Consider the following 57,671-nt stretch of genomic DNA (forward strand, 5'->3'; position numbering starts at 1 on the left):
GGCTTTGTTTTTAAAATGAGATTAACTACCACGATAAGTCGAATATCCATATTGGCTTAGTAATAATGGAATATGGTAGTGCTGCTCAGGATCGCTAATATTAAATTCAACTGGAATTTCTGGGAAAAAGCTACTTTGATTATTGTCAGCAAAATATTTTCCTGTTTTGAACGTGACTCTATAATCGCCGATTTCAGTTTTTGTATTATCAGGCCATAATTTTTTTACTCGGCCATCTTGATCTGTTTTTTCAGAATTTAGAATTTTCCAATTATTAGCTTGTTTCTGTTCTAACGTAACTTCAACACCGGGGGCTGGTTTCCCTGTTTGTTGGTTTAATATGTGAACGCTTAAGCTATCTGCTGCTAGGGCGATAGTGGGAACAGTAACGGCTGATAATATAATGGCAGAGAGTAGATGTTTTTTAAAATTCATTTTGATATGTCCTTTTATAATAACTGTTTGATAATGCATTCGATTTACATTTATTCTATAAAAGGATTTATAAAATAGCCTGACAGCTCTATTACAATTTAGTCATGTTATTTTTAAAATCTAATAAATATAAAAGTCACACCAGACTATACAAACTGTAGTGTGACTTCGTGATTACTTTAAATTAGGCCGTGGCATAATTATTTTTTATTGCCAAGTGTATTTCACACCTAACTGTCCGAGATAGAAAGTTTGACGGTTATTGCTACCAGACGTGATACCTGCATTTTTTGGATTTTCCCAGGTACTTGGCTCAACCGCAAATCCGCCCCACAGTGTGAGTTTTGGTGTTAGGTTATAGAATACTTGAGTTCCTACGCGGTAACCGTCTTTTACTTTTTGTGTTGTGCGTTGATTACTGTCGTAGTTATGCTCATTTAAGTAGTAGCGGAAATAAGGCATTACACTCCAATCTTGATTGAGGGTAATTGGAAAGTAACCACGAATTTGGTTTTGTTCCCACGTCTTATTAAAGTCTTTATCCCAAGTCCAGTCGGTATACATATATAATTTAGCTGTTGCTGAATCATTTACTTTATACACTATACCGTGCTCAGATTCCCATTCGTAGCTGTTTGCGGCATGAAAATTGTCATAATGATAGAATGCATCCCAGAAGTTAAAGGCCCATTTATCATTAAAATTATAAGTACCGCTAGGCATTAGCCAAAAGAGTGTATTTGATGGACGCGCTTGTGTTCCAGGTGCAGAGTCATTGGATTCTTTACGGTAAGTCACGTTAAGATTAAATTGCCCAAGGTCACTTGAATACATTTTGCGCGTTGCCCCAATTTGGGTACGGTTACGAATAAATGAATCTTTCGACGTTGAAAAATTATGGTTGTAGCTTCTTAATGATTCTTTATGTTCAAGGAAAAAACTCCATTTAGATTCAGGATTGGATAAAAATAGTTGTCCAATCATGGTAGTTTTATCATAAACCTTACGATCTTTAGAGTTGTGGTGGCCTTCGAATTTTTCTAATTCCATATAGACGTTAGACGAAATACGCCAGTAGTCGTTATTGACTTGGTCCGCAGCAAAAGCAGATGTCGCAAGCCCAGTAGCAGTGAGGAAAAGTAAACCATTCAGTGAAGTTTTCATAATAACCCTTTAATTTTAATTACTTATATACATTTATTTTTATGAGACACCTTTTTTAAGGATGTCAGAACCAGTCCTTTATACCGGTTGAGGTATAAAGGCTGATTAATGCTTATTTTTATGAGTACGTATTATTAATGTAGAGCGTTGAAGAATTACTGGGCGGTGTTGTATGTTTCACCGTGGCCATAAGGGAACAATATTTTGTCGCCTTTAGGGTTTTTGATGTTAACCGGAAGCAATCCTTTTGGTGGATTGAGTGGTTGTGCATTGTTATCAGCAAATAAAGTGCGTAAGCCACTGCGAATATTAGTTTCCAGTGAGTTACGGTTGTTATTCGTGACATCAAAACCTGTAATACCATAGATGGCAATATTGGCTTTTACGTCGTTCAAATAAGCAATGTCATACGGATTGCGTGATGAAATAACCACTAATGGTGTTTTACTTGCATTCGCTTCGTCAATAATGAGTTGCGCATTTGCGGGTGTATCTTTGAGGTTATAAGTCGTCAGTAGGATTAAATCTTGGTCTTTGACTAATTTTTTTACATCACTTTTAGTCAGCGTGTTTTCGTTCAGTTTTACAACGAGTTCACTACTTTGAATATTGACGTTAGTTTCGTTAGCAATATCGTTTAGATGTTTCTGAATTAATGTATTACGTGGGCTTTCATCTGAAATAACTAAAATATTATTTTGTGATTTCAATTGGTAAGGCAGTACTTTTTCATTTTTAATCAGTGTAACCGCTTGCTCCGAAACCATATTTTCGAGATCTTTATGACTTTTTGAGGCAACAACTTGTTGTGCGGTATTTAAATCAATAGGCTGAGCCGTAATTTCTTGCTGAAGTTTTTTCAATACCACTCGTTTTGCCGATTCATCAATGCGTTTTTTCAGCTCAGGATTTTTTTCAGCTTGTTCTTCTAGGTGGCGATACATGTTATCAAGGCGTGTTACCGCTGCGCTATCCCACATTTTTATTGGCATAAGGACAATATCAGAGCCAGCAAGCAAAGAGGTTTCGACAGCCCAGTTCATATCAAAATTATCGGCAATGGCACCCATATCCATGGCATCGGTAACAATCAAACCATCGTATTTGAGTTCTTCGCGTAAAATATCATGCAAAATAGGTTTTGAAAGCGTGGCGGGCGTGCCAACTTCTTTACCGGTAAGTGTTTTGATTTTATGGTTATCAAGGGCTGGAACAATAATATGCGCAGTCATGACCGCATCAGCACCATGGGCCAAAGCATATTTAAATGGTGGCAACTCGGTTGAACGCCAGGTTTTTGCATCGGAATTGACAACCGGTAAGTCAACATGTGAGTCGGAAGAGACATTTCCATGTCCTGGGAAATGTTTTAATGACGTCAATAAATTGTATTTATGAATACCTTTGATGTAATTGACTGATAGCTGTTCCACTAAAGATTTGTTATCGGAATATGAACGCACGCCAATAACAGGATTATTTTGGTTGTTATTTACATCAACAACTGGGCCGAAGTTGATATTGAAGCCTAGACTTGAAAGTTCGTATCCGTGGATCATACCGGTTAACTCTGCCAGTGCGGGGTTACGTGTTGCGCCTAGCGCCATATTACCGGGCATTTCAGTTCCAACGCGAAGGCGTGTGACATAGCCCCCTTCTTGGTCAGTACCAATGAATAACGGAAGGTTACTACGAGAAGATTGGAGCTTATTGATTAAATCGACCGTCTGTGGCGTATCAATCAGATTTTCACGAAATAGGATTACTGATCCTAAATGGTACTGATTGATAACATTAGATACTTCATCATTCATTGCTAGGAATGGTACGGGTTCACCATTCTTATCTTTATTCCAATATCTGAAATCTAACATGAATAGTTGGCCAATTTTTTCAGCCTCAGACATGTTTTTCACAATTTCTTCAGCTGATTTTTGTTTATCTTTCCATAAATCATCCAACTGTGCTTGCGTCATCGGTTCTGCTATCGACATCGCACTAAAAATACAGGCAGAAAGTAAGGCGAGTTTTTTCATTTTATTATTCCTTAGTTATTTTTCGATGGATAATAAGTAGCCGCTCTTATTTATGATGTGAGATAAATCACAGTTAAAGTTATTCTCAAATTGAGATTTATAAGAATAGAACCTAGTCTGATGAATTATGATGCCTTAATTATTTAATTGATTTATATGATAATTATATAAGTGAATAATTGATTTATATATGGAATAATTTCACTTTGGAATTATCTTGTTATGTGATCTCCGCTGAATAAATAGTTGAATAAATTATTCGTCTAATTAAAGGATTAAATTTTTGTTTTTATACTGCTGAAATAACTAAGAGTAATTTTTGTGTCATATAAAACAGATGAAAATAGTGATAAATACGAAAGTCACATTTAGTGGCCATGTGACTTGTTTTTTATCTTAAATTAAGAAAATGATAAATCATTTATTTATTGCCATTGATATTGCACACCGAGTTGGCTGAGGTAATAGGTTTGTTTATTATTATTTCCTGAGGTTATTTTATTATATTTAGCATATTGCCAATTTGTGGGTTCAATGGCAAAACCGCTCCATAGTATTAATTTAGGCGTGATGTTGTATTCGATTTTTGCACCTAATCGATAACCCTTTTTGATTTTTTGAGTGAGAACTTGCGCACTGTTATAGGCATGCTCGCTTAAGTAGTAGCGAAAATAAGGAAAAATACGCCAATTTTGATTAATGGTAATTGGAAGTTCGCCGCGAATTTGGTCTTGTGAAAAAGTATTTGTGAAACCGCTCGCCCAAACTCGGTCATGGTATAACGAGAGTATTCCTCTTATTTTAGGAGCGTATTGATAAACAATACTATATTGGGCTTCCCATTCGTGATTATTTGAACGGTGATAATTACTGTAATAATAAAAAGCAGTCCAAAAATCCAAAGACCATTTTTCATTAAACTGATAACTTGCTGCTGGCATCAACCAATATAAGCTATGAGAGGAATGAGCTAAGGTATTTGGGGCGGAATCATTAGATTCTTTTCGATAAGTGAAATTGAGACTAAGTTGTGACGTCTCATTTTGGGCTAATTGATATGTGCTACCGAATTGTGTACGGTTACGAATATAAGATCCTCGAGACATTGAAAAATTGCGGCCGTAATTTCTAAGGGACTCTCGGTGTTCAAGTGCGAATCGCCAATTAGATTCAGGATTTCTAAGGTTTAACTCACCAATCATACTGACTTTATCGAAAACTTTATTCTTAAAGGCGTCTCGTTGTCCTTGATATTCTTCAATCTCGATATAGGTATCGGTGTTTATTCGCCAAAAATCGTTATTCAATTGAGAGAGAGTGATGGGGGGAAAGAGGGTAATGATAGCTAAAATTAGACTCTTTATATATTTCATAATCATCATTGATTGTTATTAAAGGTTGTCTGTGTTGAATGTTTTCAACATCGATTTAATGCTAAGCCTTAAATGATGTCCACAATTCTTGGCTATAGGTAGAACAGGAATAATTTAGGGAATGATAGAAATTAAAAACAACTATATTGGTGAATTAAAATTAAATTTTGCTAGGAATAGAGGATAAGAATAGAGAATAATTTACATCTAATTATTTTCATTTTTGTGATAAGGATTGGTATTTTATTTATGAGTATCTTTGACTGTTTTTTATTTTAATTATTTGATTTTACTTAATATTAGATTGAAATAGATAATAATTAGGTTGGTTTTTAATGGTATTAATTAAACAATTAACCGCCATGACTGACGGCTAATTGTTGATGCGTGTTATCTAAGCAATTATTTTGCTTTTTTTGCTTCAGCGGCTGCTTTGACAATCACGGCGAAAGCATCTGCTTTCAGTGATGCGCCACCGACTAAAGCGCCATCGATATCAGGCTGGGTGAATAGCTCAGCAGCGTTGCTTGCATTAACTGAACCACCATATTGAATGATGACTTGTTCTGCAACTGCCGCATCTTTTTTCGCAATATGAGTACGAATAAATTTATGGATAGCTTGAGCTTGTGCTGGGGTCGCTGATTTACCTGTACCGATAGCCCAGATTGGTTCATAAGCGATAACTGCACCTTGGAATGCTTCAGCACCTAATAAATTTAGGACAGCATCGATTTGGCGAGAACAAACTTCTTCAGTTTTGCCTGCTTCGTTTTCAGCTTCAGTTTCACCGATACACAGCACAGGAATCAAACCTTGTTCTTTTAATACCGCGAATTTTTTAGCAACGAATTCATCGCTTTCATTATGGTAGGTACGGCGTTCGGAGTGACCAATAATGATATATTTAGCACCAATATCTTTAAGCATTTCAGCTGACGTTTCGCCAGTAAATGCGCCTGATAAGTTTACATCTACGTTTTGTGCACCTAATGCAATACGGCTACCAGCAACGGCGTGTTTTGCTTGGTTTAAGTAGATAGTTGGTGGTGCAATTGCTACATCACAACCATCAACACTGCTAAGCTCTTTACGCAGGCCTGCGATTAGATCAATGACCATTTGGGTGCTGCCGTTTAGTTTCCAGTTACCCATTACTAAAGGATGTCGCATGTTGTTTCCTCCAACCTGAGATTTAAATGATTAATCAGTAAGTTATATATTATGCAGTTGTTGTTTTTCGCATAATAAGACAAATTTTTTCACCATCACTGCATATCCTAACTTATTTAAGATATCTGATTGTTAGATAATGATAGTAATCAGATATTTCTAAGTAAGATAATTAAAGGCATTATAAAAACAATACTTAGGAATAGCTTTGCTTTTCATCATGCATGCCCTAAGCATTGTGATCATTATCAGTTTAGGGTGCTTGTTGCTCTAGCTTAATCGGTTCAACAGCAAAAGTAAGCACATTATTATCACTTTTTACTAAAATATAGCGCAAAGTGCCCAATCTGGCTTCTTCAGCTCGATTTGGGTTTTTATCGGTCATGAATTTAGTTAAGGCTGAGGTTAATTCAGGTGCTTTATCCAAAGAAGCATTAGGATCAAATTGATTAATAAAGGCAATAATATAGCGTTCCATCAGCTGCTGGCTTTTTTGGGCTTCTTTTTCGTTAGAGCTTGGGAGCAGGGTGATTTGTAGGCTCTTTATTTTTTCACTACCCCGCTCTAAAACAGCAGATGAATATATTTGTTGGTTAATACGGGATGCTGCACGAATATAGGGTGCTGAAATATCCTGACTCGCAATTACTTTATATTCATGTAGATACAAATCTGGATTATGTTGATTAAACTGAGTACGCAGCTGAGGGATTGTGAGATCAAATGAAGGCGCATCAGGTGCTAAATAAGCCACTTCAAAGTCAGTGTCCGGTAAGGTGGGAACTTTTTGGGCTAATGCCGTTTGGGACAAACTAAGTGCATAAATAGTGATGATAATTTGAATTGAACGAAATATCGGCTGCGTCATTTTTTTTCACTCATTCTTTGGATGCTCTTATTGTATCAGGATTAGGTGCAATGACATCATTATTGGTTTTTTTCATTTTAAGGTTGTACGAGTCACTGCCCATATTTTAGATAAAATATCCGCTTCCTCAGTTTGAAGTATTTAAAACAGGTAAAGAAGCGGTAAAATCATATTATTATTTTGAGTTTTAAAGTTTACCAATATTGCTCGCTAGAAATATGACCTGGTTTGCGGCGTAAATGTTTAACCATTCCATGGCTATTTTTCAGCATATCGCGCGTATCTCGTACCATTTCAGGATTACCACACAACATCACATGGCAGGTATCAGGACTTAGTGGTATACCGACAGCCTCTTCAAGCGCATGATTTTCGATTAATGCAGGCACTCGACCCTGTAATGAGCCTTCGGCATGTTCACGACTGACAACGGTGACGATTTGCAGTTTCCCTTGATATTGCTGTTCTAGCTTCTTCATCAGTGGCAAATAGCTAAGATCTCTGTGGTAGCGAACTGCATGAAGTAACACTATGTTTTTAAAACGTTCTAGTCCTTTGCCTTCTTGTAATATCGAAAGAAATGGCCCGATTGCCGTCCCTGTAGATAGCATCCAGAGGTTTTGACATTCAGGTATTTCATCTAAGACAAAAAATCCTGTTGCTTCATCGGTTATTTGTAATTCGTCACCAGGTTGTAGTTGTGCAAGTTTTGGACTCAATTTTCCATTGGGAACAATAACAAAATAGAACTCGAGTTGATTATCACTCGGTGCATTGACGTAAGAATATGCACGCTGAATACGTTCTCCATCAATTTCAAGTGCGAGCTTGGCATATTGTCCTGCAGTAAACGGTTTAATTGGTGCATTGATCACCAAACTAAATAATGATTCTGTCCAAAACTTTGCTTCTACAACATTTCCAGTAACCCAATTAGCCATAAATATGTACCTTTTGTTATTTCTATAGCGATGTGTTTATTAGGATTTAATACTAGAACAGATCATTATTTGTTCTTATCGATAATGTGGTTCAGTGATTTATTCTTAGAAATAGAGAGTTGGCAATGTCAATGTACACTTATGTTGACATAAGCGGCGAATATGGCTGCCATTCATAGATAAACTAAAATGATGTACTGGCTCGAAAAAATATTATTTTTTGTTATCTTAGTCACATTAGAACAAGGTTTATGTTTCATTGCTTTTTATGCCAACTTTGAAACAAGAATTTATTATTCAGTATTTAATTTTTAAACTCCGCCCTGTGTTATTAAATTTTAATAATGCAGAGCTTGTGTGTGCATAGAATTGACTATTTTTTTGAGAAGAAAATGAGAAAACTGGAACATTTTAATCTGTTGTTGATGCTAATTGCTTTAGCTGCTGTCGGGCAGATGACTCAAACTATTTATGTCCCTGTTATAGCTGAGATAGCAGTTTATTTTAATGAACCTTCGGGTGCTGTGCAGCAAGTTATGGCTGCGTATTTATTTTCTTATGGCTTTTCACAGCTATTATATGGGCCACTTTCAGATCAGATTGGTCGCAAACCCGTAATTTTAGCAGGATTGACCATTTTTCTGTTATCAACAGTTATCGCAGTTTTCTCACCAACACTTGAGGTGTTGACTATTGCCAGTGGTTTACAAGGGCTAGGTACGGGAGTGGCTGGCGTTATGGCAAGAACCATGCCTCGTGACCTGTATAAAGGTACTGCATTGCGTTATGCCAATAGCTTATTAAATATGGGCATACTGGTCAGTCCGTTATTAGCCCCTATGTTTGGTGGAATATTGGCGCATTTTTGGGGATGGCATGCTTGCTATATTTTCCTGTTTATCTTAGGTGCATCAGTGCTATTAAGTATGTATCACTGGTTACCAGAAACGCGCCCAGTTTCCCCTGAAAAACGTAAAATGGTCGCGTCATATGTTCAGTTGCTTTCTAATGGTCCATTTTTGTCCTATTTAGCGATGTTAATTGGTGCATTAGCCGGAATTGCAGTTTTTGAAGCCAGTAGCGGTGTTTTAATGGGCGGCGTTTTAGGGCTTAGCAGTATTACTGTGAGTATTTTATTTATTTTACCAATTCCAGCTGCCTTTTTTGGTGCTTGGTATGCAGGACGTGAAGGTAAAAGCTTTTATTCACTAATGTGGCATTCCGTTATTATTTGCTTATTAGCTGGCATATTAATGTGGATACCAAGCTGGTTCGGTGTGATGAACACTTGGACATTGCTAATACCTGCCGCCATCTTTTTCTTTGGTGCGGGTATGCTATTTCCGCTTGCGACTACTGGCGCAATGGAGCCTTTCCCTTATCTTGCTGGGGCGGCAGGTGCTTTAGTCGGTGGTTTGCAAAATGTGGGCTCAGGTATAGCAACATGGATTTCATCCCATATGCCACAAAATGGCCAATTTAGCTTAGGCTTATTAATGTTTTTGATGTCAATCATGGTGTTACTGTGTTGGTTGCCTTTGGCTCATAAAATGAACCAAACCGAAAGTACAGTTTAGTTTTTAAATACAGGCGGTATGGTTACCGCCTGATGACTTTTATACTATTAGAAGTGGAGAAGAGACCGCCGATGATGCTATTGGCATATACACTTTATTGCCCATTATAGTTTGACTATCGGTTTTATCCATTGTGCTAAATAACTCCGGCTGATTTTCAATTTTGTTGAAAACGACGGGATGGTTATAGTCTAAGAATTCCATGTTTTCACTGATTATTGACGTATAATTTTGAGAGAGTGTGATGGAGAATGGTTCAACTCTATCTTGTAAGTGTTCATCAATATAAATCTTTATTTTATTTATTTTTAGTGCAGGTGTACTGTCTATAGTACCAATAATGGATAGCTTATTGCCTTTTCGTGTGATCTGCCATTGTTCTAAAGGGTTCTGTTCTTGTTGTTTTCCTTGTTTATCTTCCACCGTAAGAGTGACCCAATAATTACAGATATTTTCAGGTAATTGTAATGCTGTGATATCAATAGTTTGATTAATGTGTACATCCGAAAGTAATGGAACATTTGATTCAGTATAGTAATCCTGAGGTACTATATTATTGTTTTCCAGTAAGTTCGTATGATTGATTGGTAAAAATATCTGCGTAGTTCGGACTTGGGTAAATTCACCTAACGGGTCGTGTAATGAAAAATATTGTTGATGTCGTTGCCCATTTTCAATCCAAGCAGCACAGATTGCACTATCTTCAGTGAGCCGGTGTAGGTTTATTTTTCCTGTTTTCAAATCAATTAAATCAGTGGCGGTAGCAGACCAAAATAACTGACTGCCACTCCAATAGTTATCGAGAACTAATTGTTCTAGAGATGAATTGCTCTTCCATTTGCTAAAGAGGCGGTTTGCTAGGGAATTTGAATTCTTATAAGTATAAATTGATTCACCAATTTGTTTATTTTTATTAATTCTGGCAATTTCGATTTTTACGAGTTCTCCTTTATCTGGAATATTTAAATTAATCGTTTCTATATATGGGATCGCTTGCAAACTTTCTGTCAGTAAACCTTGCTTTGTGGCGTATGTGACGGTCAAGGCATAGGGTGTATGGTGATGATATGGGCGGCCTTCGCCTGTTTTCAGGTTGTGATATTTAGCTGGTAGGTTGCCAATTGTGCGTAATGGTTGGATTGTGCTGTAAGGGTGAGGTTGATTATCAGGGGTTGTTATAATCAATGCTTGTATCCAATAAACAGGGACATCTCGTTGATGAGCGAGCTCATAATGCCGTGTATTAGGATAAAAGCTAGAAAAATTATCAAGAGTAAGGGTAACCCACTTTTGTTCTTTTTCTGACCAGTTTTGATAATAACCTTCTCCAGCAAAATTATTATCTTCAATATCGTGATCGATAATGTTGTTAGGCTGCCAACGTAGTTTTTTTCTTAAAAATTGTTGAATGCGCTGAGTAAAAAAATCAGAGTGTGGAGTAAAGGCATTAAAATGGTCATATCCTTGATTCTGTAAGAAAGGATATAAAGCTGGCATGACCTCCTTGCTTTCCTTGCTGTGCGGCTCAGTATATCGATAGGTAATATAGGATTGAGTTTGCTGATCATAGCCAATATTTTGGCCATTTGTTTTACCATCAAATGGATAAAAAAATTCAGTGTTATCAGTGTTATCAGTGTTAATGGTATGGTTCAAACCAAACCCGTGCCCGTACAACTCATGCCACATTACATCTGAACGAGCAATACCAGCACCTTGATTCTTCCAAGCTAGGCCTAGTAAGTTAATGGTATTTGTCGGAGTCAGTGCATAGTAATTAAAGTCACTATCAAGGCCATTGACACCGATGCTCTGATGGCTTCGGTGAAAACCCCAAGAGATCTGTTCAGTGCTATTATTATAAAATCCATTAACCCTATCATAGGCTGGCATGAACAGGGCTGAATGATGAGTGATAGCAGGGTCAAGTGGCATCGTTTGCGAAATCGTTGGGTAACTATACAGCGTGAATTTAGTTGCTGGTAATTTTGCTGCGGCTTCTATGCCCCAACTGAGTGGGGAATAAGCGTAAACACCGTGACCTTGTTGGTATAGGCTATGGTGAGTAATACGAGAAGTCATTTCATTGCTGACACTGATTTTAGGTTTAAAAAAACCATTGTTATCAGTATAAGGCATAGTTATTGGTGTATCACCAGCTATTAGTTGAATGCGAATATCGGGTTGTACCCAGTGACCTTTCAATGGTGCAGTATAACTATGTTTATGAACCTCTTTACTTTCCACTGAGGGTATATTTGGTATGGAAGGTAATTTCTGTGGCAGTTTGTCTGGACCTGTTAAGCGAATTCGGCCAAGTTCCATATCATTTTTGTCGATTACAATAGCGGTTAAATTAGGTGCGCTTGCAGCGGATTGGCTAGTAATGTCTACCTTTAATAAGGCCCATCGGTTAGCTGTTAGTATAAAATAAGGTGTATCAGGGCTTTGTAAATGAGTTTGAGCAAGTTGAATTGTTTGAATTTTCATATCATCAGGAACACTGTAATTTCGCTTTGCTGGTTCATGATAAATTGGATCTGGAATGGTGAATACTCGTTTACCGGGGTAGCTTACAATTGGCGGGCGGTCAGATTGAATGTGAATTGACATTGGCGCAGATTCTTGACCATTTTCTGTTATCGCAACAAAGTCGAATTGATCATCACCAGAAAATGACTCATCACTTTTGGGTTGATATTGCCACTCTCCTGTTCGGTTATTGAGTGTAACAATACCAAATTTCGGCGCTTCGAGTAGCCGATATTCAATAATATCCTTATGCGATGGTAACTTATCGGTGACAGCGCCTACTGTGAGCTTATTTGTCTCTGCTCCTGTATTATTTGCTATGACAAATGGCAGGGTTTGATGCTGAATGCCAAAATTAAGATCTTCGATAGTCCTATTTAGGGGATCCTTGATGTATAATTTTTGATCTTCCTCTTTCTTACCATGATGATAACTCACTACTAATGAACTACTTTGTGCATGTGACTGTAGATAATTTTGTAAGCGTTCGACAAATTGCTCAGGGAGTGTTTCACGTAGGTGAGGTGACCTCAATTCTGTTTTGATAAATTGTACTTGTTCTGTTTCTTGGCCTTTTAATACCAGTGAAAAATGAGTAATTTCATTTAAGTTTTCAGGTTTTAGATGAATAATATGTTTGGTATATCCATGTTCTTTTATTGATTTGAACTTATGTTTTTTATAATATTCTGATTTTATTTGTACATAATTTATTGCTTTATTTTTTTTGAGTTGCAGTTGAAGGATAGATAAATTATCTCCTTGAATCGTGATGTTATTATCTTTAAATTTAGCTGAAATATGCGTGTTGAATAAAGGCTCAATTTCTTGATTAACTTTATTTTCTATTTCACTGACTAATGATTGCCATGAGTTGTGAGGCGAAAGTCTAATATCATTTAATATAAATGGTTTCGAATGGCTATCTATTTGTAGAGATAATGAAAAATATTCGGCTTGAGTTACCATGTCTTCAGTTAAATGAAGAGAGCTAATTGCAGGCGAGGGTAATGAAATAACTTTCTGATAGCTAACCTCAGGAATAGAAGGTTCAGTAATAATAGGAATGCGCTCTTTTTGATACGGTACTTCTGTTAAATGGTGGTGAAGTGCTTGGCTGGATAGTTGCTCTGTATTACCGTTAATATCCCACATAAGTTGGAATTTGGGAATGTCTCCGTTATTGGTAATGATTATTTGAATAGGGTACTTTTTATTAGCCTGAAGGTTATTTAACTTGAGAGTATTTAATTGTTGGTTTTTATCAATAGATGCGTCTTGATGATTAACTTTATATGACTGTAGTAAACCGGGGCTGTATTTTTCTAATGCAAGTATTAGGAAACCATCACGTGGTGCAGTTATAGTCCCATCATAAACCCATTGAGTAGGTGTTTTACGTGGAGATAATAAAAGGTGAGCGTTATTTTGTAATGAGTTTGCAGGAATAACCGTTTTAAAAACAGGTGTTGTTGTGTTAGTCAGTGGGTTTAATTCATTAATTGTTAAGTGTAATCCATGTTTACTGTGAGCGGCAGTTGGGCTAGTGGCTTGTTCTTGCTCATATTGCGTTGGTTGAATTTCTTGGATAAGCTCCTGTATAGCTTTGCTAGATGATATATCGTCATTATGATGAATCAAAACACCTCCACCCGTGAGCGCCATATAATGACGCGCGAGCTTAACTTGTTTGTCATTTGCATTTGAAGGTAGGATGACAATTTCATAGTGTCGATACCACTGTCCGCTAGGTAGCAATGGGTCAGCCATTTGATTAGCGGCTCTAGAGTCACCTTCTAGCCAATCATGTGGTGAATTAAAGCTGTCGACAAAAAGTCCATGTTTAGATTTGAATTGAAATCCTGAAAGCTCGTCAATACTGACAGCACTGAGTAGATGAATTTTTTGGTTTCCACCGGGTATACGCTGTTTATCTGCTAACCAACTGAGTAGGTGAAAAGCGGTATTACCTGTTTCTGATCTTGTTGGGTCCTCTTTAATTAAAGCGTTGATGAGTGTGGAGTTATGACGGAGTACGGCGATACGACCCCTTCCTTTTTTGTAGTAACCAAGCTGCAAGTTATTCTGTTTCACTTCATTAGTAATGATTTCTTGTACCTTGGTATTATGTGAATGCCGAGTAGGAGGGTGAATTAAGTTCTCAGGAATATACTCATAACCATTCTCCGTATCCCAATAAAAGCGAAATTGAGGTACTGAGCCATCGGTAATTGTTGTAAATTTAATGGGATACTGTTCACCGGCATTAAGATTATTAAAATAGAGGCCATTAGTGATTTCCTCTGTGCTTAATTTTATTTTTTTATGATTGATCTCAATAGATAAATCACTGCTGTGTTTATCAATCATAAAGGAATACTTTCCATTCTTGGGAATGGTAATTATACCTTCATATACCCATTTACTTTGTGTTGTTCTTGTTTTTAATAATGCGGCATTATCGGTTAAGTCAGAAACAGCGATGACTTGTCTAATAACGGGAGTCGTTTGGTCAAGGCTTGTCATATCATAAACTTGAACCTGTAAACCAAATTTTTGTTCTTTATTCCATTGAACAGATGAGGGGAAGCTTGGGTTATCCATAACCTATTTCTCTTTGTGTTTATTAATATGAGTGACATGAGATAGAACTATATGGATATTTTAATTACTTATAATGAAACGTCTAATTTATTATTATACTAATAGCTATGATTACATTTATTAAATAATTAGTTGTCAGGTGATTTACTAGGAGAAACAATTAATCCTATCGTGAATAATAAAAGGCCATATAAATTATATGGCCTTAGAGTGATTAGCTTAAAAAATATTTAAGCGCGATCTTCCCATTCTTGCGCTCGAGCAACAGCTTTTTTCCAACCTTCATACTTGACATTGCGCTCTATAGTTTCAATGCCTGGCTTAAACTCACGCTCAATAGTTGCCTTGCTTTGCAGTTCATCCAAGCTGCTCCAAAAACCAACAGCTAAACCTGCAAGATAAGCTGCGCCTAAGGCCGTACTTTCACGGACTTCAGGACGTTCTACCGTTGTGCCTAAAATATCAGCTTGGAATTGCATTAAGAAGTTATTAGCAACTGCACCACCATCAACACGCAATGCTTTTAATCGTTCACCTGCATCTGCTTGCATAGCATCTAGCACATCGCGAGTTTGATAAGCGATAGATTCAAGGGTGGCACGAATAATATGATTGCGGTTAGCCCCACGACTTAATCCGAAAATTGCGCCACGGGCATATGGGTCCCAATAAGGTGCACCTAAACCTGTGAATGCAGGTACGACATAAACACCATTACTATCTTTTACTTTAGTTGCAAAATATTCAGAGTCGGTGGCTTCATCGATAAGTTTGAGCTCATCACGCAACCATTGAATTGATGCACCGCCCACGAATACAGCACCTTCAAGGGCATAATTTACTTCGCCTCGAGGACCGCAAGCTATTGTGGTGAGAAGGCCATGATTAGAGCGTACAGCGGTTTCTCCTGTGTTCATCAGTAAGAAACAGCCAGTACCATAGGTATTTTTAGCCATCCCTGGTTTCACACAGAGCTGACCATACAATGCGGCTTGTTGGTCACCAGCAATACCTGAAATTGGGATACGTGTGCCGCCTTTACCTCCGATATTTGTTTGTCCATAAACTTCAGATGATGGACGAACTTCTGGTAACATAGCGCGTGGAATATTCAGTGCTTTTAAGATCTTGTCATCCCATTCCAAATTGCGGATATTGAATAACATAGTACGAGATGCGTTAGTGAAATCGGTAACGTGAACACGTCCTTGCGTCATTTTCCAGACTAACCAAGTGTCAACTGTACCAAACAGTAGTTCGCCTTTCTCTGCACGCTCTCTTGCGCCTTCTACGTTGTCGAGAATCCACTTAATTTTGGTGCCAGAGAAATAAGGGTCAACAACCAATCCTGTATTTTGGCGAATATACTCTTCTAAATCTTTATCATTTTGTTTTAAATGAGTACAAAAATCAGCGGTACGACGGCATTGCCATACAATAGCATTATAAACAGGTTTACCTGTTTCTTTTTCCCATACGATGGTGGTTTCACGTTGGTTGGTGATCCCGATACCTGCGACTTCATCAGTACGAATATCTGCTTTAGCAAGCACTTCAACGAGTGTTGAGCTTTGTGATGCCCAAATTTCCATTGGGTCATGTTCGACCCAGCCTGGCTTAGGATAAATTTGAGTAAACTCACGTTGAGAGATACTAATAATATTGGCTTCGTGATCAAGTACGACAGCTCGTGAACTGGTTGTTCCTTGATCAAGAGCGACAATATATTTTTTAACGATATTAGTTTCTGTTGTCATAATTTAAACCTGTTCCCGTAATAATTATACGTTTTTAGTTAATGGTTTTTTTTCTTCAATCTCTGATTCACAAACCATGCAAGGTAAGTGACGGCCAATTAATTTGCGGTATCCAAATGCGCCTAACAGTCCACCAACAATTGGAGCGGTCAGCGGTATCAGGAAGTAAGGAATTTCTCGTCCACCAGTTAGTGCAATATCACCCCATCCTGCAAGGTAAGCGACAACTTTAGGGCCAAAGTCACGAGCAGGGTTAAGTGCGAATCCGGTTAGTGGGCCAAATGAACCGCCAATAACAGCGATTAAAATACCAATTAATAAAGGTGCTAATGGGCCACGAGGAACACCATTACCATCATCGGTCAGACCTAAAATCAGACAAACTAAAATAGCAGCAATGACAACCTCAATGAAGAATGCGTGGAGCTCACTAATTTGTGCTGCTGGATAGGTTGAGAATACCCCTGCTGTAAACAAGCTTTCTTGTGTACCACGAATAATATGGTGTACCTGATCATAATCAAAGAACACAGGTGAGTACATCGCATAAACCAGTGCTGCGGCGCAGAAACCACCTAGCATTTGTGCAATAATGTAAGGAATAACCTTGCGTTTATCAAAGCAGGCAAATAGCCATAAAGCAAGGGTGACAGCCGGGTTTAAGTGAGCACCGGAAGTCGCGGCGGTAAGGTAAACGGCTAGGGCAACTCCAAAGCCCCAAATAACACTAATTTCCCAGAGGCCGAGCTGCGCCCCTGCAATTCTAACTGCGGCAACGCAGCCTAATCCGAAAAATACTAGCAGTGCAGTACCTAAGAATTCCGAAATGCACTGACCTGTGAGGGTAGTCGTGGTCATTTGGCTCATATGTTCTATCCTACGAAAATTGAAAATGAAATTAAAATTATTGTAATGTTTTTCTGAGTTAAGATTTTCTAATTGAAAACCCATACTGTAAATTTATCGTTAATGAACATAAACGAGAAATATCGAAATTGAAAAATGTGTGTTACATCACTAAAGCGAAAGAAAACAACCATAAATAGTGATGTAATCGACCTTTACAATGTGATCCGACCAGTGTTTTTAAATCACTAATCTATAGAATCAGACGTAAGGAACTGGACACAGGGGATCATGCTACTTACAATCTGTTAAAAGCTTATATGGGAGATTAAAAACATGTCATTTGAAGTATTTGAAAAACTAGAGTCAAAAGTTCAACAAGCGATCGACACCATCACACTATTGCAGATGGAAATCGATGAATTGAAAAGTAAAAATGGTTCATTGAACCAAGAATTAGAGAATGCAAAATCAGGTACTGAGTTACTGGTGCGTGAAAATGAGCAATACAAACAAGAACAACAAGTGTGGCAAGAACGCCTGCGCACTTTGTTAGGTAAGATGGAAGAAGTTTAATTTACTCGTCATACTTTGATTTACAGGAGTGTTGGTTGCGTTCAGCAACCTGAGTTACAGACTTTTGTCTGTTCCGCCCGCTATCTTTGTTTACCGGCTGCTTGTATTTTGAATTGTAAAAATAAGGGCAGATAGTGAATTCTATCTGCCCTTATTTATTGAATTTATTGAGGGGACTATGCGTATTATGCGTTGATAGGATCTTCGAATTCGTCAATTTCACTGTTGGGAGCAGTAAGTGGCTCTTCGGATAAAATCATACCGGTGTTATCTGCGTACAGATAATCGCCAGAGAAGAAAGTCACACTACCAAAATTGACTCGAATATCACTTTCGCCGACGCCTTCGTCAGGGCAGCCAGCAGGGACAGCAGCAACAGCTTGGATACCAAGGTCTAGTTCCATCAATGCATCGACTTGACGCACTGCACCGTAGACGACAATACCTTCCCAGTTATTATTAAACGCTAGTTCTGCAAGTTCAGCATCAATCAGTGCCTTACGGACTGATCCGCCACCATCAACCAGTAATATGCGACCATTACCGTCTTCTTCCAGCAAATCATACAGAATGCCATTATCTTCAAAGCATTTAACTGTAATAATTTGACCGCCAAATGAAGTACGTCCACCAAAGTTGGAAAAAAGAGGTTCTACCACGTTAACGCTTTCTTGGTAGATGTCGCAGAGTTCGGAAGTATCATATTTCATAGGATTCAGATCTTTTTTTGCTGCAAGAGAAATTAAGTATATCCCTTTTTAATAGTGATTGGCAAAGTTCCCCACCCTAAACAGGTGGGAAAGTCAAAAAAACAGCAAATAATTGTACAACTTGCTCATCGCTATCTGTGAATCACTATTTACTCATTACAACGCCAATAGAAAAAAGCACATTGGTCAATAATGCCGCTTTGACCATATTGACTAACATTGGACGCATACCTTCAGGCGTTGGGTCCATCAGGACTCGGCGTATATGATTCATCAGCATTGGAACGGCAAGTAAAAACAGCCAGCCACTCCAACCTTGCAAATATAATAAATTGAAGAAGGCTAAGCACAGAATGGCCGCAAGGATGATGATGGTATGATAAATTCTTGCACCTTGAGGGCCCAAGCGAACCGCTAATGTGTTCTTTCCTGCTTTGATATCATTTTCGATATCGCGCATATTATTAATATTCAAAACAGCGACAGAAAGTAGTCCACAAGCAGTTGCGGGTAAAATAGTAATCACATTGAAGCTATTTGCTTGCAGATAAAAAGTGCCGATAACACTCAGCCAGCCAAAGAAAACCAAGACTGAGATGTCTCCAAGACCTAGATAACCATAAGGTTTTTTACCTACGGTATAGGTAATTGCTGCCAGGATAGCGATGAGACCGAGCGTTAAAAAGCCAATAGCATCTTCAGGTTTTTCACAAGCGACAAAAATCAATAATAAGCCAGAGATACAAGCGGCAATAATATTAATTTTTAGCGCTTTTTTCATATCTGCTTGGGTAATTACCCCTTTTTGCATACCCCGTAAAGGGCCTATGCGTTCGGCCGTATCGGAACCTTTAATGGCATCCCCATAATCGTTTGCAAGGTTAGATAAAATTTGAAGCAAACCAGCAGTAATAATCGATAGAAGGGCGACTGGCCATTTGAAATTACCAGTTAAATAGGTTAGTGCAGAGCCAGTAATGATAGCAATAACCCCGAGAGGAAGGGTCTTGGGACGCAAGCTTTCTAGCCAGGCCTGTTTACGGCTAATAGGAATTGGTGATGAGCTCATTTAATCATTTCACAGGTTTATGCCCTTTATCGTTCAAGTTACAGCTTTGTTGGCTGCGTTAATTTGCAGTCTAGCGATAACTTAAATTATTCAGGGTAATGTTCTTAATAATTTTAATAACCCATCATCTGAGAAATACATCGGTGTTTTTCGTGTGATGGATTGAATATAGAGTGTCAAAAGTGCAGCAATTATTGCTGCACTTTATATGACGTCTATTAAGGATACATGAAAACCGGATAATTAATAAGATTATAAAATAAATCTACTCAGATCTTCGTCTGCAACTAATTCGTCTAAGTGTTGTTTCACATAGTTAGCGTCAATTTGAATTGACTGGCCACTACTTTCACTTGCATCGAAAGAGATATCTTCCATTAAACGTTCTAACACAGTGTGAAGACGGCGAGCACCAATGTTTTCAGTGGATTCATTTACTTGCCATGCAGATTCTGCAATTTTACGAATTCCATCTTCAGTGAACTCAATATTCACACCTTCAGTAGCCATCAGCGCTTTATATTGCTCAGTCAAAGAAGCGCTCGGCTCAGTTAGAATGCGAACAAAGTCTTCCGTCGTGAGTGCTTGTAGCTCAACACGAATCGGTAAACGACCTTGTAATTCAGGGATCAAATCTGATGGGCTAGAAACTTGGAAAGCGCCAGACGCAATAAACAGGATATGGTCAGTTTTTACCATGCCATGTTTCGTTGAAACTGTGCAGCCTTCAATTAATGGTAGTAAGTCACGTTGTACGCCTTCACGAGACACATCAGGTCCTGAGCTTTGACCACCACGTTTACAGATTTTATCGAACTCATCGATAAACACGATACCATTTTGCTCAACCGCTTCGATGGCTTGCTCTTTTAGCTCTTCTGGATTGACTAATTTTGCTGCTTCTTCTTCAATCAGTAATTTGAAGGCTTCTTTGATTTTCATCTTGCGTGGTTTTTGTTTTTGCCCTGCAAGATTTTGGAACATTGATTGAAGTTGGTTGGTCATCTCTTCCATGCCTGGAGGCGCCATGATTTCAACACCCATTGGGCTTGCTGAAACTTCGATTTCAATTTCTTTGTCGTCTAACTGACCTTCACGTAATTTTTTACGGAAAGTTTGGCGAGTTGGTGATTGCTCATCAACAGACTCAGATTGTCCCCAGTTATTTTTTGCAGGCGGGATCAGTACATCAAGAATGCGCTCTTCTGCCATTTCTTCAGCACGGTAGCGATTTTTTTCGATAGATTGATGACGCACCATTTTTATCGCGGAATCGGTCAAATCACGAATGATAGAGTCAACTTCTTTACCGACATAGCCTACTTCAGTAAATTTAGTGGCTTCAACTTTGATGAACGGTGCATTGGCAAGTTTTGCAAGGCGACGTGCAATTTCTGTTTTACCTACACCAGTAGGACCAATCATCAAAATATTTTTTGGTGTCACTTCATGGCGTAATGCTTCATTCAACTGCATACGGCGCCAGCGGTTACGTAGCGCGATAGCAACAGAACGTTTGGCCTTGTTTTGACCAATAATATAATTGTCGAGTTCGCTGACAATTTCGCGTGGAGTCATTTCGGACATGCTAGCAATCCTTATGATTTTGAAGTGATTTCTTCAAAGTTGACATTATGGTTGGTGTAAATACAGATATCACCCGCAATGGCGAGTGCTTTTTCAGCGATTTCTTTGGCACTTAAATCTGTATTTTCTAATAGTGCACGAGCTGCGGATTGTGCATATGGACCACCCGAGCCTATGGCAATTAAGTCATTCTCTGGCTGAACGACATCCCCATTACCTGTGATGATGAGCGATGTATGTTCATCAGCAACAGCGAGTAGCGCTTCAAGTTTGCGTAACATACGGTCTGTACGCCAATCTTTGGCTAATTCAACGGCTGCTTTTGTTAAATGCCCTTGATGCAATTCGAGTTTACGTTCGAATAGCTCAAAAAGCGTAAATGCGTCTGCGGTGCCGCCAGCAAATCCTGCAATAACTTTATCATTATACAAACGACGGACTTTGCGGACATTGCCTTTCATGACGGTATTACCCATCGTCGCCTGTCCATCACCACCAATAACGACCTGGCCATTACGGCGAACACTTACGATTGTTGTCATGAGTTAGCCCCTGATTTTATGACAAAAGAGTACGGTTGGTTTTGATTTTCAAGAGAGAGATTTCAAGTGATAGTTGTTGATTAACTATCACTTGAAATTTATTGAGAACAAAAACACCCACACATGAGTACGTTAGATCATTAGATGGGGTGGGGGAGGAAGTTTTTCAACCCCCTGACGCGCGAAGAATACAACCAGAAACACCGACACCGGCTGCACGGTCACGCATTTTTTCTGCGGTTGACTTAGAATACGGGCCCAGTACGATACGATGCCAACCGCCACCAGCGGCTACACGGCTTTCAATACCTGCAAAAGCGAGTGTCGCCCGAACAGACTCAGCCTGATCAGCGGTGCGGAATGAACCACATTGCACCATCATATTTTGCATATTATTAATTGGTTTTGGTTCTGATTTTTTTTCAGGTTCAGCTTGCGAAATAGGGGCAACGGGTCGTGTTTCTGGTTTTGGTTCACTCGGAATCAGGGGTTTTCTTTGAACGGGTGGTTCAATAGGCTTAGTCGGCTCATTGATAATGACCTGAGAACGCGGTACAGGCTTGCCATTAAATGGAACCTCTTGCAGATTAGTGACCGGCTGACGTCTATCTGAATCTATCTGCTCAAGCAATTGGCGCTGTTCTGGTGTTAAATCAGATTGGCGAATGATATTGCCCGCACCAGTTGTATTAGGCTGTTCTATATTAGGTGAATCAACGCCACGACGCTCTAATTCTTTAATATAGCGCCAGCGTTCTTCTGGTTTTGGTGGTAGCGTGCTACCTGCTGGTGGCGGAGTCACAGCACTGTTAGTTTGTGGCGCGTCTTTTTTATTGTGGGTGATATAAAATAAACCGCCGACAAATAGCCCGACAATAGCAACAGCAACAACCAACGTGGTGATTGGTAGTCCTTGTGCTTTTTTCGATTTACCTTTGCTTTTTTTGCGGGCAGATGTTCGGCCTCGCGCTACATAATCTTTTTGTGCCACGCTATTAATTCGCTAGTTTATCAATCGTTAGTCGTCATTTAGATTCACATGTTACTTAACCTGAACGATTTTGCCTAGCTTTTAGGCGCTTTTGTACTCTCTCTGATGATTAAATCAGAATCTAGGAGGCGTGAACCTGCGATTACAGCGTTTCCTTTTATCTGTTCAAGCAGTAATTGCATTGCTTGAAGACCAATTTCAGTACGTGGCTGATTGATGGTTGTGAGTGCAGGCAATGTATATTTAGCTTGATCTAAATTATCGAAACCTACAAAGGAGAGGTCATCTGGCAAGGTTAAACCCATTTTTTTTGCTTGCCACATTGCCCCTATCGCCATGATATCACTATGACAAAAAATAGCCGTTGGTGGTTGAGGAAGTGAGAGTAACGTCTTCACTGCTTCAGCGCCACCTTCGTGGGTGAAATCAGCTCTGAGAATATAATTCTCTCTCAGTCTTTCACCTGTCCGTAGCATGGCTTTTTTATAACCTTCTAGACGATATTGACTCAGCGGCATATTTTCCGGCCCAGCAATACAGGCAATGAGTTTATGACCTTGTTTTTGAAGGTAATGAGTGGCATTAAATGCCGCTGTTAAATTATCAATATGTACGGTTGGAAGTTTTAGCTCAGGCGCAAACTCATTGGCCATAATGATAGGGGGTAGATTTTTTTGTTCTTCAGTTGATACATCAAATGGCAAATTAGAGCCTAACAATATCATGCCATCGATTTGCTTAGTGATAATCAAGTTGATGAAAGCATTTTCTTGTTTTTGTTGATGTTTGCAATCACCAATTAAGACAAAGTAACCTTCTTGTGCCGCAAGCTCTTCAATCCCACAGATCACATCGCTAAAGAAAGGATCGCGAATATTGGGGACGATCACGAGAATTGTTTTGGATTCATTGCGTTTGAAGCTTCGGGTCAGATTATGTGGATAATAACCAACATCAATAACAGCTTGCTCAACTTTTTGACGCGTTTGCAGAGAAACTTTTTCAGGGTTCATTAATGTTCTGGATACTGTTGCTGTTGATACACCCGCTGCACTTGCAACATCTTTCATCGTTGCTGTGTTATTGTGTGTTTGATTTTCCACAACGCCTTCCTTAGGGTTATTTAATCGATTGCTTTTATGAATGGCGCGAACACGTCATTATTTCTGATTAGAGGTCATTCTAATCGGTTTCACAACAATATCTGTTACCTAGTTTACATAAATTTTGTGACTTACGTCATTTTTTAGAGCTGCTTCGCAAATTTTGAAAATAATTGACGCGAAAAAACTTAAGGTAAATTTATGTGGGGTGAAATTTAACCAATTTAGCAAATTTAAAAAATAACTAAATACGTTAATTTATCAATAATACCCGCTCAATGTGTCGATACCACTTAAGTACTTTATACATTACTGATATTAAATACATTATGATTAACCATCAGTTGGGTCTACATCAATATTCCATTTTACTTTACGACTTTCAGGCTGTTTGAGTAATTCAGGTAAAAGCTGAGCCATAAATTGTTGAAGGTATCCGCGTGATGGGTGCTGTAATAATAGCTGCCAACGAAAACGTCCCCCTCGTTTGGCTTGAATCGAAGGTGTAGGACCTAAAATCCATAGTCGCGAGTCACTTTGTGGATGCTGAGAAATATATTGCCTAACATTTTGTAAAAAGTTACGTGAATCCTGATTATTATGATCTTCTGAACGGATTAATATATGACTGGTATAAGGTGGCAACATCGCAATGCGGCGCTCTTCCATGGCTTCATGCGTAAACGCGTTATAGCCATTTTCAAGTAAAGTCAGCAATAATGGGTGCTCAGGGTGATGAGTTTGTAGAAAAACTTCACCTTGCTTGCCTGCTCGTCCAGCACGACCTGAAACTTGCACATATAATTGAGCAAACCGTTCCGCAGCTCTGAAGTCACTGGAAAAGAGTGCACCATCAACATCTAATAATGCAACTAATGTCACATCGGGAAAGTGGTGGCCTTTAGCAAGCATCTGGGTGCCAATTAAAATTCGAGCGCCACCTGCATGGACTTCATTTAAATGCTGCTCGAGCTCACCTTTACGGCTGGTGGTGTCACGGTCGATACGGGTTACTGGCGTATCAGGGAACAGCTCTGAAATACCCTCTTCAAGTTGCTCTGTTCCCATACCCACAGGCACAAGGTGCGTGGAACCGCACTCTGGACATTGTCGAGGAACAGGTCGTTGGCTATCGCAATGGTGGCAACGCAACTGATGAAAGTTTTGATGGAGCGTATAATAGTGATCGCAACGCTGACATTCGGCTATCCATCCACATTCGTGACAAATCAAGGCGGGAGAATAACCTCGTCGATTTAAAAATAAAATAACTTGGTTATTATTCGCTAAATGCGCTTTGATGTGCTGAATTAGCAGATGTGATAGACCGTGTTTAAGGGGTTGTCCTTTTAAATCAATTAAATGTTGTGTTGCAGGGCGTGCATTTCCGGCTCGGATAGTTAAGTCTAATTGGCGATATTTGTTTTGTTGTACATTACATAAGGTTTCTAAAGAGGGTGTTGCTGTGCCCATAATTATGGGGATATTATCTTTTTTGGCACGAAAAACAGCCAGATCCCGTGCATGGTAGCGCCAGCCATCTTGTTGTTTATAAGAGCTATCGTGCTCTTCATCGATAATAATAATGCCCAAATCAGCAAATGGTGTGAACAATGCAGAACGAGTCCCAATAATAATGGCATTTGTTCCTTGCTTAGCCCGTAGCCAAACGGCTAAACGTTCACTGTCATTTAGCGCCGAGTGTAAGACATCAACTGGTGCATTAAAGCGTTCACGAAAACGGCTAATGGTTTGTGGCGTTAATCCAATTTCAGGCACAAGGACAAGGGCTTGTTTGCCCTGAGCTAACACATTTTCTAATACGCTTAGATAAATTTCTGTTTTACCTGACCCCGTAATACCCGCTAATAGCCAAGGGGAAAATTCATTATCTTGTGAACGAATTGCTCCCACGGCGGTAGCTTGTTCACTATTCAAACGAAGTCGTTCACCGCAAACCGCAAATTGCGGTTGCCATCTTTCTGTGACTGGCTGTACGGGATGAAGTTCGACATACTCTTTTTTCTTTAATGCTGGCAAGGCGCTGTCACTGATATCGAGTTCGCTAATTTGGTGGCGATACACAGGGTGACGACGCAATATGGCGAGTGCTTGCTGTTGTTTGGGCGATCGTTTGAGTTCATTGAGATCAACGGATAGACCCTGTGGGGTAACTTGCCATTGCCAAATCGGTGTGAATTCGGCCGCTTTACCTTGGCGTAAGAGTGTTGGTAACGCGTGAAAGAGCACTTCTCCAATAGGGTAATGATAATATTGGGAAGACCATAATAACAGTTGCCATAGGTCATCGGGAAACAGTGTTTGTGAATCGAGTGTAGAGTCGATGGTTTTTAATTGATCCTCAGAAAATTCACTTTTGTCATTGTGATTTATAACAATGCCCAGTGCTTGGCGTTTGCCAAAGGGCACCATTACACGGCTTCCAATAACGGGAAGTGGCATATTATCGGGCAAGCGATAATCAAATGTGCGATTCAAAGGAACAGGTAAAGCCACCTGAACGACGATCATAACTGGATTTCCGTCTGTTTTTTATACGATGATATATCAATTAGTTGATTAGAATAACACAAAAAGTATTTGTTTTTCATTGCGCGGTAAACAGATTTTCTGTATGATCCGCCGCCTTTGGTATGATTTATTTGTTTAAGCATATTAAACTTACCAATACATTAAATTCAATCAACACGACGTGTGGTGTCCGGCGTTAGGGCTGGAATGGCGGCACGGCCTTAAAGAGGTTTTCCCATGAAAAAAGGTATTCACCCTAAATACGAAGAAATTACTGCAACTTGTTCTTGCGGTAACGTTATGAAAGTTAATTCAACAGCAGGTCACTCGCTGAACCTAGACGTTTGTGGTAACTGCCACCCGTTCTATACTGGTAAGCAACGTGATGTAGCTTCAGGTGGTCGTGTTGATCGCTTCAACCAGCGTTTCAGCATCCCAGGCGCTAAGAAGTAATTTAGCCTGTAAAAAAAGGGGAACTTGGTTTCCCTTTTTTGATGCATTGAACGGTATTGCGCGAACAACATATTGCACTTAGTAATAAATATGTTCCTCAATAAAGTTCAAATAATGCGGTTAAGAAAACCTGTTCAATTTAATGTTGAGCAGGTTTTTTTTATTTCAATTTGTTTAGATTTCGATACGGTAACCGATTATTTTAGTTAGCGTTTACGACAAGGGGCTGGTGCATAGCCGTTATCCGCAGGGAATGGGTTAGCTTCACAATCAGGTAACTCTTCACGGACTTCAAAGATTGCCACACCAATAACACCAATGTTGCGTTCATCACCTTGTACATTTTGATTCACATAAGACTCTTCTGGCGCTGCAAAACGGAAGGCGGCAACTTGATCGCTATTTTTGCGAAAGCCTTCAATAGTTAACTCACTATTTGGGCGAACTAAGTAGCCACTATTTTGATAAGACCCTGCGCGACCATTGAGTACATCAATACCATCTACCGTTGTCACCACTTCATAAGTACGATTTTTATCTGCATTAGCAATAATTAGTTGATAACGTTGGCCTTCTTGAGCTGGCAGAATATATTGCCCTTGTTTATTACGATACATAGGCATTGTTCTTCCATTTTCATTTACGACTTTTACATTGACGGGCGATAACGAAACTTTGGATAACGTGCTGACATTGCTTGGTACTCGTTCACCGCGATAGTAAATGGCCGCAGTGTCATAAGGTTTATCAGTTAGGCGGCTTGCGGCAACGGTAACGACCGCCGAATCAACATCTTCACCCCATTTAGTGCCTAGTTTTTTTGCTGATGACGCGGGTTCTGATAATTCTTGGGCTACATCTTGATCTTGGATCTGACTATATCGAGGAGAGGATGCGCATCCTGCTGTTATCAGTAAAGCACCACCAAGTAAGCTTACAAAAGCCATATTGTATTTATTCATTGCATAATCCTTCATTGTTTTTGTTGCTAACAGAGGTTATCAACTGATGTCGCAGAGTGTAGATAAATACAAGCGATAAAACCTGAGGGGAATTCTGAAAGAGGAATAAATAGGAGTAATCTATACGTGGGTATTAAAGATTAATGCCACCTCTTTAATCGCGCAGTTTTAAGACTTTGCAAATAAAGGGATGGCACGAAATCAGAGGGATCAACCGAAATAACGAAGCTGATTAGTATTCCCAAGTATCTGGGTCAATACCGAGCTCACGCATGATATCTTTCGCCGCTTCTGGGATCTCATCACTACGCTCTTTGCGTAAATCTTCATCATTTGGCAGTGGTTGTCCGGTGAACGCATGCAAAAACGCCTCACACAGTAATTCACTGTTAGTGGCATGACGTAGATTATTAATCTGACGGCGAGTGCGCTCATCGGTTAAAATTTTCAGTACCTTTAAAGGGATTGATACTGTAATTTTTTTTACCTGCTCACTCTTTTTGCCATGTTCAGCATACGGACTGACATATTCACCGTTCCATTCAGCCATGAGTTACCTTGGATATATTCATTAATAATAAAAAATAATATGCGCATTACTTTTCAGATAAACTTGTTATAAGTCTCTAATCAGTACAAATTCAGCACATAAGCTAGAATTCACTTTACTCAGTTTAACACAATTTTATTTGTGAAATGAATGAGCTAGGTTTTTTTGTGTGATTGATAATCAATTTACACATAATAATTAGGGCTGATTATTTCATTAGTTGATATAAACGTAAAGAGGTTTAGACGTCTAGATATATTGACGTCCAAACATCTAGTGGGTATGATTTGAGCTATCGTCAATCAGGAGAAGCGTTTATGGCACACCAACCGTCGACTATCGCAATTCATAATGGATTAAATGAAGATCAGCAATTTGGCTGCGTTGTCCCGCCAATTTATTTATCCAGTACCTATAATTTTACTGATTTTAATGAACCGAGAGCTCATGATTACTCACGAAGAGGTAATCCGGGACGTGATATTGTACAAAAAACATTAGCGCAGCTGGAAGGTGGTAGTGGAGCGGTAATGACGAACAGTGGAATGTCTGCTATTCATCTTTTATGTACTGTCTTTTTACAGCCGGGGGATCTGCTTGTCGCGCCCCACGATTGCTATGGCGGTAGCTATCGTTTGTTTAATAGCCAAAGTCAAAAAGGTGCTTATCAAGTTCAATTTGTGGATCAGAGTAATGATGTTGAACTACAGGCAGCACTGGATAAAAAACCTAAATTAGTGCTCATCGAAACGCCAAGTAATCCATTATTGCGTATTTTTGATATACAACATATTGCACAGTTAGCGCATGAGGCTGGTGCGTTAGTGGTCGTGGATAACACCTTTCTTAGTCCGATTTTACAACAACCTATTGCGCTAGGGGCTGATTTTGTTGTGCATTCTTGTACAAAATATCTCAATGGTCATTCAGATATTATTGCAGGTGCAGTGATTGCAAAAGAAGAGAAATGGGCAATAGAATTAGCGTGGTGGGCTAATAATATTGGTGTAACGGGTGGCGCATTTGATAGTTACTTGCTGTTAAGAGGAATTCGTACCCTTTCTCCTCGTATTTTACAACAGCAACAAAATGCCCATGAAATCGTAAAATATCTTAAAGCTCAGCCTTTAGTGCGTAAATTGTATTATCCTGAATTAGAAGATCACGCAGGCCATGATATTGCGGTTAAGCAGCAAAAAGGTTTTGGTGCAATGCTAAGTTTTGAATTTGATGGCGATGAACCACAATTGCGCCGTTTTCTTGGTGCATTAACCTTGTTCACATTGGCTGAATCATTAGGTGGTGTCGAAACATTGATATCGCATACGGCAACCATGACACATGCCGGCATGTCACCTGAAGCGCGCTTTGCCGCAGGTATTACTGATAGTTTACTGCGTATTTCTGTCGGCTTAGAAGATCCTCAGGATTTAATTGCAGATTTAAATCATGCATTTAAGGTTGCAGCACAACGTTAGCGGAGTTTTTTTGATGAGTGTACTAACAGCGGTTGAGGTGACACCTTGTCACCGGCAGTTACATAAATTTGGGGGAAGTAGTTTAGCTGATGCTAAGTGTTATCAGCGAGTTGCCGCTATTATGGCTAACTATAGTCAGCCCGGTGATTTAATGGTTGTCTCCGCTGCAGGAAGTACAACAAATCAGCTGATTAACTGGCTGAAATTAAGTCAAAGTGACCGCATATCGGCTCATCAGGTTCAACAATCGTTGCGTCGTTATCAACAAGATTTGATTAGTGAATTATTACCTGAGATAAAAGCGACCCAGCTGAATAAATTATTCATTGAAGATTTAGAACATTTAAGTGCCTTGCTCGATAAACCCATTAATGACGCATCCTATGCAGAGGTGGTTGGGCATGGTGAAATTTGGTCTGCACGCTTAATGTCAGCCGTGTTAGAACATCAAGATATAGCAAGCTCATGGTTGGATGCACGTACATTTTTACGTGCAGAGAGAGCTGCTCAACCTCAAGTTGATGAATTACAATCAAGACCCCTATTGCAGCAGCAATTAGTGCAATATCCTAATCATCGTATCGTCGTAACGGGCTTTATTTCACGTAACCAGAAAGGTGAAACGGTATTGCTTGGGCGTAACGGAAGTGATTACTCTGCAACTCAGGTGGGTGCTTTGGCTGATGTTGCTAAGGTCACTATTTGGAGTGATGTGGCAGGGGTTTACAGTGCAGATCCGCGAAAAGTTAAGGATGCGTGTCTATTACCGCTGTTACGCCTTGATGAAGCGAGCGAGCTAGCGCGCCTTGCAGCTCCAGTGCTTCACACTCGCACGTTGCAACCTGTCTCTGTGAGTCAAATTGATTTACAACTTAGATGCAGCTATCAGCCAGAACAGGGCTCAACTAAGATTGAGCGTGTTTTAGCCTCAGGGGCTGGTGCTAAAATTGTGACTAGCCATGATGATGTCTGTTTAATTGAATTACGTATTGCAACTGGGCGCGATTTTAATCAAATTTGTAAGGACATCGACTTATTATTAAAACGTGTACAATTGCGTCCTCTTGCACGGGGTATTCACCATGATAGATCAATTCTGCAATTGTGCTATACCTCTGAAATTGTCGAAAGCGCCTTGAATGTACTCGAAGAAGCCGCATTACCGGGTACACTTTCTTTACGTGAAGGTTTTTCATTAGTGGCGCTAGTCGGTGCCGGTGTCTGTAAAAAACCGCTACATAGTCATCGTTTCTATGAAGAATTAAAAGGTCAGCCAGTTGAATTTATATGGCACTCGGAAGAAGGTATTAGCTTAGTTGCCGTTTTGCGTACTAATCAGACTGAGCATCTTATTCAAGGAATGCATCAAAGCTTATTTCGTGCAGAAAAGCGTATTGGGTTAGTTTTGTTTGGTAAAGGGAATATTGGTGCTCGCTGGTTAGAACTCTTTACGACTGAGCAACACAATATTTCGGCTCGTAGTGATTTTGATTTTGTTTTAGCGGGTGTCGTTGATAGCCGTCGTAGTTTATTGAATTATCAAGGTATTGATCCAAGCCGAGCGCTCGCATTTTTTGATGATGAAGCCATTGAACATGAAGATGACAATCTTTTTTTATGGATGCGTGCACATCCTTACGACGATTTAATTGTATTAGATGTCACGGCAAGTAATGCGTTAGCTGATAGCTATGTTGATTTTGCGAGCTATGGTTTTCACGTTATTAGCGCAAATAAAATTGCTGGGGCGGCGCCTACTCAGCAGTATCGTCAAATTCGTGATGCCTTTACTAAAACATCGAGCCATTGGTTATACAATGCCACCGTTGGTGCTGGTCTACCGATAAACTATGCTGTGCGAGATCTAAAAGAAAGTGGTGACGCGATACTGTCCATTAGCGGTATTTTTTCAGGTACGCTTTCATGGCTATTTTTACAGTTTGATGGTTCGGTACCCTTTAGTGAACTCGTCGAACAAGCGTGGCAGCAAGGGCTGACAGAACCAGATCCTCGTATTGATTTATCTGGACAAGATGTCATGCGTAAACTGATTATTTTAGCGCGAGAAGCGGGTTATGATATTGAACCTGATGAAGTTCGTGTTGAATCATTAGTACCTACTCAAGCCGCCACGGGTTCGTTAGATGCTTTTTTTGAAAACAGCGCAGTGATTAACGAGCAGATGTTGCAACGCTTAGAAGCGGCTCAAGAAATGGGGCTGGTATTGCGTTATGTCGCTCGTTTTGATGCAGTCAAAGGTAAAGCTAAAGTTGGTGTGGAAGCGGTTAGACCTGAGCATCCATTAGCTTCTTTATTACCGGGCGATAATGTTTTTGCGATTGAAAGTCGTTGGTATCGTGATAATCCTCTCGTTATTCGCGGACCAGGAGCAGGGCGTGACGTTACGGCAGGGGCTATTCAATCTGATCTAAACCGTCTTTCTCAATTGCTATAAATTAAATTTAACATATTTCAAGATGTCAGGTTGTAGCAAGTATTTGCCACTAACTTGCATCTTGAATTATTTTAGGCGTAATTTAATATTTATTCATTGCATCAGCATTAATATGCTGATTATATTTCTTAGTGAATTTTTCTTTTTTCCATTTTTTTATTCTGATGATTTAATTCTTAAGCCACATTCATGTCTTAAAAGTGCTGAATCGACAATATATTGCGCTGAAACAATACTTAGATAAGAAAAATTAATAAAAATAAGACTGTAATTAAATTTCATAAAAATCCCCCAAAATGTTTTTTTTCTGATATGAATATAGTGTTAAGGGTAAATTTAGCGGCATGCATCACAAAACTACAACTCCAGCACTGCCGGCTGAAATTTTGTTACAGGAAATTGGTTGCAGTTTGTTAGCCGTGACATAACTCGGTATCGCATTCTGCCAGAAGCACAAAGTCAGGAGTCCCATGAATCAGCAATATTCCGCAATGCGCAGTAATGTCAGTATGCTGGGTAAGCTACTCGGCGAAACAATTAAAGAAGCCTTAGGTGAGGATATACTCGATAAAGTCGAATCTATTCGTAAACTGTCTAAGTCATCTCGTGCAGGTAATGAAGCTCAACGAGAACAACTACTTATCACCTTGCAGAACCTCTCTAACGATGAATTATTACCAGTCGCAAGGGCATTTAATCAGTTTTTAAATTTGACTAACGTTGCTGAGCAATATCATAGCATTTCACCTCATGGTGAAGCAGCAAGTAACCCTGTGGCACTAAAAAAACTGTTTAGTCGATTAAAAGATAAAAACTTTACTGATGCCGATATTCATAAAGCGGTTGAACAGCTGTCCATCGAATTAGTGCTGACGGCGCATCCAACTGAAATCGCACGTCGTACTTTGATCCACAAACTGGTTGAAGTAAATACTTGCTTAGCTCAGCTCGATCACGATGATATTGCCGATTATGAACGCAACAACATTATGCGACGTTTGCGCCAACTGGTGGCCCAGTCATGGCATACCGATGAAATTCGTAAAATTCGTCCAACCCCGATTGATGAAGCAAAATGGGGTTTTGCTGTGGTCGAAAATTCATTGTGGGAAGGCGTTCCTGCCTTTTTACGTGAATTCAATGAACAGCTAGAAGAATCCGTTGGCCGTGTTTTACCCGTAGAAGCTAACCCAATTCGTTTTACTTCGTGGATGGGCGGTGACCGTGATGGTAACCCAAACGTTACGGCAGATGTTACCCGCGAAGTTCTGTTATTAAGTCGCTGGAAAGCTGCTGATTTATTCTTGAAAGATATTCAAGTTTTGGTTTCTGAGCTATCGATGATAGAGGCCACACCAGAACTGCGTGCGTTAGCTGGCGGCGATGATGTCGATGAACCTTATCGTCAAATTGCCAAAAATTTGCGGAGTCAATTATTCTCAACATTGGAGTATTTAGAACGTCGAGTCAAAGGCGAGCAAGTACTTCCACCGGCAGATTTACTGACGGATAACGCACAGTTATGGGACCCACTATATGCATGCTATCAATCATTGATTGCCTGCAATATGAAGATCATTGCTAATGGTCAATTGCTGGATACCTTACGTCGTATTCGTAGCTTTGGGTTACAGTTAGTCCGCATTGATGTACGCCAAGAAAGCACTCGTCACACCGATGCACTTTCAGAGTTGACACAATATTTGGAACTTGGCGATTACGCACAATGGTCAGAAGAGGAAAAACAACAATTCCTACTGGCTGAGCTACAGTCCCTTCGCCCATTAATACCGCAAGATTGGCAGCCAAGCCAAGAAACGCAAGAAGTATTCGATACCTGTCGTGTTATTGCAAAATCCAAAAATGACTCTGTCGCCGCTTATGTTATTTCAATGGCAAAAGTCCCGTCAGATGTATTAGCCGTAAAATTATTATTGAAAGAAAATGGCGCGTCAGTGAGATTACCGGTTGCGCCATTATTTGAAACACTGGATGACTTAAATAATGCTGAAAGTGTGATGAAAAAATTGCTGAGCATCGACTGGTATCGTGACTTAATTGACGATCGCCAAATGGTGATGATTGGTTATTCAGATTCTGCAAAAGATGCAGGCGTGATGGCCGCTTCTTGGGCGCAGTATCGTGCACAAGATGCATTGATTAAATTATGCGAAAAAGAAGGGGTTACATTAACCTTATTCCACGGACGTGGTGGCACCATTGGTCGTGGTGGTGCTCCTGCGCATTCAGCGTTACTATCTCAACCGCCAGGAAGCCTCAAAGGTGGTTTACGCGTGACTGAGCAGGGCGAGATGATCCGCTTTAAGTTTGGTCTACCGCAAGTTACCATCAGTAGTCTTGCTATGTATGCGAGTGCGATTTTAGAAGCGAATTTATTACCACCACCAGAGCCTAAGAATGAGTGGAAATCGGTGATGGATTCCTTGTCTGATGTATCTTGTGATATGTATCGTGACTATGTTCGTGAGCAACCTGATTTTGTTCCCTATTTCCGTTCTGCAACGCCTGAATTGGAACTCGCGAAATTACCATTGGGTTCAAGGCCCGCAAAACGTCGCCCAACCGGTGGTGTTGAAACGTTACGTGCTATTCCATGGATTTTTGCATGGACACAAAACCGTCTTATGTTACCTGCATGGCTAGGCGCAGGAGCTGCGTTGAAGCATGTTATTGAAAAAGAAGGCAAACAAGCGGTTCTGGATGAAATGTGGAAACAGTGGCCATTCTTCAATACCCGTATTGCAATGCTAGAAATGGTATACGCTAAAGCGGATTTATGGCTGGCGGAATATTATGATCACCGTTTGGTTGATGAGCGTTTGTGGCCTTTAGGATTGAAGTTGCGTAATCAGCTTTCTGAAGATATTAAAAGTGTGCTGGCGGTTTCTAAAGATGAAGCTTTGATGGCTGATTTACCTTGGATTGCCGAGTCTATTGCACTACGTAATGTCTACACTGATCCACTTAACGTATTACAAGCTGAGCTATTGCATCGTTCTCGTCAGCAAGAGCATGCTGATCCACGAGTTGAGCAAGCGCTTATGGTGACGATTGCAGGTGTTGCCGCAGGTATGCGTAATACAGGTTAGTTATTAATGAGATGATGAGTCTAAAAAAAGGCTGCCAATTGGCAGCCTTTTTCACATTATGACTCGAATTATTTTTTATTCGATGGCTCGTCTGCTGGCTTATCATCATGAACTAAATGATAGGTAGAGCGCGCCCGTGGGTGAATAAAGAAATGATTGGCTGGTGCATTATGTGTTTTGATATGTACCATTGAGACGCCTGTTTTTTTACCGCGTTTATCATGGAATGCATAGATGATAAACGGAACTAAGAAAATAATAACAAAACTGACAGCGAGTAATGTGACATAGGTATTATCGCTTCCTGCACCAGGTAAAGAGCTTGGTGGGAAGAAGGAAACCACAAATGCAAGAATCGAGATAATTAAACCGGCAGATGCAAGCGCTAACTTAACGCCTTTACCTCCAGGAATATTGAACGCACGTTTTTTCTCAGATTGTTTGCAAACTAAATGCATATATCCGAGGAATAACATGAAGTAGCTACAAAGATAAATGACTACTGTTAGGGCTAAGGCAATTAGGAACGACATATTACCGCCACCGCCAGTATTGGTGAGCACAATGATTGCCACAGTGGTAATCAATAACTGAGAAATAACCAATGTGACAGGGACGCCGTTTTTATTCACCTTTGCAAAACTTTGCGGCAAAATACCTTTTTGTGCAGCGACATACATTCCGCGAGATGGACCGACAATCCATGATGCAATTTCGGCTAACACACCTAAAAGTAATAATGCTGCGATAATACGAACAGCCCACTCAAGCGTTGAATTGAAGTGGGTTACGAGCACATTAAAGGTTTGGACTACACCCGCAGAAAGATTTATTTCGCTATTAGGGATAACCGCTGCAACCGATAGACCACCAATCGAGCTAAGGCATATTGCTGCAATCATTAACAAGAACATCGCCGCAGGATAATCTCTACCTGGATTTTTCATCTCATTAACGTGTGTTGCTGAGGCTTCTACACCCATATAACTTAAGATAAAAGCAACAAAAACGACTAATGTCCCAATTTGTGTAAAGTCAGGAATAAATGTCGCTGCACTTATTTCAATCGCAAGTGGGGCACCACTCACTAAATAACTAATCGCTAAGCCAACTAAAATGAGAGCAGGTAAAAGGATACCAGCAAAGAAGCCAACTTTAGCGATCGTCGCGGTGTATTTGGTACCACCAAATTGGGTAAAGGCTAAAGCCCATAAAATCACTAAAGCAGCAATAGTTTTAATGATGGGATCGGTGTTGAGCTCGGGCCAATTAAGAATATAAGAGAGCGCACCGAGTACGAAATAAAGCATAGGAATAAAACCGACCGCGATTTGCAGATAGCCAAAAGAAATGGCTGCAAATCCCCATCGTTCACCTAATGTATTGGAAACCCAAGCGAAAATCCCCCCTTCTTCCCAGCCTTCTACGGTTGCCATTTCGGCAGCACATAGCGCTACTGGAATAAACCACAACAAACCACCTAATAATAAGAAAAAAACTAAACTGAAACCGGATGTGGCAAATGTTGGGTACTCATACACTGCCATAACCATGGAGGCCGTGATCGCAAAAAAGCCCAGTAAACTCAGCTGTTTTGCTGCTGGAGCTGTGGTTGCCGTCGTCATAGACGTTCTCCTGTAATGTATTTAGCAAAATCAATCGGTACAACACTAAGACTTAATTAGACCAAAGAACAATGAAGACTCTTTGGCCTAATTATCGACAATTTGATTAGCTATGATTGAAGCCGCCGCCTTCTTGTTCAGAGAGCGGTTTACTAACAGGGTGTTTATCGAAATAATCTAGAGTACGTTTGAAATCTTCGATTAACAAAGCGGCAAGATCTAAACTGACACCGTGACGGACTAAAATACGTTGAACTACGAGATCTTCACGGTTGGCAGGCATAGAATAGGCCGGCACTTGCCAACCACGGCTGCGCAGTTTATCTGCGATATCATATAAAGAATAATTTGTAGCTTTGGCACCTTTTTTGAGTTTCCATGCAATTGCAGGGATCCCTTTTTGGCTGTCGCCATCGAAAATCATTTCAAAAGGACCTAATTTTTCGATTTCACGTGCAAGATATTGCGCAGTTGCGTAACACGCATTGTGAATTTTTGCATAGCCCTCACGACCAAGACGCAAGAAATTATAGTATTGCGCGATAATTTGGCCACCCGGGCGGGAGAAGTTCAAGGCAAATGTCGGCATGTTACCGCCTAAATAGTTCACATTGAATATCAGTTCTTCTGGTAAATCCGTTGCTTCACGCCAAATGACCCAACCCGCACCAAGAGGAGCTAAACCGAATTTGTGGCCTGAAGAGTTAATTGATTTGACGCGTGGTAAGCGGAAATCCCATTCAAGGTCGGGGGCACAGAACGGGGCAAGAAAACCACCACTTGCACCATCTACGTGGATAGGGATATCTAATCCAGTGTCTTTTTGCAGTTTATCTAAGGCATCATGAACGGCTTTAACGGGTTCATATTGGCAAGTGAATGTCACACCTAAAGTGGGTACGACGCCAATGGTGTTCTCATCAACACGCTTTAGAACTTCTTCCGGGTTCATGATGAGACGTTCGCCTTCAAGAGGGATCTCTCTGAGCTCGACATCAAAATAGCGAGCAAATTTATGCCAACAAACCTGAACCGGTCCACAAATTAAGTTCGGTTTATCGGTAGGTTTTCCTTGTGCCGCGCGTTTTTTACGCCATTGCCATTTTAGGGCTAATCCACCTAACATTGCAGCTTCTGATGACCCTATGGTTGAGCAACCGAGAGTATTTTCTGCATCTGGCGAATGCCAAAGGTCAGCTAACATGTGGACACAGCGATTTTCGATTTCGGCTGTTTACGGATACTCATCTTTATCGATCATATTTTTATCGATAGATAAGTCCATTAATTCGCGAATTTCATCATCAACCCAAGTTTGACAAAATGTCGCTAAATTTTGTCTTGAATTTCCATCAAGCATTAGCTCATCGCGTACAGCGCTAAATACATTGCGTGGATCTCTTTCTTTCGCTGGAAATTGAGTTTTGGGTAATGATTGAGATAAATCAAATGATGAATATACATCATCAAGCTCACTATAGGTCGGTGTTAATGACTTTTTACTCATATCTGTAATTTCCTTAATAACTAAATGTTAATTACTGCGTTTGAGAATTAAGCTCTACATTTAATATAAGACAGAAATTTAATATTAACAAAGCAAATATTAAATTTTATTTTAAATGTCTTAATTTGATTATGGTCATTAAACCAATATCTTAAAATTAGTACTAATTTGCGATACTAATATTGATTGTGTTTTTTTATTTAAAAATCATAACATTAAATTGAAATTATATTTCAATTTAAATTTTACCATGTTATTCATGTGGTTATGTTAGTGTCTATTTATGACTAATAAATCATAACTCGTCATTTATTAAGTCTTAATTGCTCTGTTTGATATTTACTTGAAAACAATATTTTTCCTAATTGTTACAATATTTAATTTATCATTTACCTATGGTTTATATATTTTTTAGTTCTTTTTATGATGACTAATTTGAAATTATCTTATATTTATGTTGGATCTAATTTGAGTTATGTATTATATGTAAATATAGTTGTTAAATTATCATATCCTGAAAGCATCTGAGGGAATTATTGCTATAAGATAATGATCATTAATTTATATTTTCGTGTTCTATAAATTAAATAATGGGAAATAACATGAATAATCATGCTTTTGCTTGTACAACGTTGGCAATTACGGATAAAGAAAACAATATTTATCATGGTAGAACTCTTGAGTTTTCATCTGATGAACCCGCTTCACTTTTATCGTATTATCCCAAGAATCATGTTTTTCAGCGGCAGGCACCTAATGGAACACAAGGTTTAAAATATAAAGTTAAATATCCTTTTTTAGCGATTACGGCGGCAGTCAGCTTTACGGGGGCAAAAGATGTATTACAAGGCGTTAATTCTGCTGGGTTATCATTTAGTTTGAATATGATCACTGATTCTGAATTAGCCCCCCTTAATCCTAAAAAATATGCTAAAGCGGTACCTATCGCGTCAATTGGTGAATGGGCATTATCTTTGTATGCGACGGTTGCGGAACTGAAATTAGTTATTCCCAAAACGGCTTTTTGGTCACAGAAATTACTCTTACTGCGAAATATGCCAAGTCCGTTTCATTATGCTTTTTATGATAAAACAGGTGACTGTATTGTGGTCGAGGTCTCTGAGGGCAAATTAAAGGTTTATGATAATCCAACACGTTGTATGACGAATGGCCCTGAATTTCCATGGCATTTAACCAACTTAAATAATTATACACAATTATCAAATATCGATGTTTCTTCAAGTACCCTCGGTAATATCAAAGTCAGTCAACCGGATAGTGGAATTGCACTTGCTGCAGTGCCAAATGCGGATACTTCAGTGGGGCGGTTTGTTCGCGCTGTCTATTATTCTACTTATTATCATCAGGTTGTAGATCCTGACGTTCAGATTGTTGAACTAGCGCATGTCATGAATAAATTTGATCGACCTAAAAATGCTTCAGTTGATCCGATGTTAGGGGAAGATGACATTTTTAAATTATATCTTACTGAATACTCGGTATGGACAGTACTGACGGATCTGCGAAGAGGTCTTTTGTATTTTAGAGGATACAACAATCTTAATTATCAAAAATTTACACTTGAAGAATTTAAAAATGAAAAAGAACCTGTCTTTATTCAAGTTAACCTTCCTAATACGAATGGGATATAGATAGGTCGTTGAAAGTGGAAGCGTAGAGGCTGCGCTATAGCAGCCTCTTAAAACGATTAAGGTCTTACACCTAAAGTATGGCAAATCGCATAAGTGAGTTCTGAACGATTTAGTGTATAGAAGTGGAAATCTTTCACTCCTTCGCGACTTAAAATTTTCACCATGTCCATTGCGATGGAAGCACCGACTAAGTTACGACTTTCTGGGTCGTCATCTAACCCTTCATACATTCTGCTCATCCATGATGGAATACGCACGTTAGTCATTTTGGCAAATCGATCCAGTTGACGGAAATTGGATACAGGTAAAATGCCTGGGACAATCTCAACATCAATACCGGTTGAAACACAGCGGTCACGAAAACGCAGATAGCTTTCTACATCGAAGAAAAATTGGGTAATTGCACGGTTAGCACCGGCTTCAATTTTCTTTTTTAAGCTAATTAAGTCAGCCTGAGCACTTTTCGCTTCAGGATGGACTTCTGGGTAAGCGGCAACTGAGATATCAAAATCAGCTTCAGCTTTGAGTAATTCGACTAAATCTGTGGCATACATGTCAGGTTTACGGCTGTTGTCGGGTAGATCACCCCGCAATGCGACAATATGGCGGATACCGCTATTCCAATAATCGCGAGCAATTCCTCTTAACTCATCACGGCTGGCATCAATACAAGTGAGGTGAGGTGCGGCAATGAGTCCTGTTTTATCTTTAATATCTTTAATGATGCTATGGGTTCGATCACGTTCACCTGAGTTCGCACCGTAAGTGACAGAGACAAATTTTGGTTTAAGATTTTTTAGCCTGTCGATAGATTTCCATAAAGTCTGTTCCATCTCTTCAGAACGAGGGGGGAAGAACTCAAAAGAGACATTAATTTGTCCATCTAATTCAGCTAAATTTTGATTCAACGCTTCGCGCTGATTTGCGTGAAAGAAACTCATACCCTGACCCTCGTGACTTTATATTTATTTATGACTAAATCCATTTATGCATCTATACGTTTAGACGTCTAAATAGAGATTACCGAATATTAATCGAGAGTCAACACTTAAATGAAATACATAACTGATGTTTTTTCAGTCACAACACGAAAAAAATTCATGATAAAAAAGCGTAACCCTTGATAAAGGGCTACGCTTGGAAAAAATAAATAGAGTAAGTTATTGTTATTTAGCTGAATCAGCTTGTAATTCTGTTAAACAAAAGTGTTCGACCATCTGACTTATCAATTGGCGAGTGGGCTCGATAAATTGCATATCGATAAATTCATCTGGCTGATGGGCTTGTTCTATTGAGCCTGGCCCCAAAACGAGCGTTGGGCACAATTCTTGAATAAAAGGTGCTTCGGTACAGTAATTAACGGTATCGGCTCTTTGCCCCAGCAACTGCTCAATCACCACAACCATTTTGTGATCTGTTGGACATTCATAGCCGGGGATTGGCGGATGCATAGGTTCAATCGCTAAACGCCCTGGCCATCTAGCTTTAACGGGTTCTAATGCCTCATTTAGCAGGTCATCGATATCTTGGAGTGTTAAACCTGGTAGTGGGCGGATATCCATATGTAATTCACAGCAACCACAAATTCGGTTTGCCGCATCACCGCCATGAATATGACCAAAGTTCATCGTAGGATAAGGAATGACAAACGCTGGATTATTAAAACGCTCTCTTAACGTTGTTCTCAGTGTCATGAGATGCGAAATAGATTCATGCATTAAGTCGATAGCATTCACACCACGGTCAGGATCACTTGAGTGACCCGATTGCCCCGTAATACGGATAGCATTGGAAAGATGGCCTTTATGTGCACGTATTGGTTGTAGCGATGTGGGTTCACCAATAATAGCAAAGTCTGGGCGCAGCGCAGTGCTTGCCGCAAAATAGCGAGCGCCAGCCATAGAGGTTTCTTCATCTGCGGTCGCTAATATATGAAGAGGGCGTTTGAGTTGAGTTAAATCAACATCACGTAATGCATCAAGAATAAAGGCAAAAAAGCCTTTCATATCCGCAGTCCCTAAACCATATAGCTTGCCATCGTGTTCAGTTAACTCAAATGGATTTCTTGTCCAACGCCCATCATCAAATGGAACGGTATCGGTATGGCCACATAACATTAGCCCACCATTTCCCTCACCAATTGATGCGAGAAGATTATATTTATCTCGTGTATCGGGAACGGGTTGGATATTTACAGAAAATCCGAGTGTTTCGAACCAACCGCCGAGTAACTCAATAAGGGCTTTATTGCTCTGATCAAGATGAGAATCAGTCGCACTAATCGACGGAATGGCAATTAATTGACGATAAATCTCAATAAATGCAGGTAATTTAATATTCACTGTTGACAGCCTTTATCCATAATAGTATCAATATTCATGCACTTTATTTGAATAAAAATACACATTAAACTGTTTGGGTCACGAGTACAAGGTAGAATACTTATGTTGAACGCACTCATTATCGGGGCTAGTGGCTATACTGGCGCAGAATTAGCCGCTTATTTGCAACGTCATCCTGAAATTAATCTTCAAGGATTGATGGTTTCCGCACAAAGTACAGATGCAGGTAAGTGCTTTTCTGAGTTATATCCTCAATATAAAGGCATTATTGAGCTTCCAGTACAGCCATTAACAGACGTCGCCGCAGCGACACAGGGCATTGATGTTGTTTTCCTCGCAACAGCCCATGAAGTTAGCCATGACATTGCCCCTCAATTTCTTGAGGCGGGTTGTGTTGTATTCGACCTCTCGGGTGCTTATCGTGTGCAAGATGCCGCTTTCTATCCTGAGTATTACGGTTTTGAACATACAAATACTGAGTGGCTAATGCAAGCAGTTTACGGTTTAGCTGAGTGGCAAGCTGAAAAAATCAGCCAAGCACAGCTTATTGCTGTACCCGGATGCTACCCAACAGTGTCTCAATTAGCGCTTAAACCGCTGATTGAGGCTAATTTGCTTGATGACGATATGTGGCCAGTTATTAATGCGACAAGTGGTGTATCGGGCGCAGGGCGTAAAGCATCGATGGCGAATAGCTTTTGTGAAGTTAGCTTACAGCCTTATGGTATTTTCACGCATCGTCATCAACCTGAAATTGCGACACATTTGGGCAGAGAGGTTATTTTTACGCCACATTTAGGTAATTTTGCCCGTGGCATACTGGCAACGATTACTTGTAAAGTGAAGCCCGGTGTAACTGCTGAGCAAATTAGCCAAACGTTTAAAACTGCTTATCAAGATAAACCTCTTGTGCGTTTATATGATAAGGGTGTTCCAGCCCTAAAATCGGTTGTTGGAACACCATTTTGTGATATTGGCTTTGCTTTGAAAGGTGAACATCTAATCTTAGTTGGAACAGAAGATAACCTATTAAAAGGTGCTGCTGCGCAAGCTGTTCAGTGCATGAATATTCGTTTCGGTTTTAATGAAACTCAGTCATTACTTTAATGCTCTTATGGGCAAGAATTAATTAAGGATAAAACCCCATGCAACCATTAGTGATTAAATTGGGCGGTGTGCTACTCGATAGTGAGGAAGCGCTTGAAAGATTATTTACTGCTATTCAAACCTATCGTCAGGCTCATCAGCGGGAACTGGTGATTGTGCATGGTGGTGGCTGCCTAGTTGACGAGTTAATGCAAAAACTGCAATTACCTGTGATGAAAAAGCAAGGGTTACGTGTGACGCCTGCTGACCAAATTGACATTATTACGGGTGCACTTGCGGGTACCGCTAATAAAACACTATTGGCATGGGCGATAAAGTATCAGTTACAAGCCGTGGGTTTATCGTTAGGTGATGGCCAAAGTGCCGTGGTTACCCAAATAAATGATGAGTTAGGCCATGTAGGTAGCGCAAAACCTGGCGATGCAACATTATTAAAACTGCTTCTTTCTGCAGGGTATATGCCGATCATTAGCTCTATCGGCGTGACCAAAGAAGGTTTATTGATGAATGTTAATGCGGATCAGGCTGCAACCGCGATTGCACAAGTCTTGAATGCGGATCTTGTTTTACTCTCGGATGTTAGTGGCATTCTTGATGGTAAAGGTCAAAAAATTGATGAAATGACGACGAGTAAAGCGCAGAAGTTAATTGACCAAGGCATTATTACTGATGGAATGATCGTAAAAGTGAATGCTGCACTTGATGCTGCGGCAACATTGCAGCGTCCTGTCGATATTGCAAGCTGGCGTCATGCGGAGCAACTTCCTGCGTTGTTTAATGGAACAGCGATCGGAACACGAATTTTGGCATCATAAATTGACGTATTAGTACGTTAACTGATGAATTAAATAATTAATTAAGCGGAATTGGGATAGGTAAGTTATGAAAAAGGGCATTAAAAAAATCGTTTTGGCATACTCCGGTGGACTCGATACATCAGCAATCATTCCATGGTTGAAAGAAAATTATGATGAATGTGAAGTTATTGCTTTTGTTGCAGATGTTGGCCAAGACAGAGAAGAGTTAGTCGGCGTAGAGCAAAAAGCATTGCAGTCAGGCGCATCTGAGTGCTATATCGTTGATTTACGCGAAGAATTCATTAAAGAGTACATTTATCCAGTGCTGAAAACAGGTGCGCTGTATGAAGGCAGCTACCTACTCGGTACTTCAATGGCTCGTCCTATCATTGCTAAAGCACAGGTTGAAATTGCATTAAAAGTCGGTGCGGATGCCGTTGCTCATGGCGCCACAGGTAAAGGTAATGACCAAGTCCGTTTTGAAAGTACGTATACTGCATTAGCGCCACAGTTACAGGTAGTTGCACCATGGCGTGAGTGGGATTTACGTTCCCGTGAAGCACTGCTGGATTATCTAAAAGTGCGTAATATTCCAACTACAGCGAGCCTTGAAAAAATTTATAGCCGTGATGAAAATGCATGGCATATTTCAACAGAAGGCGGTGTATTAGAAAGTACTTGGAATGCCGCGAACCAAGATTGTTGGGTATGGACCGTATCCCCAGAAGATGCACCAGATGAAGCTGAATTAGTGACTGTTGGTGTTAAACAAGGTGAAGTGGTTTCAGTTAATGGTAAAACGCTTTCTCCATTAGGTTGTTTAGAAACACTAAATAGCTTAGGCGCGAAACATGGTGTTGGCCGTATTGATATCGTTGAAAACCGTTTAGTGGGGATGAAATCACGTGGGTGTTATGAAACCCCTGGTGGCACTATCATGATGGCGGCATTACGTGGTATTGAGCAACTTGTTTTAGACCGTGATAGCTTCAAATGGCGTGAACAGTTAGGTCTTGAAATGTCATATGTTGTTTATGATGGACGTTGGTTCGCACCATTGCGTCATTCATTACAAGCTGCTGCAGAATCATTAGCGCAAGATGTGACAGGTGAAGTTGTTCTGAAATTGTACAAAGGTCAAGTGACTGCAATCCAGAAGAAAGCAGATAAGAGCTTATATTCTGAAGAGTTTGCAACTTTTGGTGAGGATGATGTTTACGATCACAGCCATGCTGGCGGTTTTATTCGTTTATATTCATTATCGTCACGTATCCGTGCATTGAAAGAACAAAACAAAGCATAAAAAATCGCGTTAATGTAATACCCCGACTGCGGTTTTGCGGTCGGGGGCAAAACTTATTTTATCAATCAGGTAGGGATTAGTTATGGCACTTTGGGGTGGACGTTTTAGTCAGGAAGCCGATCAGCGGTTTAAACAATTTAATGATTCATTGCGTTTTGATTATCGCTTAGCGCAACAAGACATTATCGGCTCAGTGGCATGGTCAAAAGCGTTAGTCACAGTAGGTGTTCTGTCTAATAGTGAACAACAATCTTTAGAGCAAGCGCTCAATGCATTATTGAAAGAAGTTCAAGATAATCCTGAAATTGTGCTGCAAAGTGATGCAGAAGATATCCACAGTTGGGTAGAAGGCAAACTGATTGATAAAGTCGGCGATTTAGGTAAAAAATTACATACGGGTCGTAGCCGTAATGACCAAGTTGCCACTGATTTAAAATTGTGGTGTAAAGATCAAGTGGCGTTACTCCTCGAAGCTGTGAATGAGTTACAGCAAGCATTGGTGATCACTGCTGAAAATAATCAAGATGCCGTTATGCCTGGGTACACACATTTACAGCGCGCACAACCGGTGACATTTGCGCATTGGTGCATGGCCTATAGTGAAATGTTGGCACGTGATGAAAGCCGCTTGCAAGATACACTAAAACGTTTAGATGTAAGTCCTCTCGGTTGTGGTGCTTTAGCAGGAACGGCTTATGATATTGACCGTGAACAACTTGCACAGTGGTTAGGCTTTTCATCTGCAACACGTAATAGCCTTGATACGGTCTCTGATAGAGACCATGTACTTGAATTATTATCAGATGCCAGCATTGGTATGGTCCACTTATCGCGTTTCGCTGAAGATCTAATCTTCTTTAATAGTGGTGAAGCTGGGTTTGTCGAGCTTTCGGATAAAGTGACCTCTGGTTCATCACTAATGCCTCAAAAGAAAAATCCAGATGCATTAGAGCTTATTCGTGGTAAATGTGGCCGTGTACAAGGTGCGCTTACCGGTATGATGATGACCTTGAAAGGTTTACCGCTGGCTTATAATAAAGACATGCAAGAAGACAAAGAGGGGCTATTTGATGCCCTTGATACCTGGTTAGATTGCATGCACATGGCGGCATTAGTTTTAGACGGTATTCAAATTCGTCGTGGACGCTGTGAAGATGCGGCAAAACAAGGTTATGCGAATGCAACAGAGCTTGCTGACTACTTAGTTGCGAAGGGGATTCCATTTCGTGAAGCGCACCATATTGTTGGTGAAGCAGTGGTAACCGCAATCGGGCAAGGAAAAGCTTTAGAGGAGATGGCGCTGAGTGATTTGCAAAAATTCAGTGATACAATTCAGTTAGATGTGTATGAAGTTCTATCGCTACAATCGTGTTTAGATAAAAGGCTTGCTAAAGGTGGGGTATCTCAGAAACAAGTTGCGAATGCAATTGCAGATGCGAAAATTCGCTTGGGTTTGTAGCGCGTATTATTGAGTAAAAAATGGGGGGTAGCATAGCTACCCCAATTCCCATAACGCTTTTATTATTAGATATATTTGATTGTTAACATACCTAATTGTTTTTGTTCATCTATCCAGTTATAAGAATATTCACCTCTGCCACTATTGATTACTTGCCAGCCTTTAGTTTGTGTCACTTTTTTAATATCTAAATGGTTGCTAGTCATATCTGCGTTATCATCAAGGCAATTAAGTGTAATTTGTTTGTTATTAATTTCATTAAGGCATGGCGGTTGAACAATAGCACCACTGAAATGAATAACGCCAGTGTGCTCATCATTAGATGCGTGCGCATTAATAGACATAAATGTAGGAACTAACAATAGGGCTGCTAATGCACCAACAAATGTTTTTTTAGTCATTGATAGTAAATTTTTCATAATAGTATCCTTTGGCTGATTTATAGATAATCAACTTGCTGTATGTTTGAATGAAACGAAATATTCTATTAATAAATACTGTTTTTAATTAAGTTCTCACAATGTCGTGTATGGGATGAATTATAAATTAAAAAACCTTCTAAAGGTGTAAGCTGTAAAGGTAAAATGTGTGCAAATATAATCATAATCTATTATTAATCTACTATTGCCATAGATCGGAATTATGATGTAAATTTTATAAAGCTCTAAATAATTGGCCTTTTTGGTATTAAATATCCTTAAATCTCTATTTGAATCTGGTTTTTGTTGGTTTAATCTGCTGATTGATTTTTTTTGGCCATGGCCATTTAATGACTATCAAAATGTGAAGTCTTTAGATTAAGTTAAGATTTTTAATTTATTTTTATATAAAAACTTACAAAGTTTAATCAAGAATGAAAGCAAATATAACAAGATGTTTCTGGCGCTCTAGTATTTAAACGTATATTGGTTATATTGATAGATATAGCTGCCCTCACAAGATAATAATATTATCTTCTATAATAAAAATTAAAGGAAAGTGTGTCAGTATCATTGCAAATAACTATTTATTTTTTCATTTTTTCATTTTTTATAATTTATTTATTGTGCATTGTATTTTTAGCGTGATTATCTTATCCCCATTTCTCTGGGTTCATTTCAAGTTAGATTTTTAGACGAGTATTTGAGTTACTCAATATTACAATGTGGTCATAGCTAAAATGTATTACGCATTTTTGTTGTTATACTACTTTGAGGTATCACATATGGCTGATTATCTAAGTAACGAAATTCAATGTTGCTGTATTTTTCACAAGTCGAATTTGAATATTCTGTAATATACTTATTGATAATAGTGATGAAGAGAGGATTGATGATTTTTTAGCGGTTGTCATAACATTTTCTCCTTAGCTGTATTATTACTGATGAATAAGCTCTTAAAGAAGTTGTTAAATGGTATTTATAAGTATTAAAACTGATGGTTATCTCATTTCTGCTCTTGTTATATTATATTTATTATTTACGTTATTTTAAACTTATTCAACTGTAAAATAGTTTAAAAATGTGTATAAAATTCTTAAAAATTAGCTTTGATAGTTATATTAACCAGTGTGTAATATTTAGTTAGCCTTGATGATTTCAATGCTAGTCTTATATATCATTAAATGAATAACTTGATGTACTATCAGACTAGTTCGCATTCTATTGAAATATATAGTGTTGGGTTTTTAATCTGAATCCAGTCTTTAAAAGATCATATTTAGGTCTTTTATACTTGTTGATATATGTTAAGTAGTCTTTATGATTTGAGGTGAGATGTTAAACGAACGTATGAAAGTTATATGACGCATTTTGTTTCCAATTATTACAAATTGTTTCTTAATAAGGTGTTTAATTGTGTTTAAAGAGGTAATTTAGGTATATTCATCGATATATTAATAGATAAAACAAAACAATATCGTTATAGTGATTGGTATTATCTATCTATCTTTATTTAGATTTGCCTAAGAATAAACGAAAGGACGAGAAGAAAAAAGATATGAATATTCGAGATTTGGAATACTTAGTAGCACTCGCCGAACACAAACATTTTAGACGTGCCGCGGACTCTTGCCATGTAAGCCAACCTACATTAAGTGGCCAAATCCGTAAGCTAGAAGATGAGCTCGGTGTGATGCTCTTAGAAAGAACCAGTCGTAAAGTTCTTTTCACCCAGCAAGGATTACTTCTTGTCGAACAAGCTAGAACGATTTTGCGAGAGATAAAAGTTTTGCAGGAAATGGCTGCATTGCAGGGGGAAAGTATGTCTGGTCCTCTGCATATAGGTTTGATTCCAACCGTTGCTCCTTACCTTTTACCTCATATTATTCCGCAATTACACCAAGCTCATCCAAAACTTGAAATTTATTTACATGAAGCACAGACGCAGCAACTGCTTGCTCAGCTTGATAGTGGTAAATTAGATTGTGTGATTTTAGCTCAAGTGAAAGAAACAGATCCTTTTATTGTCGTTCCTTTATTTGAGGAGCCAATGAAACTCGCTATATATGAAAGCCATCCATGGCATGATCGCAATACGATTGAAATGAGCGAGCTCGCGGGTGAAAAATTACTTATGTTAGAAGATGGCCATTGTCTGCGTGATCAAGCGATGGGTTTTTGTTTTCAGGCAGGGGCAAAGGAAGATACTCATTTCAGAGCAACGAGTTTAGAAACTTTAAGGAATATGGTTGCAGCAGGCAGTGGTATAACACTATTACCTGATTTAGCCGTACCTAACGAAGCTTGTCGTGATGGTGTTTGCTATTTAAATTGTGTTGAGCCAGAACCTAAACGCACTATCGTTTTAGTTTATCGACCAGGTTCACCATTGCGTGGACGTTATGATCAACTCGCTGAAACTATTTATAAATCAATGGATGAATACTATAAAAATAAAATCTATTTATAAAATAAATGGAAAATGATAAATATCAGCGTAATAACAATTATAGCCGGAGAATATCCGGCTAAATTTATGGTGTTATTTACATTAATCAGCAAAGCCTAGAATAATCGATTCAAACCATTAAGCGCTGCAACACGAAAAGCTTCAGCCATAGTTGGATAGTTGAATGTAGTATTCACAAAGTATTCGATGGTATTTCCTTCACCTTTTTGTTCCATAATCGCTTGGCCGATATGAATAATCTCAGCCGCCCGTTCACCAAAGCAATGAATACCTAGAATCTGCAATGTTTCTCTATGAAATAGAATTTTTAAGCTGCCAACATTCATACCTGCAATTTGAGCACGTGCTAAATGTTTAAATTGAGCGCGGCCAACTTCATAAGGTATTTTCATTGCAGTCAGTTGCTGCTCTGTTTTACCTACGGAGCTAATTTCAGGAATGGTGTAAATACCGGTTGGAATATCTTCAACCAAATGCGCATTACCTAAACCACAAGTAATCGCTCGGGCTGCAATTCTGCCTTGATCGTAAGCTGCGGATGCTAAACTTGGATAACCAATAACATCGCCAACAGCATAGATATGTTCATTAGTCGTGCGATAAGCGTGATCTACTTTGACTAAACCGCGACTATCTGCATCAATTCCAACATTCGCTAGGCCTAAACCATCAGTATTACCAGTGCGTCCGTTGGCATAAAGTAAACAATCCGCTTTTACTTTTTTACCAGACTTCAGATGCACAATAACGCCATCTTCTACGCCTTCAATTTTTTCATATTCTTCATTATGGCGAATAACAACGCCACTATTCCAAAAATGATAAGACAAGGCGTCTGACATTTCTTGATCAAGGAATGCCAGCAAATTATCTCGAGTATTAATTAAGTCAACTTTAACGCCTAATCCACGAAAAATAGATGCATACTCACAGCCAATGACGCCTGCACCATAAATAATGACGTGGCGTGGTTCATGTGTCAGGTTGAGAATAGTATCGCTGTTATAGATTCGGGAATGGTTGAAATCGACATCTGAAGGGCAATAAGGGCGAGATCCAGTCGCAATAATAATTTTATCTGCATTTAGGACATCACAACTGCCATCGGTATAGCGAACACTAACATGTTGATCATCAATGAAAGTCGCTTCACCAGAGAACATATGGCAACCATTGCGTTCATAAAACCCTTGGCGCATGCGTGTTTGTTGGCTAATGACCGTTTCAGCATGTTTTAGAATTTCAGCAAAAGAAGAGCGCAAGCTACGAGAGTTATCGCTATAAAGCGGGTTTTGATTAAATTCGATAATTCGACTAACGGCGTGACGGAGTGATTTCGAGGGGATAGTTCCCCAGTGGGTGCAGCCGCCGCCGACATTATTGTAACGTTCTATAACAGCAACGTTTTTTCCTTGTTTCACGAGCCCCATGGCGGCGCCTTCACCACCAGGACCAGAGCCAATGACAATTGCATCAAAATGGGTGTGTTGCATGAGATAAGACCTGCTCTAAAAACAAAATGACAACAATATGTTATCATTAGTCGCATATTTAACCTAATATCCCTTTTTTCTTATCGCCTTTCGCTCCGTCACTTTGTTGGCTACATTCGTTCACTCTAGTCACGTAGTTATCTACGTTCCCAGAGATTCACTCTTTTGCCGCCTCGCGACGAAACGAAATTCAAGAGAAAAAGATTTGTTAGGTTTTTTTAATTCGAAATTCTTAGAGGAAATAACTTTTAGTGAAAAAGTGAGAAAGTAAAAATACCAAATGTATTTTTTGAGGTTATGGTTACAAGAAATAGGGTGGCGGTTGTATAAAAAATAAATCAGGAAACTGGTTAGGCGAAATTCTGAAAATAACGAATTTATAGTAAGAATCAATTTTTCTCCAAAACAGTTTAATTATTTTCAGGTATGCTAGATGTTAAGCTACATTTACGATTTATATCTTTGATATATGAATCGCGTTTAATGAAATAGAGATTAGGATCACCGTGAGCAACACTATTGGCGTTAGAGCAAAACAAAAAGAAAAAACTCGTCGTTCACTCGTCGAAGCTGCATTTAGCCAATTAAGCGCCGAACGGAGTTTTACAAGCCTTAGCTTGCGTGAAGTTGCCCGTGAAGCAGGTATCGCACCAACCTCATTTTATCGACATTTTAAAGATGTTGATGAACTTGGGCTAACAATGGTTGATGAAAGCGGTCTTATGTTGCGTCAACTGATGAGACAAGCTCGCCAGCGCATTGCTAAAGGCGGGAGTGTGATCCGTACATCAATCTCGACCTTTATGGAATTTATTGGTAATAACCCCAATGCCTTTAGGTTACTATTGCGTGAACGTTCAGGAACCTCCGCAGAATTTCGTGCCGCAGTCGCCAGAGAAATTCAGCACTTTATTGCCGAACTAGCAGATTACCTTGAGTTAGAAAACCATATGCCTCGTCATTTTACTGAGATGCAAGCAGAAGCAATGGTCACGATTGTATTCAGTGCAGGTGCTGAAGCGCTTGATGTTGATGAAGAAAAGCGACAGTACCTCGAAGAACGGTTGGTACTACAGTTACGAATGATCGCCAAAGGCGCGTATTACTGGTATCGCCGTGAACAAGAAAAACAAAATCAAACTGCCCCGGACCTAACGAAATAATTAAGGAGAATCAATGAAGGATCACAAAAGTTATGAAAGAAGCACATTGCTATTGGCCTTAGTGATTGGTTTGTCAACGCATGGGACTTTCTCTGCGATGTTTAACTCTTTAGTTGAGTTTTCTATCTTCCCAGTCATTACCTTAGTACTTGCTGTTTATTGTTTACACCAGCGTTATTTACATCATGCGATGCCTATAGGGTTACCCAAGTTCGTAGTTGGTAATTTCTTTATTGGTGTTTTTGGTTATGCCGCTATTTTACGTGTTCAACATCCTGAAATTGGCTCTAACTTTATTCCAGCAACCATTATTGTGATTCTCGCTTTGTGGCTATATAAAAGCTGGAAAACGCGCAAACAAGAACAATTAGAATTAGCCGCGGAACGCGAAGAAGCTGAAGTTTAGTATTGCTTGGACGAATAAGATTAAAGCGCCGTTATTGATTATTCAAATAACGGCGTTTTTCGTTATAAAGACTAACGGCGAGTCAATAGCACACCGCTTTCCATATGATGGGTATAAGGGAACTGATCAAATAGGGCAAGTTTTTCTATTTTATGTGTTTTATTTAGTACTGATAAATTATCGCTGAGCGTCTCAGGATTACAGGAGATATAAAGAATATTGTCGTACTCTTGGACTAACTGCACTGTTTTATCATCTAAGCCACTACGAGGCGGATCAACAAAAATGGTGTTGCATTGATAATCTGCAAGGTTGATCCCTTCTAAGCGACGAAATTCACGAGCTCCATTCATTGCTTGTGTAAAATCTTCAGCAGACATTCGGATAATCTGCACATTTTTAATGTTATTGGCTTCTATATTATATTGAGCAGCAGAAACTGACGGCTTCGCAATCTCAGTCGCTAATACACGGTTGAAATTTTGCGCTAGCGCTAACGAAAAATTACCATTCCCGCAATACAATTCTAATAAGTCACCAGTAGCGCCTTTTGTTGCGGCAATGGCCCACTCTAACATCTTAATATTGACCTGTGCATTTGGCTGAGTGAAGCTATTTTCAACTTGGCGATAAATCATTTCTCTGCCATTAACAGGCAAGACTTCATCAACATAATCATTATCTAGCATGATTTTTGTTTTTGATGCACGGCCAATAACTTGAACATCAAAACCTTTCGCAACTAATGCCGCTTTTAGTTTTTTTGCTTCACAAGTCCACTCATCACCTAGCTTTTTATGGTAAAGCAAAGAAACAATTAACTTATTGCTCAGTGTTGAAAGGTAATCGACTTGAAATAGCTTGTGGCGAAGTAATTCACTCTGCTTAATTAATGGCAATAACTCAGCCATTAATTGATTAATTAATTGGCTAGCGACAGGAAATTGTTCAATGTGAATGCGTTCCTTTGTCTCTTTATCAAACATAATATGGAACAGGTCATCACCTTCATGCCAGAGTCTGAACTCCGCACGCATCCGATAATGGGATTTTGGAGATGAAAAAATTTCAGGTTCGGGTGCTGCATAAGGAGCCATTATCCCCTTCAATCGGTTCACTTTTTCTGCAAGTTGCAGTTCATAATGTTCGGTGTGCAACGTGTTTTGCATCATATGGCTCCATAAAACAGTCAAAATTCTTATCAGGGGCGAAATTGTAGGGAAAGCAGCGAAGATGTCCAGTTTTCATTATGCATCCATAGACTCTAGTCGCGAATCGACTTAGGATAATAGCGCTGTGGTTTTATGAATGAATAGGGAATCTGGTGGGAATCCAGAACTGACGCGCAACGGTAATTAAGATTATACCCGTCATACTTCAAGCCGCATGGTTGTTGACTTCGCAAAGCTACCCAAACTGTATACTTATATATGCTTATTGGGATTTCGTTTGTCGCTTACATGCAATTTGAGTTATTTAGGGAATAAATGCAGATATAAAACATGGTTGTGTTTTGTATGAGCATTTAATTTATAACTCTTTTAGTCCGATACCTACCACGGCTTTAATCGCTTCGTTGAATATTAGCGCGAACCTTATATTCGACCTCGCGGAAATTTTAATTAAATTGATTTTCCGAGTGTAATCATAATGAATAATAATAAGTTGCTGCCTTTATCGGTCGCTGCTATAGCAGTGTTGTGTGGGATTTCTTCTTTGGCAAGCGCAAGTGCAAACAATAAGTCTGACGAGCTCGTTGTGTCTGCAAATCGTTTCGAACAACCCATTTCTTCTATATTAGCACCTGTCACTGTTGTGACTCGTGAAGAAATAGATCGCTGGCAGTCCAATACCGTTATTGATGTTCTGAGACGTTTGCCGGGTGTGGATGTTGCTCAAAATGGTGGAATGGGGCAACAAAGCTCCCTTTTTATTCGCGGTACTGAATCACGTCATGTGCTTGTATTAATTGATGGTGTTCGTCTAAACCAAGCCGGTATTTCTGGTTCTTCTGATATGAGCCAAATTCCTATCTCTTTGGTTCAAAAAATTGAATACATTCGTGGGGCAAGATCGGCAGTATACGGTTCGGATGCAGTAGGTGGTGTGGTCAATATTATTACGCGCCGTGATAATGATGGTACAACCTTGAATGCGGGCATTGGCTCACATGGATACCAAAATTATAACGGTTCAACGCAGCAAAAAATTGGTGAAAATACAACAGTAACTGCTGCTGCGGCTTATACGCATACGACTGGCTTTGATGTAGAGGCAAGAGGAAATACAGGGGGGCATCCACAGCCTGATAAAGACGGTTTCCTTAATAAGACGTTATGGTTAGGTGTTGAGCACCAATTATCTTCTACAGTATCAGCTTATGCGAGAGCATATGGCTATGACAATCGAACTGATTATGATGCTTACTATAGTAAAGATTTTATAAGTGGAAATAATTATCTTGTTGATAAAAGAAAACTATATAGTCGAACCTATGAGACAGGGGTTAAGTATCATCAAGATGCATATTCTACGTCATTGATGGGAAGTTATAGTCATGTAAAAGACTATAACTATGACCCTCGCTATGGCCAGTATGGGAAATATTCTAGAGCCGATGATTCAAAACAGTACAATATTCAATGGGGAAATAATTACCAATTACAGCATGGGTCAATAGCTGCGGGTGTTGATTATCAGAAGCAAACCATTGAAGCAGGAACCTCTTCGTTACCTAATAATGAATCAATCAATAATACAGGAATATATTTAACATCTCAGCAAGCTATTTCTGATTTTACTTTAGAAGGTGCGATAAGGTCCGAACATCATTCAGAATTTGGCTTACATACAACATGGCAAGTAGGAGCTGGATGGGAGTTTATAGATGGTTACCAATTGATTGGGTCTTATGCTACAGCATATAAAGCACCAAATATTAGCCAGTTATATTCTTCGGCTCCCTATGGTAATTCAAACTTGAAGCCAGAAGAAAGTAAACAATGGGAAGGTGGAGTAAAAGGGCTAACTGGTCCATTAAATTGGCAATTTGTCGCTTATAAAAATGAAATAACTAATCTTATCGATGCTACAAATGAAACAAATTGGGGGTGGCGAAACGTTGGTGAAGCTACAATAAAAGGTATTGAATGGACCGGTGATATGGACACTGGTATTTTCCATCATCAATTAACTTATCAATATACAGATCCGCGTGATGATAAAACTAATAAAGTGCTACTTCGTCGTGCTAAGCAGCAAGTTAAATATCAATTAGACTGGAATGTTGCCAATATTGATTGGGGACTAACTTACCAATACCTTGGCTCAAGATATGATAAGGATTTTGGTCAATATGATATGAGTCTAGGTGATTATAAGCGATTGAAACAAGGTGGTGTTAGCCTATGGGATATCACTGCCGCATATCCAATCACTTCACATCTCACAATTCGTGGTAAAATAGCTAATATGTTCGATAAAGACTATGAGACCGCGTATGGTTACCGCACCGCAGGAAGAGAATATTACCTTACCGGAAGCTACAACTTCTGATAACAACCAATCTGTTCGCCCGACCATTCTAGTATTTGACTCTGGAGTGGGCGGGTTATCTGTCTATCGTGAAGTCAAAAAATTGATCCCCAATGCGCACTATATATATGCATTCGATAACGAAGCTTTCCCCTATGGTGAAAAAAGTGAAGCTTTCATTATTGATAGGGTTTATCAAATCGTTAAAGCTATTGCAGCAAAGCACCCTTTAACCATCACAATTATTGCTTGTAATACGGCAAGTACCGTCAGCCTTCCCAATCTTAGAGCCAATTTTAAATTTCCTGTAGTTGGTGTTGTCCCTGCAATAAAGCCTGCGACCAAACTCACCCGCAATGGAGTGGTTGGATTATTGGCAACAAAAGGCACGGTAAATCGTGAATACACCAAAGAGCTTATCGAACGATTTGCCACAGATTGCAAAGTGGTTTCTTTAGGTTCGGCCGAATTAGTGCAATTGGCAGAAAGAAAACTACATGGTGAAACCTTACCATTAGACGAAGTTGCACAAACTGTCAGGCCATGGCTAAGAATGTCAGAACCGCCAGATACGGTTATTCTAGGTTGCACTCATTTTCCACTCTTAATAGAAGAGCTAGAAAAAGTGCTGCCAGATGGCACAAGGTTTATTGATTCGGGCTCAGCGATTGCCAGAAGAACAGTTTGGCTGATCAATAATCAAGCCGAAATTATTGAATCTGATGAAGAAGATTTTGCATATTGCATGCTAATGAATGAAAGCGTACAGGGATTGCGACCTGTTCTTGAGGCTGAAGGCTTTATTTCGCTGAAAAAACTAGCTATCTAAGTTAAATCTGATGGAAAGCTGAGCAAACAAATAAAAAGTTTAAAAAAAGGGTTGCCAGAATTTTCTGACTCCCTATAATGCGCATCCACTGACCGGGAACAAGACAACGCAAAGCGCGATGAACACTGAAACGGCAGCGAG

At 39.5% G+C, this 57,671-nt stretch carries 41 protein-coding genes, 1 pseudogene and 1 riboswitch; of the genes and pseudogenes, 16 read left to right on the forward strand and 26 right to left on the reverse strand.

Annotated features, from left to right (window positions below):
* Positions 1-21: 21 nt before the first annotated feature.
* From uraH to fpr, 7 genes are all read right to left on the reverse strand, one after another.
* A complete protein-coding gene (gene uraH, locus ACTH6U_RS11395) occupies positions 22-435 on the reverse strand; it encodes a hydroxyisourate hydrolase (protein WP_441832236.1) in 414 nt (137 codons plus the stop codon).
* A gap of 207 nt (positions 436-642) precedes the next feature.
* On the reverse strand, positions 643-1,599 hold the full coding sequence (locus ACTH6U_RS11400) for a hypothetical protein (RefSeq protein ID WP_294105135.1): 957 nt from the start codon (positions 1,597-1,599) through the stop codon (positions 643-645).
* Between the two features lie 155 nt (positions 1,600-1,754).
* Positions 1,755-3,635: a glycoside hydrolase family 3 protein gene (locus ACTH6U_RS11405; protein WP_441832237.1), complete on the reverse strand. Its 1,881-nt coding sequence runs from the start codon at positions 3,633-3,635 to the stop codon at positions 1,755-1,757.
* 425 nt (positions 3,636-4,060) lie between these two features.
* A complete protein-coding gene (locus tag ACTH6U_RS11410; RefSeq protein ID WP_441832238.1) occupies positions 4,061-5,008 on the reverse strand; it encodes an OmpG family monomeric porin in 948 nt (315 codons plus the stop codon).
* Positions 5,009-5,410: 402 nt separating this feature from the next.
* On the reverse strand, positions 5,411-6,181 hold the full coding sequence (gene tpiA, locus ACTH6U_RS11415) for a triose-phosphate isomerase (RefSeq protein ID WP_294105146.1): 771 nt from the start codon (positions 6,179-6,181) through the stop codon (positions 5,411-5,413).
* Between the two features lie 253 nt (positions 6,182-6,434).
* Positions 6,435-7,049: a DUF1454 family protein gene (locus tag ACTH6U_RS11420; RefSeq protein ID WP_441832239.1), complete on the reverse strand. Its 615-nt coding sequence runs from the start codon at positions 7,047-7,049 to the stop codon at positions 6,435-6,437.
* Positions 7,050-7,243: 194 nt separating this feature from the next.
* A complete protein-coding gene (fpr, locus tag ACTH6U_RS11425; RefSeq protein WP_294105154.1) occupies positions 7,244-7,990 on the reverse strand; it encodes a ferredoxin--NADP(+) reductase in 747 nt (248 codons plus the stop codon).
* Positions 7,991-8,382: 392 nt separating this feature from the next.
* Between fpr and emrD the strand changes: the two genes are divergently transcribed.
* The gene (emrD, locus tag ACTH6U_RS11430; RefSeq protein WP_294105156.1) at positions 8,383-9,567 is read left to right on the forward strand and encodes a multidrug efflux MFS transporter EmrD; all 1,185 of its coding nucleotides are present in this window, start codon (positions 8,383-8,385) and stop codon (positions 9,565-9,567) included.
* 39 nt (positions 9,568-9,606) lie between these two features.
* Here the strand turns inward: emrD and ACTH6U_RS11435 are convergent, their stop codons facing one another.
* From ACTH6U_RS11435 to ACTH6U_RS11445, 3 genes are all read right to left on the reverse strand, one after another.
* Positions 9,607-14,703, reverse strand: coding sequence for a M66 family metalloprotease (locus ACTH6U_RS11435; protein WP_441832240.1), 5,097 nt, complete (start codon positions 14,701-14,703; stop codon positions 9,607-9,609).
* A gap of 230 nt (positions 14,704-14,933) precedes the next feature.
* Positions 14,934-16,460 carry a glycerol kinase GlpK gene (glpK, locus tag ACTH6U_RS11440; protein WP_294105161.1) on the reverse strand — a complete coding sequence of 509 codons (1,527 nt, stop codon included), beginning with the start codon at positions 16,458-16,460 and terminating at the stop codon, positions 14,934-14,936.
* 24 nt (positions 16,461-16,484) lie between these two features.
* A complete protein-coding gene (locus ACTH6U_RS11445) occupies positions 16,485-17,327 on the reverse strand; it encodes an MIP/aquaporin family protein (RefSeq protein WP_294105164.1) in 843 nt (280 codons plus the stop codon).
* Positions 17,328-17,642: 315 nt separating this feature from the next.
* On the opposite strand from ACTH6U_RS11445, the gene zapB reads away from it, so the two are divergent.
* Positions 17,643-17,882, forward strand: coding sequence for a cell division protein ZapB (gene zapB, locus ACTH6U_RS11450; protein WP_294105166.1), 240 nt, complete (start codon positions 17,643-17,645; stop codon positions 17,880-17,882).
* A 185-nt stretch (positions 17,883-18,067) separates the two neighbouring features.
* Here zapB and rraA read toward each other — a convergent pair whose 3' ends face one another.
* The 7 genes from rraA to priA form a co-directional block, all read right to left on the reverse strand.
* Positions 18,068-18,592, reverse strand: a complete 525-nt coding sequence (rraA, locus tag ACTH6U_RS11455; protein ID WP_294105169.1) for a ribonuclease E activity regulator RraA — start codon at positions 18,590-18,592, stop codon at positions 18,068-18,070.
* 145 nt (positions 18,593-18,737) lie between these two features.
* A complete protein-coding gene (locus ACTH6U_RS11460; RefSeq protein WP_294105170.1) occupies positions 18,738-19,661 on the reverse strand; it encodes a 1,4-dihydroxy-2-naphthoate polyprenyltransferase in 924 nt (307 codons plus the stop codon).
* A 252-nt stretch (positions 19,662-19,913) separates the two neighbouring features.
* Positions 19,914-21,248: an HslU--HslV peptidase ATPase subunit gene (gene hslU, locus ACTH6U_RS11465; protein WP_294105171.1), complete on the reverse strand. Its 1,335-nt coding sequence runs from the start codon at positions 21,246-21,248 to the stop codon at positions 19,914-19,916.
* A gap of 11 nt (positions 21,249-21,259) precedes the next feature.
* Positions 21,260-21,790: an ATP-dependent protease subunit HslV gene (gene hslV / locus ACTH6U_RS11470; protein ID WP_294105173.1), complete on the reverse strand. Its 531-nt coding sequence runs from the start codon at positions 21,788-21,790 to the stop codon at positions 21,260-21,262.
* A 166-nt stretch (positions 21,791-21,956) separates the two neighbouring features.
* Positions 21,957-22,781 (reverse strand): cell division protein FtsN, encoded by an 825-nt coding sequence (gene ftsN / locus ACTH6U_RS11475; RefSeq protein ID WP_336429745.1) that lies wholly within the window; start codon positions 22,779-22,781, stop codon positions 21,957-21,959.
* Positions 22,782-22,855: 74 nt separating this feature from the next.
* Positions 22,856-23,884 carry a DNA-binding transcriptional regulator CytR gene (gene cytR / locus ACTH6U_RS11480; protein ID WP_294105176.1) on the reverse strand — a complete coding sequence of 343 codons (1,029 nt, stop codon included), beginning with the start codon at positions 23,882-23,884 and terminating at the stop codon, positions 22,856-22,858.
* A 333-nt stretch (positions 23,885-24,217) separates the two neighbouring features.
* The gene (gene priA, locus ACTH6U_RS11485) at positions 24,218-26,416 is read right to left on the reverse strand and encodes a primosomal protein N' (RefSeq protein ID WP_441832241.1); all 2,199 of its coding nucleotides are present in this window, start codon (positions 26,414-26,416) and stop codon (positions 24,218-24,220) included.
* 237 nt (positions 26,417-26,653) lie between these two features.
* On the opposite strand from priA, the gene rpmE reads away from it, so the two are divergent.
* Positions 26,654-26,869 carry a 50S ribosomal protein L31 gene (gene rpmE, locus ACTH6U_RS11490; protein ID WP_068438214.1) on the forward strand — a complete coding sequence of 72 codons (216 nt, stop codon included), beginning with the start codon at positions 26,654-26,656 and terminating at the stop codon, positions 26,867-26,869.
* Positions 26,870-27,075: 206 nt separating this feature from the next.
* Here rpmE and ACTH6U_RS11495 read toward each other — a convergent pair whose 3' ends face one another.
* Together ACTH6U_RS11495 and metJ are read right to left on the reverse strand one after the other, a co-directional pair.
* Complete coding sequence (locus tag ACTH6U_RS11495) at positions 27,076-27,831, reverse strand: hypothetical protein (RefSeq protein WP_441832242.1); 756 nt, start codon at positions 27,829-27,831, stop codon at positions 27,076-27,078.
* A 232-nt stretch (positions 27,832-28,063) separates the two neighbouring features.
* Positions 28,064-28,381: a met regulon transcriptional regulator MetJ gene (metJ, locus tag ACTH6U_RS11500; RefSeq protein ID WP_294105183.1), complete on the reverse strand. Its 318-nt coding sequence runs from the start codon at positions 28,379-28,381 to the stop codon at positions 28,064-28,066.
* A gap of 317 nt (positions 28,382-28,698) precedes the next feature.
* Here metJ and metB point away from each other — a divergent pair, with 317 nt between their 5' ends.
* From metB to ppc, 3 genes are all read left to right on the forward strand, one after another.
* Positions 28,699-29,859, forward strand: a complete 1,161-nt coding sequence (metB, locus tag ACTH6U_RS11505; protein ID WP_294105185.1) for a cystathionine gamma-synthase — start codon at positions 28,699-28,701, stop codon at positions 29,857-29,859.
* Positions 29,860-29,872: 13 nt separating this feature from the next.
* The gene (locus ACTH6U_RS11510) at positions 29,873-32,314 is read left to right on the forward strand and encodes a bifunctional aspartate kinase/homoserine dehydrogenase II (protein WP_294105186.1); all 2,442 of its coding nucleotides are present in this window, start codon (positions 29,873-29,875) and stop codon (positions 32,312-32,314) included.
* A 470-nt stretch (positions 32,315-32,784) separates the two neighbouring features.
* Positions 32,785-35,424, forward strand: coding sequence for a phosphoenolpyruvate carboxylase (gene ppc, locus ACTH6U_RS11515; protein WP_294350746.1), 2,640 nt, complete (start codon positions 32,785-32,787; stop codon positions 35,422-35,424).
* A gap of 68 nt (positions 35,425-35,492) precedes the next feature.
* Here the strand turns inward: ppc and gadC are convergent, their stop codons facing one another.
* Together gadC and ACTH6U_RS11525 are read right to left on the reverse strand one after the other, a co-directional pair.
* Positions 35,493-37,049 (reverse strand): glutamate:gamma-aminobutyrate antiporter, encoded by a 1,557-nt coding sequence (gene gadC / locus ACTH6U_RS11520; protein ID WP_294105190.1) that lies wholly within the window; start codon positions 37,047-37,049, stop codon positions 35,493-35,495.
* A gap of 106 nt (positions 37,050-37,155) precedes the next feature.
* Positions 37,156-38,556: pseudogene (locus tag ACTH6U_RS11525) on the reverse strand (glutamate decarboxylase).
* Between the two features lie 602 nt (positions 38,557-39,158).
* On the opposite strand from ACTH6U_RS11525, the gene ACTH6U_RS11530 reads away from it, so the two are divergent.
* Complete coding sequence (locus tag ACTH6U_RS11530; RefSeq protein ID WP_441832243.1) at positions 39,159-40,208, forward strand: linear amide C-N hydrolase; 1,050 nt, start codon at positions 39,159-39,161, stop codon at positions 40,206-40,208.
* Between the two features lie 56 nt (positions 40,209-40,264).
* Here ACTH6U_RS11530 and metF read toward each other — a convergent pair whose 3' ends face one another.
* Positions 40,265-41,149: a methylenetetrahydrofolate reductase gene (gene metF / locus ACTH6U_RS11535; RefSeq protein WP_294105198.1), complete on the reverse strand. Its 885-nt coding sequence runs from the start codon at positions 41,147-41,149 to the stop codon at positions 40,265-40,267.
* 225 nt (positions 41,150-41,374) lie between these two features.
* Positions 41,375-42,550 carry an acetylornithine deacetylase gene (gene argE / locus ACTH6U_RS11540; RefSeq protein ID WP_441832244.1) on the reverse strand — a complete coding sequence of 392 codons (1,176 nt, stop codon included), beginning with the start codon at positions 42,548-42,550 and terminating at the stop codon, positions 41,375-41,377.
* 102 nt (positions 42,551-42,652) lie between these two features.
* Between argE and argC the strand changes: the two genes are divergently transcribed.
* From argC to argH, 4 genes are all read left to right on the forward strand, one after another.
* Entirely contained in the window at positions 42,653-43,657 is a 1,005-nt protein-coding gene (argC, locus tag ACTH6U_RS11545) for an N-acetyl-gamma-glutamyl-phosphate reductase (RefSeq protein ID WP_441832245.1), read from the forward strand.
* Positions 43,658-43,695: 38 nt separating this feature from the next.
* Positions 43,696-44,472: an acetylglutamate kinase gene (argB, locus tag ACTH6U_RS11550; RefSeq protein WP_294105206.1), complete on the forward strand. Its 777-nt coding sequence runs from the start codon at positions 43,696-43,698 to the stop codon at positions 44,470-44,472.
* 67 nt (positions 44,473-44,539) lie between these two features.
* A complete protein-coding gene (locus ACTH6U_RS11555) occupies positions 44,540-45,757 on the forward strand; it encodes an argininosuccinate synthase (RefSeq protein ID WP_294105210.1) in 1,218 nt (405 codons plus the stop codon).
* Between the two features lie 82 nt (positions 45,758-45,839).
* Complete coding sequence (gene argH, locus ACTH6U_RS11560; protein WP_294105213.1) at positions 45,840-47,216, forward strand: argininosuccinate lyase; 1,377 nt, start codon at positions 45,840-45,842, stop codon at positions 47,214-47,216.
* A gap of 65 nt (positions 47,217-47,281) precedes the next feature.
* On the opposite strand, the gene ACTH6U_RS11565 is transcribed toward argH, so the two are convergent.
* Entirely contained in the window at positions 47,282-47,635 is a 354-nt protein-coding gene (locus ACTH6U_RS11565; protein ID WP_294105215.1) for a hypothetical protein, read from the reverse strand.
* A 1,558-nt stretch (positions 47,636-49,193) separates the two neighbouring features.
* Here ACTH6U_RS11565 and oxyR point away from each other — a divergent pair.
* Positions 49,194-50,105: a DNA-binding transcriptional regulator OxyR gene (oxyR, locus tag ACTH6U_RS11570; RefSeq protein WP_294105217.1), complete on the forward strand. Its 912-nt coding sequence runs from the start codon at positions 49,194-49,196 to the stop codon at positions 50,103-50,105.
* Between the two features lie 95 nt (positions 50,106-50,200).
* Here oxyR and sthA read toward each other — a convergent pair whose 3' ends face one another.
* Complete coding sequence (sthA, locus tag ACTH6U_RS11575) at positions 50,201-51,598, reverse strand: Si-specific NAD(P)(+) transhydrogenase (RefSeq protein ID WP_294105219.1); 1,398 nt, start codon at positions 51,596-51,598, stop codon at positions 50,201-50,203.
* A gap of 506 nt (positions 51,599-52,104) precedes the next feature.
* Here sthA and fabR point away from each other — a divergent pair.
* Together fabR and ACTH6U_RS11585 are read left to right on the forward strand one after the other, a co-directional pair.
* Positions 52,105-52,761 carry an HTH-type transcriptional repressor FabR gene (gene fabR / locus ACTH6U_RS11580; protein WP_434720433.1) on the forward strand — a complete coding sequence of 219 codons (657 nt, stop codon included), beginning with the start codon at positions 52,105-52,107 and terminating at the stop codon, positions 52,759-52,761.
* Between the two features lie 13 nt (positions 52,762-52,774).
* Complete coding sequence (locus tag ACTH6U_RS11585; protein ID WP_294105222.1) at positions 52,775-53,167, forward strand: YijD family membrane protein; 393 nt, start codon at positions 52,775-52,777, stop codon at positions 53,165-53,167.
* Positions 53,168-53,238: 71 nt separating this feature from the next.
* On the opposite strand, the gene trmA is transcribed toward ACTH6U_RS11585, so the two are convergent.
* A complete protein-coding gene (trmA, locus tag ACTH6U_RS11590) occupies positions 53,239-54,336 on the reverse strand; it encodes a tRNA (uridine(54)-C5)-methyltransferase TrmA (RefSeq protein ID WP_434720544.1) in 1,098 nt (365 codons plus the stop codon).
* A 111-nt stretch (positions 54,337-54,447) separates the two neighbouring features.
* A riboswitch (cobalamin riboswitch) is annotated at positions 54,448-54,742 on the forward strand.
* Positions 54,743-54,817: 75 nt separating this feature from the next.
* On the opposite strand from trmA, the gene btuB reads away from it, so the two are divergent.
* Entirely contained in the window at positions 54,818-56,722 is a 1,905-nt protein-coding gene (gene btuB, locus ACTH6U_RS11595) for a TonB-dependent vitamin B12 receptor BtuB (protein WP_441832246.1), read from the forward strand.
* A complete protein-coding gene (gene murI / locus ACTH6U_RS11600; RefSeq protein ID WP_441832247.1) occupies positions 56,667-57,530 on the forward strand; it encodes a glutamate racemase in 864 nt (287 codons plus the stop codon). The genes btuB and murI overlap by 56 nt, the downstream gene beginning before the upstream one ends.
* Positions 57,531-57,671 lie beyond the last annotated feature (141 nt).

The sequence above is a fragment of the Providencia sp. genome, from assembly GCF_052096715.1.
Taxonomy (GTDB): Bacteria; Pseudomonadota; Gammaproteobacteria; order Enterobacterales; family Enterobacteriaceae; genus Providencia.

Bases quoted from the DNA above. Each gene is read 5' to 3' on its own strand.
- hslU (WP_294105171.1), bottom strand. From the start codon at position 21,248: ATGTCCGAAATGACTCCACGCGAAATTGTCAGCGAACTCGACAATTAT.
- zapB (WP_294105166.1), top strand. From the start codon at position 17,643: ATGTCATTTGAAGTATTTGAAAAACTAGAGTCAAAAGTTCAACAAGCG.
- ACTH6U_RS11510 (WP_294105186.1), top strand. From the start codon at position 29,873: ATGAGTGTACTAACAGCGGTTGAGGTGACACCTTGTCACCGGCAGTTA.
- gadC (WP_294105190.1), bottom strand. From the start codon at position 37,049: ATGACGACGGCAACCACAGCTCCAGCAGCAAAACAGCTGAGTTTACTG.
- oxyR (WP_294105217.1), top strand. From the start codon at position 49,194: ATGAATATTCGAGATTTGGAATACTTAGTAGCACTCGCCGAACACAAA.
- ACTH6U_RS11565 (WP_294105215.1), bottom strand. From the start codon at position 47,635: ATGAAAAATTTACTATCAATGACTAAAAAAACATTTGTTGGTGCATTA.
- argB (WP_294105206.1), top strand. From the start codon at position 43,696: ATGCAACCATTAGTGATTAAATTGGGCGGTGTGCTACTCGATAGTGAG.
- ACTH6U_RS11555 (WP_294105210.1), top strand. From the start codon at position 44,540: ATGAAAAAGGGCATTAAAAAAATCGTTTTGGCATACTCCGGTGGACTC.
- ACTH6U_RS11405 (WP_441832237.1), bottom strand. From the start codon at position 3,635: ATGAAAAAACTCGCCTTACTTTCTGCCTGTATTTTTAGTGCGATGTCG.
- metJ (WP_294105183.1), bottom strand. From the start codon at position 28,381: ATGGCTGAATGGAACGGTGAATATGTCAGTCCGTATGCTGAACATGGC.
- rpmE (WP_068438214.1), top strand. From the start codon at position 26,654: ATGAAAAAAGGTATTCACCCTAAATACGAAGAAATTACTGCAACTTGT.
- ACTH6U_RS11420 (WP_441832239.1), bottom strand. From the start codon at position 7,049: ATGACGCAGCCGATATTTCGTTCAATTCAAATTATCATCACTATTTAT.
- trmA (WP_434720544.1), bottom strand. From the start codon at position 54,336: ATGCAAAACACGTTGCACACCGAACATTATGAACTGCAACTTGCAGAA.
- fpr (WP_294105154.1), bottom strand. From the start codon at position 7,990: ATGGCTAATTGGGTTACTGGAAATGTTGTAGAAGCAAAGTTTTGGACA.
- ACTH6U_RS11435 (WP_441832240.1), bottom strand. From the start codon at position 14,703: ATGGATAACCCAAGCTTCCCCTCATCTGTTCAATGGAATAAAGAACAA.
- ACTH6U_RS11445 (WP_294105164.1), bottom strand. From the start codon at position 17,327: ATGAGCCAAATGACCACGACTACCCTCACAGGTCAGTGCATTTCGGAA.
- sthA (WP_294105219.1), bottom strand. From the start codon at position 51,598: ATGCAACACACCCATTTTGATGCAATTGTCATTGGCTCTGGTCCTGGT.
- emrD (WP_294105156.1), top strand. From the start codon at position 8,383: ATGAGAAAACTGGAACATTTTAATCTGTTGTTGATGCTAATTGCTTTA.
- metF (WP_294105198.1), bottom strand. From the start codon at position 41,149: ATGAGTTTCTTTCACGCAAATCAGCGCGAAGCGTTGAATCAAAATTTA.
- btuB (WP_441832246.1), top strand. From the start codon at position 54,818: ATGAATAATAATAAGTTGCTGCCTTTATCGGTCGCTGCTATAGCAGTG.
- tpiA (WP_294105146.1), bottom strand. From the start codon at position 6,181: ATGCGACATCCTTTAGTAATGGGTAACTGGAAACTAAACGGCAGCACC.
- metB (WP_294105185.1), top strand. From the start codon at position 28,699: ATGGCACACCAACCGTCGACTATCGCAATTCATAATGGATTAAATGAA.
- murI (WP_441832247.1), top strand. From the start codon at position 56,667: ATGGTTACCGCACCGCAGGAAGAGAATATTACCTTACCGGAAGCTACA.
- ACTH6U_RS11400 (WP_294105135.1), bottom strand. From the start codon at position 1,599: ATGAAAACTTCACTGAATGGTTTACTTTTCCTCACTGCTACTGGGCTT.
- ACTH6U_RS11410 (WP_441832238.1), bottom strand. From the start codon at position 5,008: ATGAAATATATAAAGAGTCTAATTTTAGCTATCATTACCCTCTTTCCC.
- priA (WP_441832241.1), bottom strand. From the start codon at position 26,416: ATGATCGTCGTTCAGGTGGCTTTACCTGTTCCTTTGAATCGCACATTT.
- argH (WP_294105213.1), top strand. From the start codon at position 45,840: ATGGCACTTTGGGGTGGACGTTTTAGTCAGGAAGCCGATCAGCGGTTT.
- uraH (WP_441832236.1), bottom strand. From the start codon at position 435: ATGAATTTTAAAAAACATCTACTCTCTGCCATTATATTATCAGCCGTT.
- glpK (WP_294105161.1), bottom strand. From the start codon at position 16,460: ATGACAACAGAAACTAATATCGTTAAAAAATATATTGTCGCTCTTGAT.
- ACTH6U_RS11585 (WP_294105222.1), top strand. From the start codon at position 52,775: ATGAAGGATCACAAAAGTTATGAAAGAAGCACATTGCTATTGGCCTTA.
- ACTH6U_RS11530 (WP_441832243.1), top strand. From the start codon at position 39,159: ATGAATAATCATGCTTTTGCTTGTACAACGTTGGCAATTACGGATAAA.
- ppc (WP_294350746.1), top strand. From the start codon at position 32,785: ATGAATCAGCAATATTCCGCAATGCGCAGTAATGTCAGTATGCTGGGT.
- argC (WP_441832245.1), top strand. From the start codon at position 42,653: ATGTTGAACGCACTCATTATCGGGGCTAGTGGCTATACTGGCGCAGAA.
- ACTH6U_RS11460 (WP_294105170.1), bottom strand. From the start codon at position 19,661: ATGAGCTCATCACCAATTCCTATTAGCCGTAAACAGGCCTGGCTAGAA.
- ACTH6U_RS11495 (WP_441832242.1), bottom strand. From the start codon at position 27,831: ATGAATAAATACAATATGGCTTTTGTAAGCTTACTTGGTGGTGCTTTA.
- rraA (WP_294105169.1), bottom strand. From the start codon at position 18,592: ATGAAATATGATACTTCCGAACTCTGCGACATCTACCAAGAAAGCGTT.
- hslV (WP_294105173.1), bottom strand. From the start codon at position 21,790: ATGACAACAATCGTAAGTGTTCGCCGTAATGGCCAGGTCGTTATTGGT.